Genomic DNA, 52,352 nt, shown 5'->3' with positions numbered 1-52,352 from the left:
TCACCCGCACTCGAGCTTGAAGATGAAATCGCCGCGCGAGTTCAGGCGGCAACGGGTTGAGCAGACACGCCGCGCTCAACTTGAACAACCGGCGCTACATTGCGTATAGGCCGTGTCCTGAGATACGGGGGCAAGATCAAGACTTCCCTAGCCGAACACTTCAGGATTAAATGGCCCTCCTTCATCCAGAGGGGATCGCTCCATGAACATCCGATATTGCAGCGCCGCATTGGCCCTCGGTCTCGCGACCTTGGCAGCCCATGCCCAAGGCTTCCGTGTGACCAGTCCCGACCTGCACGACAGCCGCCCCATCGACAACAAGTTCGTCTTCAAGGGCTTCGGCTGCACCGGCGACAACATCTCCCCAACCCTGCGTTGGAGCAACGCACCGCCCGGCACGAAGAGCTTCGCCCTGATGGTCCACGACCCCGACGCCCCCACCGGCGGCGCCGGCTTCTGGCACTGGATCGTCGTCGACATCCCGGCCACGACGACCTCGCTCGAACAGGGCGCAGGCACGGCCGATGGCGCCAAGCTCCCGGCAGGCGCGCGCCAGATCAACACCGACTTCGGCGCGCCAGGCTGGGGTGGCCCATGCCCGCCCGCCGGTGACAAGCCGCACCGCTACCACGCCACGCTCTACGCCCTCAAGGTCGAGAAGCTGGAGTTGCCGCCGAACGCGACCGCCTCGCTGGTGGGCTTCATGGTCAACGCCAATGCGATCGGCAAGTCCACCACGACCGGGACCTACGGAAGAAAGAAATAGCAGAGCCACCCGCAGGGAGCGACCGGGGACAATGGCGAATCCAATCTGCCGCAAGCCATGTCCAGTCCACTTCCTACGCTTTCCCTCCTTGAAACCCGAGTGCTCGGCGTCCTTGCCGAGAAGCAGCGCACGGTGCCCGACAGCTACCCGCTGACGCTCAACGCCATCGTCTCGGGGTGCAACCAGAAGACGAGCCGCAATCCGATCCTCGAAGTGTCTGATGCCGAGGCGCAGGCCGCCATCGACAGTCTCAAGGGCTACAGCCTAGTGTCGGAGACCAGTGGTGGGCGGGCGTTTCGGTACGCGCACAACATCGACGGCGTGCTGCGGATCCCCTCGCAGTCGATCATCCTGCTCACGGTGCTGATGCTGCGTGGCCCGCAGACGGCGGGCGAGCTTCGCATCGCTTCCGACCGCATGCACAACTTCGCCGACATCTCCTCGGTCGAGGCTTTCCTTGACGAGCTGGCGAATCGGCCGGCGGGCGCGCTGGTGGTCAAGCTGCCCCGGTTGCCTGGCTCGCGCGAAAGCCGTTGGGCCCACTTGCTGAGCGGAACGCCGGCCGAGGATGCGTCCGTCGCGACTCTGCAGGCCAACGGTGACGTGTCGCTGGGCGAACTCGCAGCGCTCAAGGCCAACGTGGCGCGGCTCGAAACGGAGGTCGCGAGCCTGAAGGCGCTGGTCCACCGAATGGCTTCAGAGTTGGGCATCGCGGCCGATCAATAGCGCACGAAAGCCCTGTCGGGTGTTGTGTATTGCCTGCATTTGGACGTGATGCAGGGCGCTGGCACCGGCCATCCATCCGCCGCCCTATATACTCCGCGCCGCTTGCAGCTTGTATCCAATCGCTGCGCCGCCATCGGCAACATGGCGAAACTATCCTAAGGAAATTCACTTGAACCGTATCGAACTGGTCGAAAAGATCGCCACCGCTCACAACGTCAGCAAGGCAGAAGCCGCTCGCATCCTCGAAACCGTGACCGGCTCCATCATCGCTGCCGTCAAGAAGGGCGACCCCGTCCAACTCATCGGCTTCGGAACCTTCAAGCAAGTGGCTCGCGCTGCTCGCACGGGCTTCAACCCCCAAGCCGGCGCCAAGATCAAGATCGCCGCGCAGAAGGTGCCGAAGTTCGTGGCAGGCGCAGCCTTCAAGGCCGCCATCGACCCCAAGGCAGCCAAGCGCAAGGCCGAGAAGGCAGCGGCCAAGCCCGTCGCCAAGAAGGCTGCAGCACCTGCCAAGAAGGCCGCTGCACCCGCAAAGAAGGCAGCCAAGAAGTAAGCTGCTGCAGCTCCAGGGCTGCTTCAATGAACAACGGCCCTTCGGGGCCGTTTTCTTTTGGGGGGCTGAGAACGCTCAACGGTCGCTGCGGCGCAGCAGCCGCAAGCCGTTGCCGACGACCAGCAGGCTGGCCCCCATGTCCGCGAACACGGCCATCCACATCGTCGCGACGCCGAATACGGCCAGCACGAAGAACACGGCCTTGATGGCGAGTGCCAGGCCGATGTTCTGCCAGAGTACCGCGTGCGTGCGACGCGACAGCCGGATCGTCTCCGCGATGCGGCCGAGGTTGTCGTTCATGATCACGACGTCAGCCGCTTCCATGGCCGTGTCGGACCCCGCGGCGCCCATGGCGAAGCCGATGTCGGCCTGCGCCAGCGCAGGAGCATCGTTGATGCCGTCCCCGGTCATCGCGGTGGCGCCATAGCGCTGGCGCATTTCCTTGATCGCGGTGAGCTTGTCTTCCGGCAGCAGCCCGCCGCGTGCGTCGCCGATGCCGGCCTCGCGCGCGACCGCCTGTGCGGTGGCGTCGTTGTCGCCGGTCAGCATCACGGACGCCACGCCGAGGCGCTGGAGTTCGGCAATCGCTTCGATGGAACTGGGCTTGATGGTGTCCGCCACCGCGAAGAGGCCCTGTACGCCGCTGTCGTTCGCGAGAAGGGTCACGGTGCGGCCCTGCGATTCATGCGCGGCGAGTTCGACTTCGAGACGGGGTTCGGCCTGTTCGCGCTCCCGGATGAGGCGATGGTTCCCGAGCACAAAGCGCTGCCCGCCGATCAAGCCCTCGACCCCGCGCCCGGGCAGCGCCTTGAAATCATCGACGTCGATTGCCTCGTTCTCCAGGCCCGATGCGATCGCCTGGGAGACCGGGTGATCGGATCGTGCGGCGAGGCCTCTGGCAAGACGTCGAACCTCTGCCTCGCCGGCTCCGCCCCACGGCTGGAACGCCACCAGCCTGGGCTTGCCTTCGGTGATGGTGCCGGTCTTGTCCAGCGCGACGGCCTTGAGCAGGCGTGCGTCTTCGAGATAGGTGCCACCCTTGATCAGGATGCCGCGCCGCGCAGCCGAGGCGAGGCCGCTCACGACCGTCACCGGTGTCGAGATGACCAACGCGCAAGGGCACGCGATCACCAGAAGCACCAGTGCCTTGTAGATCGCCGCGAGCCATGGCCAGCCCAGGAACAGCGGCGGCAGCACCGCCACGCCTACGGCCACCGCAAACACTGCCGGCGTGTAGACCGCTGCAAATCGATCGACGAAGCGCTGCGTGGGTGCACGCGTGCCTTGCGCTTCCTCTACCGCGTGGATGATGCGCGCCAGTGTCGTGTCATTGGCAACGGCAGTGACGCGAAACTCGATCTCTCCGATGGTGTTGATCGTGCCCGCGAACACGGTGTCGCCCGGACCCTTGTCGACGGGGATGCTCTCCCCGGTCACTGGCGCTTCGTTGAGGGTGCTGTTGCCCTTCGTGATGATCCCGTCCAGCGCCACCCGCTCGCCGGGCTTGATTCGCGTGATTGCGTCCAGAGCGATCCCCGTGGCCTGGACGCGGGCCCAACTGCCATCGGCCTGCATTACTTCCGCATCGGCCGGCGCAAGGTCGATGAGACCCTTGATTGCATTGCGTGCGCGATCGACCGCCCGAGCCTCGATCAGTTCGGCGATCGCATAGAGCGCCATCACCATGGCCGCTTCGGGCCACTGGCCGATCAGGAAGGCGCCGCTGACGGCCACCGACATGAGTGCGTTGATGTTGAGCCGGGCGTGCCGCAGGGCCATCAGACCCTTCGTGTAGGTTTCGAGGCCGGCGAGACCGATGGCGGCAGCTGCGACCCCCATCCCCGCGGCCTTCCACGCCAGGGTGTCCGGCTCGAAGAAGGAAACGCCTTCGGCCACGATGGCCAGTCCCAGTGCCGTCGCCAGACGTCCATAGCCGCTGCCGGACCCATGCTCGTGCCCGTGACCGTCGTCGGCGCTCGCAAGGCTTGTCGCCGAGATCGCCTCAGGCGCGAAGCCTGCCTTTCGAATGGCCTCCAGGGCTCGCGGGATGGCATCGGCAGAGCCGTCGATCCTCAGCGATCGTTGCCCCAACTGGAAGTGCAGTCCGCGGATGCCCGCGATCGGTTCGACCGCGCGCCGGATTTCCGACTCCTCGGCGCTGCAATCCATCGTTGCAATGCGAAAGGTGTTCGCCGCCACCGGGCCGACCGGCATCGGCTGCGCGGCATGGTCGGCCGCGCAGCAGGCTGAATGGACGGCATGCGGGCTCGCGTCGGATCCATGCAGTGCGACGATGGGCGTCTCGGGGGTGCTTCTTGCCATGGACCCATTGGAAACCCTGAAGTGACTACAAGGTCAAGCGCAAGCGGAACCACGCTTGATGCAAGGCACACCGTGTGGCAATCTGCAGCGCCGTCGACCTTCACCGCCCGCCTGGCCGGGACTCGACGCCAGGAGCTCCGAATGCCAACCATCACGATGATCGTCAATGGCGTGTCGAGGAATGTCGACGCCTGGGACCTCGACATGCCCTTGCTCTACGCGCTGCGCAACGACCTGGGCCTGCACGCGGCCAAGTTCGGCTGCGGCCTCGGGCAATGTGGTGCGTGCACTGTGCTGATCGACGGGGCGCCGGTGCGCTCGTGCACCCTTCGCGTCGGCGAGGCGAGCGGGCGGCGCGTCGTCACGGCCGAAGGGCTCGGCACCCCCGACAAGCCGCATCCGGTGCAGGCAGCTTTCATCGCGGAGCAGGCCGCGCAATGCGGCTACTGCACCAACGGCATGGTGATGGGTTCGGTGGCGCTGCTCCAGCGCGTGCCGAAACCCAGCCGTGAAGAGGTGCAAAAGGCACTCGCCGGCAACCTGTGCCGATGTGGCTCGCACGATCGCGTTCTGCGCGCGGTGGAACGCGCCGCCGGCGTCAGGAGGGCCTGACCGTGACGACACATCAACTTGAAGAAGCCTCCGCCGGCAAGCTGACCCGGCGTGCCCTGCTCGAAGCCGGTGCGCTGGTTGTCGGCTTCAGCTTGTTCCCGGACAAGTCTGCGCTGGCACAAGCCGCGGGGCCATCCGCTGCGGCTCAGCGCCCGCTGGCGCTCGATCAGGTCGACTCTTTCCTGGCCGTCCGCGGCGACGGTTCGGTGATCGTCTATTCCGGCAAGGTCGACCTGGGCACCGGCCACCGCATCGCCATGCGCCAGATGGTGGGCGAGGAACTCGGCGTGCCGGTCGAGCGCATCGACCTGATCGAAGGCGACACGGCGCTGACGCCCAACCAGGGCCCGACGGCCGGCAGCAGTGGGGTGATGCGGGGCGGCGTCGAGTTGAGGCAGGCCGCCGCGACGGCACGCGAGGCCCTGGTCGCAATGGCCGCGCAGCGCCTGCAAGTGCCTGCCGACCAGCTCAAGCTGGCCGATGGCGCGGTGCGTGCTCCGGACGGCCGCAGCGTCGCCGTCCCGGTCCTCGTGGGCGGCCGCAGCTTCGACGTCAAGATGAACCCCAAGGCGCCGCTCAAGCGCCCGGCGGACTATGTGCTGGTCGGCCGTCCCTTGCCGCGCCCCGACGTGCCCGACAAGGTGACAGGACGCCACGTCTACGTGCACGACCTTGTGGTGCCCGGCATGCTGCACGGCCGCGTGGTGCGGCCGCCGTCCGTCGGTTCGCGGGTGCTCGCGGTCGACGAGTCGTCCGTCGCGCGCTTGCCGGGCGTGCGCGTGGTGCGCATGGCCGATTTCGTCGGCGTGGTGAGTCCCGACGAATGGGCTGCAGTGCGGGCGGCGCGTGAACTCAAGGTCCAGTGGAGTGACAGCGCGCAGTTGATCGGCCACGAGGCCCTTGCCGATTGGGCGCGCGGCGGGCCCTTCGTCGCCGAGGAAGTCATCACGGCCAAGGGCGACGCGCAGCGCGTCGCCGCACTGCGCGATGCGTCCGACGTGCTTCGGGCGACCTATTCGTGGCCCATCCAGTCGCACGGCTCCATCGGTCCGTCGTGCGCCGTGGCCGACGTGCGGTCCGATGGCGGCACGGTGTGGACGGCGTCGCAGGCGAGCCACCGCTTCCTGAACGTCTTCGCGGCGATGGTCGACCTGCCGCGCGACAAGCTGCGTGTCATCTACCTCGACGGCGCCGGCTGCTACGGCATGAACGGGCACGACGACGCGGCCGCCGATGCGGTGCTGTTGTCCAAGGCGGTCGGCAAGCCGGTGCGCGTGCAGTGGAGCCGCGAGGACGAACTGGGCTGGGACCCGAAGGGCCCGCCTCAGCTGCTCGAGATCAAGGCCACTCAGATGCCGGACGGGCGCATCGATGCCTGGGAAACCGACATGTGGGTGCCGCGCGCCACGGCCAACCTGGAGTGGATTCCGCTGCTGTCGCCGCTCGCGGCGGGCATGCGGCAGCCGGTGGGGCAGGCGACGGGGCTGGTGTCGCAAAACGGCGATCCACCGTACGCCGCGAATGCGGTGAAGGTGTCAGCGCACTGGCTGGGCCCGGCGCCCCTGCGGCCATCGAACATTCGCGCCCCTGGCAAGGTCGCGAACTGCTTTGCGGTGGAAAGCTTCGTCGATGAACTTGCCGCCAAGGCGCAAGTCGACCCGGTGGCCTTCCGGCTGCGCGACATGTCGAATCCGCGAGGCGCCGAAGTGATCCGGCGCATGGCGCAGATGGTCGGATGGCAGTCGAGGCCCTCACCGGCTGCGGCCAAGGGCACGCTCGCGGTGGGGCGCGGCATGGCCTACATCCACTACAAGAACAACGAGACCTTCGTCGCCATGGCGATGGAGGTGGAGGTTGACCGCGCGACCGGCGAGATCGCCGTGCGCCGCGTCTGCTGCGCGCACGACTGCGGGCTGATGATCAACCCCGATGCCGTGCGCGCGCAGGTCGAGGGCAACATCCTGCAGACGCTCTCGCGCACCTTGTACGAGGAGACCACCTTCGACCGCTCGCGCGTCACGAGCGTCGACTGGGCGAGCTATCCGCTGCTGCGCTTCCCCGCGGTCCCGCGCCTGGAGATTGCGCTGATCGATCGCCGCGACGAGCCGCCATTGGGTGCGGGCGAAGCCGCGTCCAGCCCGGTGCCGGCGGCACTGGCCAATGCGGTGTTCGATGCGACGGGGGTGCGGCTGCGCAGCGTGCCGTTCACGAGCAGCAAGCTGAAGGCGTTGATGGCCTGAGCGGGCGCGCTAGAAGTCGTTGCTGTGGAGGCAAATCGCGACGTTCGGGTTCTCGCGATAGCGCTCGGTGGCAATGGCGTCGATCGAATCGGCGTTCCGTGCGTACGCTTGCACCAATTCGGAATCCCCACCTTCGGGCGCATGGAAGCGGGCGTGCAGCGCTTCCTCGTCGATGCGGGCGATGATCCGGGCGCCGTCGTACCCGTCGGGATAGATGGCGAACTGGACGCTGCCAGTCGCGGGAAGGAAGATTGCCTCTGAAGCCATGATCGTTACAAGAGCTGTTCACTTCGTTGTGGGCAGTGTCTCGCTTCCTTGTTAACTAAAGTATCCGCCCGACGATGTATGCCTGCCAGCAAGATGTGGACCATTTCACGCTTCGGGTAACAATTCGATGCGACCCCGATCAAGGAGGCCAGCGAACTTCTTGACCCGAGGGTTCAGGCGGCGGCGAGCATGCCGCGCTCTTCGATGAAGGACACCACCTCCGCGAGGCCAGCGCGCGTCTTGAGATTGGTCATCACGAAAGGCCGTTGCTTGCGCATGCGCTTCGTGTCCGCCTCCATCACGCCCAGGTCGGCGCCGACGTAGGGCGCCAGGTCGGTCTTGTTGATCACGAACAGGTCGCTCTTCGTGATGCCGGGGCCACCCTTGCGGGGGATCTTCTCGCCGGCTGCGACGTCGATCACGTAGATCGTGAGGTCCGACAACTCGGGGCTGAAGGTGGCCGCGAGGTTGTCGCCGCCGGACTCGACGAACACCACGTCGGCATCCGGGAACTGGACCAGCATGCGGTCGATCGCCTCCAGGTTGATCGATGCGTCCTCGCGGATCGCGGTGTGCGGGCAGCCGCCCGTTTCCACGCCCATGATGCGCTCGGCCGGCAAGGCGCCGGCCACCGTCAGCAGGCGCTGGTCTTCCTTGGTGTAGATGTCGTTGGTGATGGCGACGAGGTCGTACTTGTCGCGCATCGTCTTGCAGAGCATCTCCAGCAGCGTAGTCTTGCCGGAGCCGACGGGGCCGCCGATGCCCACGCGAAGCGGCGGCAGTTTCTTGGTGCGGTGAGCGATGTGGTGGAGGGCGGAGGACATAGGTGCTGACGTGCTTTAGCTTCGGAAGAGACGCGAGTACTGGGTTTCGTGCCGGGCGGAGAGCACCGCGAGCATGGGTGAAAAAGCCTGCCGGCGATCATCCGTGAGTGTGATCGCAAGATCGACCGCCGTGGGAATTTCCGCGGCCAGTCGGCCCAGCATGCGCTGGCCCGCGCTCTGGCCCAGCGGCACGGCCTTGACCGCGGCGCCAATCATGTTTTCGGCCCAGCCGAAAGCAAAGGCGAGGCAGGCATCGCGCAATGCTGCCTCGGTGCGGCTCGCCGCGAAGGCGAAGGCGATCGGGTAGCTCGCGGGCAGGTCTTCGAACACCGTTGCCGCATCGTCGTGATGCAGCTTGAGCCATTCGACGAAGGAGCGGCCCATCTGCTCGGTCTGCAACAGGAACTCGGCGGATTCGCGGGTCTGGAAGACCCAGGCATTGAGCGCGCTGACGCGTGGCATGTCGCCGCTGCGCCAGGCAGGGATGGCTTGCGCCAGGACGGCGAGGTCGGTGCGCGCAAGGCTCAGGTGAAGCTGGTCGACGAGCCAGTCGGAAGCGGCCCGCTCGGTGCCGAGCCCGGCCCATTCGATGCCGGCCTCCAACCCTTCGGAATAGGAGAAGCCGCCCACCGGCAGCGCGGGTGACGCGAGCCAGATCAGTTGCAGGAAGCTCGCTGCGGACAGGGCGGCCGGCGCGTCATCCATCAATGCGAATGGCCGTGCGAGTGGTCATGGTCGTGATCGTGATCGTGATCGTGATCGTGATCGTGATCGCCAGGGGTGTGCGAGCCGGCATAGGCGTCCGGATGCAGCACCGGCCCTACCGGCCCCGCGCCGTGCGAATGCCCATGTCCACCACCATGCGCGCCATAGGCCCCGCCTTCGGGCTCGAAGGCTTCATCGGCCTCGCGCACGATCAGGTGCATCGATCGCAGCATGCCGGCCAGCACGTGGTCGGGTTCGATCTTCAGGTGGTCGGGTTTGAGTTCGATCGGCACGTGCCGGTTGCCGAGGTGATAGGCCGCGCGCATCAGGTCGAAGGGCGTGCCGTGTTCGCTGCAGTGCGTGATGACCAGCACCGGTTGGCGCGCGGCGATCACCTTGACCAGCGAGCCGTCCTCGGCGACCAGCACGTCGCCGCCACGCACGGCCGTGCCGCGCGGCAAGAACACGCCGATCCGGCGCCCCTGCGAATCGGTGGTGTCGAAGCGGCTCTTCTGGCGGACGTCCCAGTCGAGTTCGACAGTGGCGGCGCGCTTGAGCAGGACGGGCGCGAGGCCGCCGCCCTGGGGCATGAGTTTGTTGGCGGTGAGCATGGGAGGCAGGTTGTTCGAATGAATGCGGATTGTCGATCCGCGCGCATCTTCGAACCTAGAACAGGAAATACCGCTGCGTCATCGGCAGCGAGATTGCCGGATCGCAGGTCAGCAGTTGCCCGTCGGCGCGCACCGCATAGGTCTGCGCATCGATCTCCATCTTCGGTGTGAACGCGTTGTGCACCATGTGCTGCTTCCTGACGCTCCGGATGTTCTTCACCGCACTCAGGTTTTTGACAAGCCCGTAGCGCCGGCCGATGTCCGCCGCAAGCCCGGCTTGCGAAACGAAAGTCAGCGAACTCCTTGCCAGCGAGCCGCCGAAGGCACCGAACATGGGCCGGTAATGCACCGGCTGCGGCGTCGGGATCGATGCGTTCGGGTCACCCATCGCGGCCATCGCGATGCTGCCGCCCTTGATGATCGTGAATGGCTTGACGCCGAAGAAGGCTGGCTTCCACACCACCAGATCGGCCCACTTGCCGACCTCGATGCTGCCCACTTCGTGCGCGATGCCGTGCGAGATCGCGGGGTTGATCGTGTACTTGGCGACGTAGCGCTTGGCGCGGAAGTTGTCGTTGCGTGACTCGTCTTCCGGAAGCTTGCCTCGCTGCGCCTTCATCTTGTGGGCGGTCTGCCAGCAGCGGATGATCACTTCGCCTACACGGCCCATGGCCTGACTGTCGGAACTGAACATGCTGATGGCGCCCATGTCGTGCAGGATGTCCTCGGCCGCGATCGTTTCCTTGCGAATCCGGCTTTCGGCAAAGGCGAGGTCCTCGGGAATTCCGGCGTCGAGGTGATGGCACACCATCAGCATGTCGACGTGCTCGTCGAGCGTGTTCACCGTGTAGGGCATCGTCGGATTGGTCGACGAAGGCAGGAAGTTCGCCTCGCCCACCACGCACAGGATGTCCGGTGCGTGGCCGCCGCCCGCGCCTTCCGTATGAAACGCGCAAATCCCGCGGCCGCCGACCGCGGCGATGGTGTTCTCGACGAAGCCCGATTCGTTGAGCGTGTCGCTGTGGATGGCGACCTGAGTGTCGGTCGCGTCGGCCACGTCCAGGCAGTTGCTGATGGCAGCCGGCGTGGTGCCCCAGTCCTCGTGGAGCTTGAGGCCGATCACGCCCGCATCGATCTGCTCGTGCAGCGCGGCCGGCAGGCTGGCATTGCCCTTGCCGAGAAAGCCGAGGTTCATCGGGAAGGCGTCGGCCGCCTGCAGCATGCGCTCGATGTGCCACGGCCCCGGCGTCGCGGTCGTGGCGAAGGTGCCGGTGGCGGGTCCGGTCCCGCCGCCGAGCATGGTGGTCACGCCCGAGGCCAGCGCCTCCTCGATCTGCTGCGGGCAGATGAAGTGGATGTGGCTGTCGATGCCGCCCGCGGTGACGATGTTGCCTTCGCAACTGATCACCTCGGTGCCCGGACCGATGACGATGTCCACGCCCGATTGCACGTCGGGGTTGCCGGCCTTGCCGATCGCGACGATGCGTCCGTCCTTGAGGCCGATGTCGGCCTTCACGATGCCCCAGTGGTCGAGGATCAGTGCATTCGTCATCACCGTGTCCACGGTGCCTTCGGCGCGCGTGCGCTGGCCCTGTGCCATGCCGTCGCGGATGGTCTTGCCGCCGCCGAATTTCACTTCTTCGCCGTAGCCGCCGGCATGCAGCGTGTAGTCCTCCTCGACTTCGATCACCAGGTCGGTGTCGGCGAGCCGGATGCGGTCACCCAAGGTGGGGCCGAAGATTTCCGCGTAGGCGCGGCGGCCGATCGTTGCCATTCAGAGTTTTCCTTGTACGAGGCCGCGAAAGCCGTAGACCACGCGGTCGCCGGCGAAGTCCACGAGTTCGACCGTCCGTTGCTGGCCGGGCTCGAAGCGCACGGCGGTGCCCGATGCGATGTTCAGGCGCATGCCGCGCGCGGCCTCGCGGTCGAAGCCCAGCGCGCCGTTGGTCTCCGCGAAGTGATAGTGCGAGCCGACCTGGATCGGCCGGTCGGCTGTGTTCTGCACCACCAGCGTCAGCGTGCGGCGTCCGGGGTTGAGGATGTGCTCGCCCTCGTCGGTGATGAGTTCGCCGGGGATCATCGGCGCTGCCTCAGGCCAGGCCGCCGAGGAGGGCGACGCCGAACATCGCCACGGCGGCGCCGGCAAGGCGCGGCAGCCAGCGATGGCTCTGGCGCAGCGACCAACCGACCGCGATGCCTGCCCCGTGCAGCGCCACGGTGGCGGCGAGCATGCCCGCGAGCGTCATCGCGGCCGCAGATTCACCGGCCAGCTCCTGGCCGTGCGCGATGCCGTGGAACACGGCGAAGACGCCGACCAGCGCTGCGGCGGCCAAGGCCGGCAGACGGCGTTGCGTGACCACCAGCAGCCCCAGCACCAGCAGCGAGGCGGCAATCATCGGCTCGACCGCAGGCAGTTGCACGTCGCCCAGGCCCGCCACCGCGCCGGCCAGCAGCATCACGGAAAAGCCCAGAGGCGCCCACAGGAGATCGGGCCAGGCGCGGCGCGCCGTGAGCGCGCTCCACAGGCCCACGGCCACCATCGCGGCCAGGTGGTCTGCACCGGTCAGGGGGTGAAAGAAACCGGCGACGAAGCCGTGGTGGTGTCCGCCGTCGACGCCGGGGTGCGCGCTGGCAACCAGCGGCAGCGCTGCAAGCAAGGCAAGTGCAGAACGATAAAAACGCATGGCAGATCCTCGGTTGTTATTCAGTTTCAGGAGAGCGACACGAAGTGCGCGAGCCTGGGGGTGAGTCATACGATCGGTTGGTGCACGGTCACCAGCTTGGTGCCGTCCGGGAATGTGGCTTCCACCTGGATGTCCGGGATCATCTCCGGAATGCCGTCCATCACGTCCGCGCGCGTGAGCACGTTGCGGCCTTCGCTCATGAGTGCGGCGACGCTCTTGCCGTCGCGCGCGCCCTCCATCACGGCCGCCGAAATCAGCGCGATGGCTTCCGGGTAGTTGAGTTTCAGGCCGCGGGCGCGGCGCCGTTCGGCCAGCAGCGCCGCCGTGAAGATCAGCAGCTTGTCTTTTTCGCGCGGTGTCAGTTCCATGCCCAAGTCTTTGCAACAGTCATGCCTTCTGTTGCGCACCCCTCCAAGCCGGTTCCGTGGCGGCTCTCGAACGGGCATGACTGTTGCACGCATCCCTATGTGCACTCCACCGCCGTTCCCCCCGCTCCGAGCGACGAAGCGCCGCAGCGCATCGTCAAGGTCCGGCGCGACTACAACAGCTGGGTCGCCAGCGAAACGCTGGAGGACTATGCGCTGCGCTACACGCCGCAGCGCTTCCGGCGCATGTCGGAATGGCGCGTCGCGAACACGGCCTTCGGCGGTGCGGCCTCGTTCCTGATCCTGGAGGCGGTCGGCGCCACCCTTCTGGTGCAGTACGGCTTCGTCAATGCCTTCTGGGCCATCCTGGTCACGGGGCTCATCATCTTTCTGGCCGGCCTGCCGATCAGCGTCTACGCGGCGCGCTATGGCGTCGACATGGACCTGCTCACGCGCGGCGCCGGCTTCGGCTACATCGGCTCGACGCTGACCTCACTGATCTACGCGTCGTTCACCTTCATCTTCTTCGCGCTCGAAGCAGCGGTGATGGCCTATGCGCTGGAACTGGCGCTGGGCATCCCCCCGGTCTGGGGCTACCTGGTGTGCGCGCTGGTCGTGATCCCGCTCGTTACGCACGGGATCTCGGCGATCAGCCGGCTGCAGGTCTGGACGCAGCCGATCTGGTTGCTGATGCTGGTCGTGCCCTTCGGCTACGTCCTCGCGCGCGATCCTGGTGCGTTCTCGGGCATCTCGCACTATGTCGGTGTCAAGTCGTCTTCGATCGGTTTTGATCTGCACCTTTTTGGTGCTGCTCTCACGGTCGGCATCGCGCTGATCACGCAGATGGGCGAGCAGGCCGACTACCTGCGCTTCATGCCGGCGCGCACTGCAGCCAATCGGGGGCGCTGGTGGGCGGCGGTGCTCGCGGGCGGGCCGGGCTGGGTGGTGCTCGGCGTGCTCAAGATGCTGGGCGGCGCACTGCTGGCCTACCTGGCGATCAGTCACATGGTGCCGCCCGAGCGCGCCGTCGATCCGAACCAGATGTACCTCGCCGCGTACGAGTACGTCTTTCCCAACTACGGCTGGGCGGTCGCGGCGACGGCGGTGTTCGTCGTCATCTCGCAGCTCAAGATCAACGTCACCAACGCCTATGCGGGCTCGCTGGCGTGGAGCAACTTCTTCTCGCGCGTGACGCACAGCCACCCGGGGCGCGTCGTGTGGGTGGTATTCAACGCGCTCATCGCCTTCATGCTGATGGAGATGAACGTGTTCGAGGCCCTGGGCGACGTGCTCGGCCTCTACGCCAACATCGCCATCGCCTGGATGATGGCGGTCGTGGCCGACCTGGTCATCAACAAGCCGCTGGGTCTCTCCCCGCCGGGCATCGAGTTCAAGCGAGCGCATTTGTGGGACATCAATCCGGTCGGCGTCGGCGCCATGGCGCTGGCGTCCGTGCTGTCGATCACCGCGCACCTCGGCGTGTTCGGGCCGCTGGCGCAGGCCTTCTCGGCGCTGATCGCGCTGGGCACGGCCTTCGTCACGGCGCCGCTTATCGCCTGGGCCACGCGCGGCAAGTACTACATCGCGCGTGTCTCCGACGAACGCGGTGCCGCTCCGTTCGCGCCGGCCGCGCGGCGCTCTGCAGTGCGCTGGGCGCGCGTCGAATCCGATGCGGGCAGCTACCGCCGGCTCAGCACACAGCGCTGCGCCATCTGCGAACGCGAGTACGAGGGGCCGGACATGGCGCACTGCCCGGCCTATCAGGGGCCGATCTGCTCGCTGTGCTGCACGCTCGATGCGCGCTGCGGCGATCTGTGCAAGCCGCAGGCGAGCCTGTCCGCGCAATGGTCGGGCGCCTTGCGCTGGCTGCTGCCGCGCCGCGTGTGGCCGTACCTCGACACGGGCCTCGGCCACTTCCTGCTGCTGATGCTGATCGTCGTGCCGCTGCTGGCCGCCGTCTTCGGCGTGCTCTATCAGCAGGAACTGCGCGCGCTCGGCGAAACCGCCCTGACCGAGAGCGCGCTGGCCGACCTGCGGCCCGTTTCGCTGCGCTCGGGCTTCCTCAAGGCCTACATGGCGCTGCTGGTGATCGCGGGCATCGTCGCCTGGTGGCTGGTGCTTGCGCATCAGAGCCGCAAGGTCGCGCAGGAGGAATCGAACCGCCAGACCCATCTGCTGGTGCGCGAGATCGAACTGCACCGCGAGACCGACCGCGCACTGCAGGCCGCCAAGCAGACCGCCGACCAGGCGCGCGAACAGGCAGACCAGGCCAACCAGGCCAAGAGCCGCTACATCAGCGCCATCAGCCATGAATTGCGCACGCCACTCAACAGCATCCTGGGCTATGCGCAACTGATGGGCGAGGACGCCGCCGTGCCGCCGCATCGCCGGCAAGCGGTCGCGGTCATCAAGCGAGGCGGCGAGCACCTGTTGTCGCTGATCGAAGGCACGCTCGACATCGCCCACATCGAAGCCGGCAAGCTCAGGCTGAATGCGAAGCCGATGCAGTTCGCCGAACTCATGAGCGAGCTCGCCGACATGTTCGAACTGCAGGCCGAGGACAAGGGCCTGGCCTTCCGCTTCGAGCCCACCGGCGCCTTGCCGGAACTGGTGCGTGCCGACGAGAAGCGTGTGCGGCAGATCCTCATCAACCTGCTGGGCAATGCGATCAAGTTCACCGCCGTGGGACAGGTCACGCTGCGCCTGAGGTATGCACGCGAGTTCGCCGCGATCGAGATCGAGGACACCGGACCGGGCATGTCGGTCGAGGAACTGGGCCGCATCTTCGAGCCCTTCGCGCGTGGAGCGATCGCCGGCCCTGCAGCGCCCGGCGCCGGCCTCGGACTCACGATCGCGAAGATGCTCATCGATCTGATGGGCGGCGAGATGACCGTGCAGAGCACGCCCGGCGCAGGCTCGGTGTTTCGCCTGCGCCTGTTCCTGCCTCACGTGCACGAAGTGCAAGCTGCAAGCGTGCGGAGGGTGGCGGCGCCCGTGGTGCGTGTGCGGCGGGGCTACGAAGGCCCGCGCCGGCGGCTGCTGGTGGTCGACAACGAGGAGGCCGATCGCGAACTGCTCTCGCACGTGCTCTCGCCGCTGGGATTCGAACTGCGCACGGCGGCGAGCGGCCACGATGCGCTCGACCTGATCGCGGCCGGCTGGCGGCCCGATGCGATGTTCGTCGACCTGGCAATGCCGGGCATCGACGGGTGGGAGACGATCCGTCGTTCGCGCGCGCTCGGCCTCGCGAACGCCGCGGTCGCGATCGTGTCGGCCAATGCCTTCGACAAGCGCCTGGACAACGACGTCGGTATCGCGCCAGAGGACTTCTTCGTCAAGCCGGTGCGCCACAGCGAACTGCTCGACTGGCTGGAACGCCGGCTCGAACTGCGCTGGAACGACCAGGCCGCGGAGCCGCCTGCGTCCGCACCAGCCACTGCCGTGGTGCCTTCTGCCGAGCGCCTGCGCGCGCTCGAAGAGGTAGTAGGCCTCGGTTACTTTCGAGGGATCATGAACCAGCTCGATGACATCGATTCGGCACAGCCTGAATGCGCCGCATGGACAGCGGCACAACGCGCTCTGGCGCGTCAATTTCAGTTTGAGGCGATGAGTCGCGTCCTGACTGCGGCGGTGGGCACATCTTGAGCACGGCCACGCCACTCGTCAGCGCGCTGCGCGGCAGCGCGGGCAACAGCGACCTGGTTCTCATCGTCGACGACGTGCCGGACAACCTCGCCGTGCTGCACGACGCGCTCGACGAGTCCGGCTACACCGTGCTCGTCGCCACCAGCGGCGAGCAGGCCTTGCAGCGCGCCGCGCAGGCGCGGCCCGACATCGTGCTGCTCGACGCGATGATGCCCGGCATCGACGGCTTCGAAGTCGCGCGCCGCCTCAAGGCCGACGCCGCGACGGCGCACATCCCGATCGTCTTCATGACCGGGCTCACCGAGACCGAGCACCTGGTCGCCGCGCTCGAAGCGGGCGGCGTCGACTACGTCACCAAGCCGATCAAGCCCAAGGAAGTCCTGGCGCGCATGAACGTGCATCTGCAAGGCGCCCGTCGCGCACGCCAGGAGGCGCAGCAGGCCGGCCAAGCGCGGAATGCACTCGATGCCTTCGGCTACGCGAGCTTCACAGTGCGCATGCCCGAGGGCAAACTCATCTGGCAGACCGTGCTGGCGCGCGACCTGTTGCTGCGCTACTGCGGCACCAGCGCGCCGGTGACACCGCCCGTCGTGCTCGACTGGCTGCGTCGCCATCTGCCCGATGCGCAGCAGCGCCAGATCGAACCGCCCGTGCTGACGATCGAGCAGGGCGCGACGGGCCTCAATGTGCGCCTGCACCAGCAGACCGGCCACGACGACGATGGCGACGACTGGCTGATCATCATGCGCGAGGTCTCCGACACCGCGGTCATCGAAGCCATGAGCCTGAGCCTGAAGCTCACCGCGCGCGAGGCCGAGGTGCTCTACTGGGTCGTCAAGGGCAAAACCAACAAGGACATCGGCGAAATCCTCGGCAGCAGTCCCGCGACCGCGAAGAAGCATCTGGAACGCGTGTACGTGAAGCTTGGCGTCGAGACACGCACGGCAGCGGCCGGCGTGGCGATGAAGCGAATCCGCGAATTGCAGCCGCAGTTCGAGATCTGAAGCCGTAGCCGATGGGGCGCGGCGGGCGCATGATGGCCGCGAAGCCGACATGCACGGCTTCTAGAATCGGCCGCCATGCACCGACACGTCGTCCTCATCCTGCTGTGGCTGTTCGCGGTCACCGCGCGGGCGGGCGGCCACTTCGATGTCGACGACGCCTTCACGCTGGACCCCGGCCAATGCCAGAACGAGACCTGGTACGGGCGCTTCGGGCCCGAGCCCGTCACGGACTTTCACCTGGGGCCCGCATGCCGGGTCGGACCCGTCGAACTGAGCTTCAATTTCGATCGCTATTCCGTGCCGGAGCTGTATGGCGTGGTGCTGGGGCCGCAGGTCAAGTGGACCTGGTTCGGCCAGGGCGCCGATGCGACGCTGGTCGCGGCGGTGTCCGCGGGCGTCGTTGCCGATGTCACGCACGGCGGCCACACGGGCGGACAGGTCCTGCTGCCCGTGAGCTGGCGCGCGCTCGACAGCCTGTGGATCAACGCCAATCTCGGGGCCGACTGGTCGACGGTGACCGGCGAACGCACAGGGCGCGGCGGGCTTCAGGGCGAATGGGCGCTGAATGACCGGGTGAGCCTGATGTTCGAGCGCTTCCGCGCCTTCGGTTTCTGGACGTCACGCGTGGGGGCGCGATTCAGCGTCACGCCGTTGATCAGTGTCGATGTGAGCGCCGCGCGCAGCAGCGTGGCGGGCAGCCCGAGGGTGTACGTGATCGGGCTCAACCACGAGTTCAAGGGATTCTGAAGCGCGGCAGGCCCGGAAGCTTCAGACCTCCGCGCCCTCCACGAGAAACCTGACGCGACGCACCCCTTGCCATTCGTCCGCATCGAGCCGCCAGGCGATGACCACCTTGGGCGGCAGCGGCTCGGTGTGGCCGAACCAGATGCCGTCCACCGGCTTGCCGCGGTGCTTGAGCTTCAGGGCCAGGTGCTTCTCGCCGACGAGGCGCTGCGAAACCACTTCCACTTCCTCGCTGAAGGTCGGCGGCGCAAAGCCCTGGCCCCACACCTCGCGGTGCAGCGTATCTACCAGATCCACGCGCAGGTACTCCGGCGCGAGCGGTCCGTCGGTGTCCAGCCGGCGTGTGAGGGTCGCGGCGTCGAGCCACTCCTGTGCCACTTCGGCGAGCGCCTGTTCGAAGGTCGGGAATTGCTCCCGCGCCACGGTGCAGCCGGCCGCCATCGCATGGCCGCCGAAGCGCAGCAGCACGCCGGGATGCCGCTTGGCGACGAGGTCGAGTGCATCGCGCAGATGAAAGCCAGGAATGGATCGGCCCGAGCCCTTGAGCTCGTGCGACTTGCCATCGGCGCCGCTCGCCGCGAAGACGAAAGTCGGCCGGTGGAAGCGTTCCTTGATGCGCGAGGCGACGATGCCGACCACGCCTTCATGGAAATCCGCGCCGAACACGCTGATCGCAGCAGGCGGTGCTTGTGTGTCGTCGAACAGCGATTCCGCGAGCACGAGCGCTTTGTCGCGCATGCCGCCTTCGATGTCGCGCCGCTCGCGGTTGATGCCGTCGAGCGTGCGCGCCAGTTCATCCGCGCGGCCGGCGTCGTCGGTCAGCAGGCATTCGATGCCGAGCGTCATGTCGGCAAGACGTCCTGCGGCGTTGATGCGCGGGCCGAGCGCAAAGCCGAAGTCGAAGGTGGTTGCAGATGCCGCATTGCGGCCTGCCGCCTTGAAGAGCGCCGCGATGCCGGCAGGCATGGCACCGGCGCGGATGCGACGCAGGCCCTGGGCGACCAGCCGGCGATTGTTGGCGTCGAGCCGAACCACGTCCGCCACGGTGCCGAGCGCGACCAGGGGCAGCAGGGCGTCGAGCTTGGGTTGCGTCGCCACGTCGAACACGCCGCGCGTGCGCAACTCGGAGCGCAGCGCGAGCAGCACGTAGAACATCACGCCCACGCCGGCGATGCTCTTGCTCTCGAAGTCGCAGCCGGGCTGGTTCGGATTCACGAGCACGTCGGCCTCGGGCAGCGACGAGCCCGGGAGGTGGTGATCGGTCACCAGCACCGACAGATGGCGTGCCTTGGCGGCCGCCACGCCTTCGACGCTCGCGATGCCGTTGTCGACCGTGATGAGCATGTCGGCGCCGCTGTCCGCCACGCGCTCGGCGATCGGAGGCGTGAGGCCGTAGCCATCGGTCACGCGGTCGGGCACGAGATAGCTCGCGTGCCTGGCGCCGAGCAGGCGCAGCCCACGCACGGCGACGGCGCAGGCGGTCGCGCCATCGCAGTCGTAGTCGGCGACGACGCACAGGCGCTTGTCGTCGCGTATCGCATCGGCCAGCAGCACGGCCGCCTCGCGTGTGCCGCGCAACGTGTTGGGCGGCAGAAGGCGCGCGAGGCCGTCGTCGAGTTCTTCCTTGCCCAGCACGCCGCGCGCGGCGTAGAGCCGCGCCAGCAGCGGATGCACGCCGGCCTGTTCGAGCGCCCAGGCGCTGCGCGGGGGGATGTCGCGGGCGACGATCTTCATGATCACAGCGCCTCCAGCGCGTTGGCCGCGCCCGGTCGGTTGAACAGGCTTTTGGCCCACCGCACCATGCCGCGTGATTGCACGCCGAAGCGTCGCGTGCCGCGATCGCCGCACAGCGTGAGCGTGACCTCGGCGCCGCGCGTGTAGTCGTCGAGCAGTTCCGCCACTGGGCCGGCATCGATCGCCTGCCACGCTGACGCCCATCCGGCGCCGTCATCGCGCAAAGCGGGCGTGCGCAGCGTGTCGGCGACGATGGGGGCGGGATGGTTCGGGGCTAAGGAATCCGGCAGGTGGCCTGTGCCGCTGAGCCAGAAGGAATTGATCGGTGGCACGCCGCGCGCCGTGCGCGCGTCGTTCACTCTCTCGGTGTAGAGCAGCATCTGCATTTCGTTCTGGAGCCTGCGCAGGGGTCGCGCCGCATCGGACAAAGGCGACCACTGCGAAATGGGGAAGCCGACCGCGCGATCGATCGATGCCGTCGACAAGTTGTCGAAGATCTTGCCGTTTGCCAGCCAACGGCCGGGCGTGGCCGATGCGTGCAGCGCGATGCCATCTTCCTCGAAAAAGGGGTGCGCGGCCGCCAGCAGCGCAGCGGATTCGGCGGCGTCGATCTCGATCGCCGCCGGGTCGCCCAGCACCACGTCGTCGATGCCCACCTGCCAGTGGCACAGCGTCGCCATGCCCCAGCTTGCGCTGTCCTCGGCTGACGCCAGGCCGGACTGCCTTGCTTCCAGCGCTGCCCAGGGGATGCAGCCGTCCGCTGCTGCAATGCCCAGGGCATCGGCGAGCGCACGCTCGTGCGGCGGCGAGAGTGTGCTGTCGTCCTGCACGTCCTCGTGGACGAGCGTCAGCCGGGACAGGAGCGCTTCGAGCTTCGGCAGGCGCAATCCCGCCAGCGCCTCGCGGCAAGCGGGCGAGCCACGGCCGGCGAAGGGAATCAGGAGATGGCGGGAAGAGAGCAAGGCTGACATGGGCCTATTGTCCGGGATGCCACAATCCCGGCGATGAACAGCCACCACGCTCATCACTTCGTGTATTCGCTGCCCCCCGAGGGGGTGCAGGCCTCCCTTGGGGCGGCCCGGCGGGAGGCCTGATGCGACTTCCCTACGAACTGCAACTCGGCTGGCGTTACACGCGCGCGGGCCGGGCCACGCGGCGCAACGGCTTCATTTCCTTCATCTCCGGTGTCTCGATGTTCGGCATTGCGCTGGGCGTGGCGGCACTGATCATCGTGCTGAGCGTGATGAACGGCTTCCAGAAGGAAGTGACCGACCGCATGCTCGGCGTGATCTCGCACATCGAGATCTTCTCGCGTGACGGCCAGGCGCTCGGAGATCTCGACGCGATCATGGCCGGCGCGCGCAAGAACCCCCAGGTGGTCGGCGTCGCGCCCTTCATTGCCGCGCAGGCGCTGATCGCGCGCGGCGAAGACATGAAGGGCGCACTGGTGCGCGGCATCGAGCCGACGCTGGAACCCCAGGTGACCGACATTTCCACGACCGCGCAGCAGGGCGCGCTCGACAAACTGGTGCCGGGCGAGTTCGGCATCGTGCTGGGCGTCGAACTGGCGCGATCGCTCTTCGTGCGCGTGGGCGACCAGGTCACGCTGGTGGCGCCGGGCGGACAGGTCACGCCGGCCGGCGTGCTGCCGCGCTTCAAGCCGTTCACCGTGGTCGGCACTTTCGATTCGGGCCACTACGAATACGACTCGGCGCTCGCCATGATCCACGAGCAGGACGCCGCGCGCGTGTTCCGGCTCGAAGGCCCGACCGGCGTGCGCCTCAAGCTCAAGAACCTGCACCAGGCGCGCGAGGTGGCCGAGGAACTCGGCGCCACGCTGCCGGGCTCTTTCCTGATCCGCGACTGGACGCGCGCCAACAAGACCTGGTTCGCGGCCGTGCAGGTCGAGAAACGCATGATGTTCATCATCCTCACGCTGATCGTCGCCGTCGCGGCCTTCAATCTCGTTTCGACGCTGGTGATGACAGTGACGGACAAGCGCGCCGACATCGCGATCCTGCGCACGCTGGGATCGAGCCCGAAGAGCATCATGGGCATCTTCGTGGTGCAGGGCGCGATGGTCGGCGTCATCGGCACGCTCGGCGGCCTGCTGCTGGGGCTGGGCATTGCCTACAACATCGATGTGATCGTGCCGGCGCTGGAGCGGCTGTTCCATGCGAGCTTCCTGCCGAAGGACATCTACCTCATCAGCAAGATGCCGAGCGACCCCCAGCGCGGCGACATCGTGCCGATCACGGTGATCTCGCTCATCCTCGCTTTCGCGGCAACCCTCTACCCGAGCTGGCGCGCGAGCCGCGTCAATCCCGCGGAGGCGTTGCGCTATGAGTGATGTGGTGCTGAAAGTCCGCGGACTGACCAAGCGCTTCCATGAAGGCCGCATCGATCTCACCGTGCTGCATGGCGTCGATCTCGACGTGCACGCGGGCGAGACGCTCGCGATCGTCGGCGCCTCGGGCTCCGGCAAGAGCACGCTGCTGCATCTGATGGGCGGGCTCGACGCGCCCACGGCCGGCAGCGTGGAACTGCATGGCGAGAACATCGCGCACGTGGACGCGGCCGAGCAGGGCCGCCTGCGCAACATGCACCTCGGCTTCGTCTATCAGTTCCATCACCTTCTGCCGGAGTTCAGCGCGCTCGACAACGTGGCGATGCCGCTCAAGATCCGGCGCATGCCACCCGCCCAGTCGACGGATGCGGCAGTGTCCATGCTCAAAGCCGTGGGCCTCGACGAACGGGTGCAGCACCGGCCCGCCGAGCTGTCGGGCGGCGAACGCCAGCGCGTGGCCATTGCGCGTGCGCTGGTGACGCAGCCGGATTGCGTGCTGGCCGACGAGCCGACCGGCAACCTCGATCGCGCGACCGCCGACGGCGTCTTTGCGCTGATGCTTCAGCTGGCGCACGACCGGGGGACTGCCTTCGTGATGGTCACGCATGACGAGAGCCTCGCCTTGCGCTGCGATCGCGTGCTGCGGCTGACTGCGGGCCGGCTCGCGAACTGACCCCGCTCAGCGGCAGATGGTGGTCGTCCCCACCGGCCGGCAGGTCTTGCCGTCGATGCTCCGGTAGCGGTCCAACTGGCCGGAGCGGTCGTAGTGGTTGCCCTGCTTGTCCTCGCAACCCTGCGCGTCGCAGTTGCGGATTCGGGGCCGCATGTCGCGCGGCCGCTGGGGCTGGCGATAGGCGCCGCCGGGGTAGGGGTAGCCGTAGTCGATCACTACGGGGTCGTCGCCACGGTCGCTCCAGCGTGAATCGGTGGACTGCTCGTTGCTGCCGGATGCGCCACGGGAGTCGATGATGGCGGGGCCTGACGGTTGCGGCATCGGCCGAACGGCGTCCCCCGGATAACCCTGTGGCAGTGCGGCGCGGGGAACATCCTCGCCACCGCGTGCCGGCCTCGCCGGTTCCGGCACCGACACGCGCCCCACCGGCCTGGAGCCGGCCGAACACGAACCATCGGTATAGCTCACGTTGCCGGCGGCGTCCTCGCAGCGGATCACCTCGGCGTCGGCCGCGAGGCCGAGCGTGGTCGCGATCGCGAGGATGAGCAACTGGCGCATGGAGCGTTCATTGTCGCCCGAGGAGGCGTCAGCCTGCAGGGCGGGAGTGTCCAGGTCCGGACGGCGACCAGCGCCTGTCGTTGATGACCGGCACCCGGCCGCGAACGGAGTGCTGCAAGTACCGGGAGTCGACCCACCCGCGGTGACGCCGGGAGTCGATGCGGCACCAGCGCCAGTTGCTGATGCAACCGTTCACGCGAACGGAAGTCCGTGCAGGAAGAACAGCCACCACCTCGTAGGCCCGATCGGGGCCGCCGCGCACATTGAGCGGGCGCGTGGTCGTCGTCGTCATGGCGAGCGCGGAGAGCGGCACGCAGAGCAGCAGGGCGAGAAGGCAGGACTTCGATTTCGCAAGCGACATGGGCAGCTCCGGCAATAGGGATCACGTCCGATCCGCCTTCACTATATGCGCGCCGGGCTCCGCCAGCCCTTCGAAGAAGGATGCTTCAGGCCGGCGCGGCTCCCTGGGTCGCCGTGTAGACCGCGTACAGCGATTGGCTGGCCGCCATGAACAACCGGTTGCGCTTGGGCCCGCCGAAGCAGACATTGCCGCAGACCTCGGGCAGCCGGATGCGGCCGATGAGCTTGCCTTGCGGCGTCCACACCGTCACGCCGCTGTAGCCCACGTTGCGCCCGGCGTTGCTGGAGCACCAGAGGTTGCCGTCCACGTCGGCCCGGACACCGTCGGGCCCGCACTTCACGCCGTCGATCATGAAGTCGCTGAAGCGCTTGCCGCCGCTGAGCTTGTTGTCCGCTCCGACGTCGAACACATGCATCTCGCCCTTGCCACCCGGAATGGTGTCGCCCGGCCCCTGGCCGGTGCTGACGATGTAGAGCTTCTTGAAATCGGGCGAGAAGCACAGGCCGTTGGGGTCCGGCACGATGTCTTCGCCGGCCACCTGCGTCAGCGTGCCGTTCTTGTCCAGCCGGTAGACCGCGGTCGGCAACTCGCGCTTGTAGGAGCCGATCTCCGGCGGTTGCCCCAGCCTGGGGTTCAGGCGCCCGGCCTTGTTGGCGGGCCCGCCGGCGGCGTCGACCGTGCCTTCATAGAGCTGGGCGCCGTAGGGTGGGTCGGTGAACCAGTAGCTGCCGTCAGTATGGGAAACGATGTCGTTGGGCGAGTTGAGCCGCTTGCCATTGAAGGTCGAAGCGAGGATCGTCGCCGAGCCATCGAGTTCGTAGCGCACGACTCTTCGCGTCAGGTGCTCGCAGGAGAGCTGCCGTCCCTGGAAATCGAACGAGTTGCCGTTGCTGTTGTTGGAGGGCGACCGGAACACGCTGACGTGCCCGTCATCCTCGCTCCAGCGAAGCTGGCGGTTGTTCGGGATGTCGCTCCATACGAGGAAACGGCCAACCGAATTCCATGCTGGCCCTTCGGCCCACAAGGCGCCGGTCCAGAGCCGCTGGATCGGGGCGTTGGGCTGACGCAGGCCGTCGAAGGCCGGATCGACCGTCAGCACGTCGGGGTCGGTGAAATAGGTGGTCGGCGCGCCGCGGTGGCTGAAGTCGCGGGGCGGCTGGGTGATGGTGCTGGGCGGGCCGACCGGTGCGGCCTTGGCAGCCTGCGCGTGCACGCCGCGCGGGACGACCATTGCGGCCCCCAAGGTCGCTCCGATCCCGCAGATCAGTCTGCGGCGCTGCATTGCAGCATTCGGATGCGGCTCGGATTCTCTATGCGCCATGACTCACCTCCACAAACATCGTTGGAAGAAGCTGGACAACGCGAGGTCGCGAAGGGTTCGCATCCTATGCCCTTCTCTGCGGTTACACCAGACCGGGTTCAAGGGCTGAAGATCAGGACCACGTAGACGAGGAACACGACCAGGTGCACTGCACCCTCAAGGACCGTCGTGCGCGGCCCGGAGAACGTGAGCGTGCTCAGGATCAAGGTGAGAACGAGCAAAGTCATGCCTGTCGGATCGAGACCGAGGATCATGGTCTTTCCAGTCATGAGCCCGATGACGAGGATCGCCGGTACCGTGAGCCCTATGGTGGAGGTCGCAGCCCCGAGACACAGGTTGATCGACCGCTGCAGTTGATTGGCACGCGCCGCCGCCAGCGCGGTGATCCCTTCGGGCGCAAAGACGATGATCGCGATGAGTACCCCGCCCAAGGCAGCAGGGGCTCCGAGCGCGGCAGTGCCGTGGTCGATCAACATGGCGAGTCGCCCGGACAGAAGCACGATGGGCAGCAACGTGACCAGGAGCAGGAAGGTGTGACGCACCAACGCGGCGCCTGATGGACTGCGCTTCTCGTGCATGCCTGCAGCTGCTCGAGCGGTCCCCTCGGCCGGCGCCTCGACGAAGAATCCCTGGTGGCGCCGGGTCTGGATCAACAGGAAGATGGCATAGAGCAGAAGGGTGAAGAGCGAGAAGAAGACCGCCTGGATGGTCGTCAGGCTCCCGGACGGAACAGCCTGCGTGAAGTTGGGCAGGATGAGCGCGATCGACGCCAACGGGATGATCACCGCGAGATACGCCACGGCGCCCTGCAGGTTGTAGGCCTGTTCGCGATGTCGCAGCCCGCCCAGTAGCAAGGCCAGCCCGACCCCTGCGTTCAGCGCGATCATCACCACGGCAAACATCGTGTCGCGTCCCAGCGTCGGCGTGGCCTCGCTGCCGAGCGCCACCGCCGCGATCAGCACGACCTCGATGATCACGATGGACAGCGTGAGCACCAGCGAGCCCAGCGGCTCGCCGAGGAGGTTCGCGAGATGGTCCGCTTGCTCCACGACGCCGAACGCGCACCAGAGGATCACCACGAACAGCCAGAGAAATAGCACCGCCGCGCGCAAACCCGCACCGGGATCGGCCAGCCATGCATCTCCAAGAAGGAAGAACAGCACCACCGTCGCCCATGCAATGGCAAGACGCCCCATAAAGATCATGTTCCCACTTGGCTCCGGTGAGTTGCCTCGAACAGGTGCGGGCTCGTGGCTTTTACCGGCACGGCGCTCGCTTGTAAACCTGGACGTTCTTGCTGTCGGCAGGCGCGCTGCTTGACGAAGATGCGCCTCGCGCCGACACGCTACTTTGCTATTCTGTCGAGCATCCCAGCGCGAAGAATCCCTTCTCCAAGGAACATCGATTGCCGCATCGATCAGCCAGACGCCCTGCATTGATTGCCGTCCAGTTGCTTGCGCTCGCCTGCGCTGCCTGTGGCAACAACGATCAAGCCTCGCCGATGGCCGCTGCACCGCCGACGAACGTTCTGGTGGTCAAGGTCGAAGCAGCCCCTGTTTCCAGTACCGTCGAACTCCCCGGCCGGATCGAGCCCGTCCGGACGGCGGAAGTGCGGGCCCGTGTCGACGGGATCGTCGAGCGCCGGCTGTACCAGGAAGGCACGGACGTGCCCGCGGGCGCGCCCTTGTTCCTGATCGACCCGCGTGACTACAGCGCCCTGTTGCAGCAGGCCAAGGCTGCGTTGAGCCGGGCGGAGGCGGCGCGCTCCAATGCAGCCTCCATCGTCTCGCGCTTCAGGCCGCTGGTCAGCCGGCAGGCGGTGAGCGCACAGGAATTCGAAGCGGCGGAGACCGCCTTGCGGCAAGCAGAGGCCAACGTGAGCGATGCGCGTGCCGAAGTGACGCGCGCCCAGCTGCGTTTCGAGCGCAGCACCGTGCGGGCACCGATTGCCGGCCGCGTGGGCCGCGCCCAGGTCACTGAAGGCGCGCTGGTCAGCGCGAGTGCCGCGACGCTGATGACGCAGGTGAACCAGCTGCAGCCGATCAGCGCCATCTTCACGCAGTCCAACACCGTGATCCTCGACTTCATGCAGCAGGTGCGGGCGGGCGCGCTCAAGGTGCCCGACATGGCGCATGTCGAAGTGCGGCTGATCCTGGCGAACGGGCAGGAGTACGGCGAGCCGGGCTACCTCGACTTCACCGATCTTGCGGTCGATCCCTCTACCGGCACACAGACGATCCGCGCGCAGTTTCCGAATGCGTCGCGCACCTTGCTGCCGGGCCAGTTCGTGCGGGGGCGCATCGCATCGGGCATCCACAAGACGGGCATTCGCGTGCCCGAACGTGCGGTGCAGATCGATGCCAACTCGGCCAGTGTGGCGCTCGTCGCGCCCGACGGCACCGTCGTGCGTCGCAACGTGGCGGTCGGTGCGCAGGAGGCCGGCGAGTGGGTCGTCCTCGATGGCCTCCAGGCAGGCGAGCAGGTCATCGTCGATGGCTGGCACAAGGTCCGCCCGGGCCAGAAGGTGAGCGCGCAGCCCGCGCCGGCACCTGCTCGAACAGCCCGCTGAGCGAACGCCAATCCATGGATCGCTTCTTCGTCTATCGCCCGGTGTTTGCCTGGGTGATCGCGTTGTTCATGGTGCTCTTCGGGTTCATCGCGGTGCTGCTCCTTCCCGTCGAGCAGTATCCGGACGTCGCGCCGCCCTCGCTCAACGTGCAGGCCGTCTACAGCGGCGCGGATGCCCAGACGCTCGACCGCACGGTCACCTCGATCATCGAAGACGAGATGAACGGGATCGAGAACTTCCTCTACATGTCCGCGATCAGCCGATCCAACGGCACCGCGCAGATCACCGTCACGCTCAAGCCCGGAACCGATCTGGACATCGCGCGCACGCAGGTGCAGGACCGCCTGAGCCGCGTCGAGCCGCGCCTGCCGCTGCAGGTGCGCCAGCTGGGCATCACCGTCACCAAGGCCTCGTCGGGCTTTCTGATGCTGATCGCGTTGCAGTCCACGGGCGGTGCGTCCAATGTGACGGCGATCGGCAACTTCGCGTCGAACAACATCGTCAACGAACTGCGGCGCATCGCGGGCGTGGGCGACGTGCAGCTCTTCGGCTCGTCCTTCGCGATGCGGATCTGGCTCGACCGCGACAAGCTCGGCGGCTTCGGCCTGTCGGCGAGCGAAGTACTCGCCGCCGTGCAGGAGCAGAACAGCCAGACCGCGAGCGGCGGGCTGGGCGACCAGCCGGTCGCGGGCGGGACGGAGTTCAACGCCCAGATCGTGACGCAGAGCCGCTTCTCCACGCCCGAGCAGTTCCGCGAGATCATCGTTCGCGCCAACCCGGACGGCTCCACGGTCCGGCTCGGCGACGTCGCACGAGTCGAGTTGGGCAACGACAGCTACGGCTTCGGATTCACGGTCAACGGCAAGGAAGCCGCCGGCATGACGATCCAGCTCGCGAGCGGCGCCAATGCGCTGGCCGTGGCGTCCGAAGTGCGCCGGCGCATGACCGAGCTGCAGCCGACCTTTCCGCAGGGCATGACGTGGAGCGTGCCCTTCGACACCACGCCCTTCATCAACACCTCGGTCAACAGCGTGGTGCGCACCATGATCGAGGCGCTGCTGCTGGTCACCGTCGTGGTGTTTCTCTTTCTGCAGAGCTGGCGCGCCACGCTGATTCCCACCCTGATCGTTCCGGTCGCGCTGATCGGAACCTGCGTCGGCCTGCACCTGTTCGGCATGTCGATCAACCTGCTGTCGCTGTTCGGCATGGTGGTCGCGATCGGCATCCTGAACGACGACGCCATCGTGGTCGTGGAGAACGTGGAGCGCGTGATGCGCGAGGACGGCCTCAATGCGCGCCAGGCGACGGTCAAGGCCATGGGGCAGATCTCGGGCGCCGTCATCGCAAGCACGCTGGTTCTGGTCGCGGTGTTCATTCCGATGGCCTTCTTCCCGGGGTCGACGGGTGGCATCTACCGGCAGTTCTCGGTGACGTTGACGGTGTCGATCTTTCTGTCGACGGTGCTCGCGCTGACGCTCGGCGCGGCCTTGTGCGCGGCGCTGCTCAAGGATGACGCGACGCTGGCACGCGAGGCAGAAGGCCGCAAGCCGGGGGCCGCCGCGCGCATGCTGAACCGCGTCTTTGGCGGGTTCAATGCGGGCCTGGACGCCGGCACCTCGAAGTACATCCGCGGTGTCGACGGGATGATCGCCAGGCCCTTTCGCTGGCTTCTGGTTTTTGTTGTCGCCTGCGTGGTGACGGCCTGGCTCTTCGCGCGCCTGCCCGGTGGCTTTCTGCCCACCGAGGACCAGGGCCACATCTTCGTGACCTACACCGGCGCGCCGGGGTCGACGACGGCCCGCACCCAGCATGCGGTCGACCAGGTCGAGGCCTTTCTGCAGCAGCAGCCGCAGGTGCGCAACGTCGCGACGGTGACGGGCTTCAGCTTCTTCGGACAGGGGCAATCGGCGGCGCTTTCCTTCGTCGACCTGAAGCCCTGGGGGGAGCGGACCGGCAGCGAGAACAGCGCAAGCGCATTGGTCCAGCGCAGCAACGCGGCGTTCAGGAACATCCCCGAGGCGTTGATCTTTGCGCTCGACCCGCCCGCGATTCCATCGCTGGGCAATGCCACCGGCTTCACGATGAAGATCCAGGACCGCAGCGGCATCGGCGGCGCGGCGCTGCAGCAGGCGACCCAGCAGATGATGGCCGAGGCGGCCGCCAGTCCCATCCTGGCCGGCGTGCGTGCGGAAGGGCTGCCGCCCGCGCCGCAGCTCTATGTCGACATCGATCGCATCAAGGCCCGCGCGCTGGGCCTGCAGATCGGGCAGGTCAACCAGGCCCTGTCGCTGAGCTTCGGCTCCAACTACGTGAACGACTTCGTCTTCGAAGGCAACGTGCTGCGCGTGTTCATCCAGGCGGATGCGGCACAGCGCATGCGCCCCGAGGACGTGCTCGCACTGAGGCTGCGCAACAACCAGAACGAATCAGTGCCCTTCTCGGCCTTCACGCGGGTGCGCTGGATCTCCGGGCCGCAGCAGCTCGAACGCTACAACGGCTTTCCGTCGGCCACGCTCTCGGGACAAGCTGCGGCCGGACAGTCGAGCGGCGCGGCCCTTGTCGAAATGGAGCGCATCGCCAAGCGGGTGCTGACAGGAAGCCTCGCCTACGAATGGACCGGCACGGCCTTCGAAGAGCGGCAGGCCGGTGGACAGATCCCGCTGCTGCTCGGGCTTTCGCTGGTGGTGGTCTTCCTGCTGCTGTCGGCGCTCTATGAGAGCTGGGCCATCCCGGTCGCGGTGCTGCTCATCATCCCCTTCGGCGTTGCCGGCGCGGTGCTGCTGACGATGGCGCGCGGTCTTTCGGCCGACGTGTACTTCAACATCGGCCTGATCACCATCATCGGCCTCGCCGCCAAGAACGCGATCCTGATCGTCGAATTCGCGATCAAGGAAGAGAGCGAGGGCAAGGACCCAGCGACCGCTGCCAAGAACGGCGCGCAGCAGCGGCTGCGCCCCATCCTGATGACCAGCGTCACCTTCGTGCTGGGCATGATGCCGCTGGTGCTCGCCACGGGCGCGGGCGCGGCGAGCCGGCAGGCGGTGGGCACCGGCGTCATGGGCAGCATGCTCACCGCGACCTTCTTCGGCATCTTCTTCACGCCGCTGTTCTATGTGGCCGCGCGCAAGTGGCTGAGCCGTGAGAAGAAGCACAGCGAAGAGGCGGATGAGTTGGCGCTGCGCGCGCCGGGCGGTGAATCGCGTGGAGGCTCGGGTGAGGCGTGAGTCGGTCGTCCTGTGCCTGGCCGCATGCTGCGCGCTGGCCGCGTGCAACCACGCGCCGCCTTATCGCCAGCCGGACTTGCCTGTGGCGGAGGTCTTCGACGCGGCCGATCCGGGCGGCAGCCGGCTCGCCACGGAGATCGGCTGGCAGAGCTTCTTCGGCGACCCGCAGCTTCGCTTTCTGATCGCATCGGCCCTGGCCAACAACCGCGACCTCGTCGCCTCGGTGGCCCGCATCGAACAGGCTCGCGCGCAATACCGCATCCAGGACGCGGCGCGGCTGCCGCAGGTCAACGCCAATGCCGGCGCATCGCGCACGCAGGCCCCGCTGAGCACGATCGATCCCGAACTGGCGAACACCAGCGCCTCGGTCATCTTCAACCAGTACAACGTGCAGGCCGCGATGGCGTCCTACGAGCTCGACTTCTGGGGCCGCGTGAGCAACCTCAGCGAGGCGGCGAGACGGCGCTATCTCGCGACGGTGGAGGGTGAACGCGCCTTCCGGCTCTCGCTGATCGGCAACGTCGCCGCGAGCTACTACAGCATCCGCGCCGGGGAGGAGGGCATCGACCTGGCCCAGCACACCGTCGAGGCACGCCGCTACGCGCTGGAAATTGCCAAGCTGCGCCTCGATGCAGGCGTGACCTCCACCGTCGACTACGACCAGGCGGCCATCCTCGTGACGCAGGCGCAGACGCAACTGGCCGAGCTTCAGCGAACGACCGAGCAGCGGCGAAGCCAACTGCTGGTGCTGGTCGGCAAGCCGGTGGAGGGACCCTTGCCACCCACGCGCGCCATCGAGGACCCGGGCCAGTTCGGCGAACTGGATGCCGGCCTGCCTTCGGCCTTGCTGGTCAACCGGCCGGACGTGCTGCAGGCCGAACAGCAACTGCGCGCCGCCAACGCCGACATCGGCGCCGCGCGCGCAGCGTTCTTTCCGCGCATCGCGCTGACCGGCAACCTGGGCTTTGCCTCGGCGGAACTGGGCGACCTGTTCAAGAGCAGCAACCAGGCATGGTCGGTCGGGGGCCTCGTCAGCCTGCCGATCTTCGATGGCGGCCAGCGGCAGGCTCAACTCGACGTGGCGCAGGCGCGGCGCGATGAACTCGTGGCCCTCTACCAGCGCACCGTGCAGACCGCCTTCAGCGAAGTGTCCGAAGCCCTGATCGGGCGGCGGCGCTACCAGGAGCAGATTGCGGCGCAGGAGGCGGCGGTGCTCGCGCAACGACGCCTCGCCGAGGTGGCGGAGCTCCGATATGAGAACGGCATCTCGATCTACCTCGAGGTGGTCGATGCACGTCGAAATCTCTTTTCTGCGGAGCAGCAGTTGATACAGCTGCGGGCGACTGCGTTGCAGAACGGGGTGTCGCTCTATGTGGCGCTGGGGGGCGGATTTGCCGGGCCCTGATCCGATGTATCGTTGCGCAACCGAGTGCGAAAACTTGTAAGCGATTGCCGCACGCGATCGCTTGGCCAAGGCCTACGGGCGTCGACGCAAGCGCGATCTCCAATGCAGCTTCCCTCCGGCAGGAGGTCGGCACGAAGGTCGTGACCGGCTCGTCGGGCTCAAGGAGCGAACCATGCGCGACGCCACCGGTCCGAATGCCCCGGCCCCAGAGCCGGCCCCCGACGCCACCTCGGCCGAACCCTCGCGCCGAAGTTTCATTCGCAACGCGATCCTCTACGCCATGTTCGCGGGCACCGGCGTCAGCATGTATGGCTGCGGTGGTGGTGGCGGTGGCGGATTCGGTGCGGGCCTTGGCGGCACGGGCGGTGCGCCGCCGCCCGAGACGACGCCGACCTTTGCCCAGGGAGTCGGCAGCGGCGACCCACTGTCCGATCGCGTCATTCTCTGGACCCGCGTCACGGTCGCCAGCCCGGGGGCGCTCAACCTGACCTGGGAGGTTGCGAGCGATTCCAACTTCGGCGCCATCGTCGCGCGAGGCACGATCGGCAGCGGGCCCGAGCAGGATTACACCGTCAAGGTAGACGCGACCGGATTGCAGCCCGCGAGCGTGTACTTCTATCGCTTCTTTCTTGGTTCCGAGGCCTCGCCCGTGGGACGAACCAAGACTTTGCCGGTCGGCAGCGTGTCGCAGGTTCGGCTTGCTGTCGTCTCGTGCTCGAACTTCCCGGCAGGCTACTTCAATGTCTGCGCCGATCTCGCGAAGCGCACTGACATCGATGCCGTGCTTCACCTGGGCGACTACATCTACGAGTACGGCGTGCTGGGCTACGCATCACAACTTGCGATCGCGATCGACCGCGAATCGACGCCGTCGCGAGAGATCCTGTCACTCGACGACTATCGCCAGCGCCATCGTCAGAACCGCTCGGACCCGGACCTGGTCGCGCTGCATGCGAAGCTGCCCGTGATCGCGGTGTGGGACGATCACGATGTCGCGAACAACGCATGGTCCGGTGGCGCCCAGAACCATGATCCGGCCAACGAGGGAAGCTTCGCCGCGCGTCGCGCAGCAGCGACGCAGGCATTTCGCGAATGGCTTCCCATCCGCATGCCGGATGCGGCCGATCCGCAGAAGATCTATCGCTCGTTCGACTTCGGCACTCTCGCGTCGCTGCACATGCTCGATACGCGCCTGATCGGCCGCGACGAGCAGGTGGACCTCGATAGTTACCTCGCCGGCGGTGCATCCGCGGCATCGCGCCAGCTCCTCGGTTCCGAGCAGTCTGCCTGGCTGTCGACGCGCATGACCGCCTCCAGTGCGACCTGGCAGCTGCTCGGCTCACAGGTCCTGATGGCCCGCATGGAGATCCCGCTGAGCGTTGCCAGCGCGTTCACCGCGGAGACCCTGGGCGACTTCCTTCTTGCGCAAACGACACCCGAACCGCTGCGCAACGATGAGCAGCGAGCGCTGCTCGCGCAGCGGCGTGTCCCCTATAACCTGGATGCATGGGACGGGTACCCGGCCGCGCGAGACAGCGTACTGGCTGCCGCGCATTCGATGGGCAAGAACCTCGTCTCGCTCGCCGGCGACACGCACAACGCCTGGGCGAGTAACCTGACCGACGGCAACGGCCAGCGTGTGGGCGTGGAGTTCGCGACCGCATCGATCTCGTCACCGGGCTTCGAGCGCGTGCTGCCGCTCATCGGCAGCACGGTGCTGTCCGATGCCTTTCCGAAGATGGTGAAGGACCTGCGCTATGCCGAGACGAGCAAGCGCGGCTACGTCGTGATCACGCTGACGCCCGCCGAGGCACGCGCGGATTTCATGGAGATCAGCACTGTGCTGAGCCGCGACTACAGCGCACGGCTCGCGATGAGCCTTCATGCCCTGCCCGGCGAAGGCGGCCTCGATGTGCTGCCGGTCTAGCCGCCCAAACCGCGACATCGAAAGACGTGCTTCCGCTTACAACCAGGCACTTCGATCTGCACATGTCGATCGATGATGGACGCATGGCATGGCTAGGCGTATGGCTCGTCTGTGGAATGTTGGCCGCGAACGAGATCAGCGGGCTTGCAACAAAGCCCGGGAGCGCGCCTGCGTTGGCAGTGTTCTATGCGGCGGCGGCGTTGTTCGGACTCGGGATGATGGTCCGACGCTCGGTGCGAAGGAGGCACCCCGCGCGCCTCTATCCACCTCTGGCGCTGAGCTTGGTGGGCCTTGGGATTTTTGCCTTGCTCATCTATGAGAGGAAAGCTCCTCCGGACTGGATCAACGCCATCGTCGCCGCTGCCAGCTTTCTCGCCTTCTCCGCCTGCACAGCCTTGATTGGCGCATTCATCGCATGGCGGCGACGTGGAGCGGATCGCGATCGACGCATCAGGGAGACGCAGGACTGGGAGCGACAAAGGGTGCTCGAACGAACAACATCGGGTCCAACGCAGCAGTTCATTGCCGAGCTTGAAAACCCTCCCATCGAGGATGACGCCGACCTGCTGCCTGCGCGACCGCCAAAGCGCTGAAAAGGCGGCCTGCCGAGCCATCACCTGACGACGAACGCAGCGTCCCATTCCTGCACGTCCACCAGTTCCCACTCCTGGTTGACGGCGTTGGGTGCGCTGGATCCGGCGATGCATGCCCAGGCTTGCAAGCTCGCGCCTTGCTCGGGCATGCCTGGAAGGTGGCCGTGGGCCGCATCCAGGCAGCGACGCCCGCGGCCGTAATAGTTCTCCAGGACCGTGCGCCGTCCCATGAGGCACTGACTTCGAACAGTGCATTCCGCCGCTGTCATGGCGATGATCCGCAGCCGCCACATCTGGGACGCGTCGCCACTGCAAGTCTCCTGGACGATCACTGCTCCGGATTGGAGGCCGCTGGTCTTCAGGCATTTGCCGGAATGTCTTGCCTGCAGCATGAACCACTGGTCCTGAGAGGAGTCCGGATTGACGGGCCGGGGTAGCCGGTTGAGGCTGAACTGTTGGCTCGGCCCGCCGTAGTTCGGCCAAAGGACTACCGGTGCGCCATCGTCGGTACGGCGTCCAAGAACCTCGGCCATCATGCGGGTGCCCGAATTGACGACGTAGAAGTAGGGGACGTCGGCAACCGCAGCCTGAGGTGCTCCGGCAAGGGCGGTCGCAGCGACAAGGGCCAGTGCGACAAGGGGCCGCGTCCTGGAACTGCGGCGCGCATTGCGATCAGCATGCATGACGACCTCCGTCCGTGACGCCCCGACGCGATGCCTCAACCACTGCGACATCGCCGACGGGCCTCGGGACGGCAAGACTGAACCTTTGGCCTGCTTGCGTCAATATGGTCCTGCGTGCTTTCGCCCAGCCGCATCTGCCCCAAAGGGCTATTGCGGCGCGGCTGATGAAGCACGAGACTTCGATGGAAAGGGTACGCCTGAGATGCACCGGAAGCGGCGGAGGCGCGTTGAGGCCAAGACGAATACAGTTGCGACAACAAGATCACCAAAGGAAGCGCTGTGGGATTTCTCGAAATCCTGGATGACTTTGCGGCGTGTGTCGCTGTGGCAGTCAGCATCGCACCGGACGAATATCCCCGCTGGAGCGGCGGGTTGAAGGCCCACGTAGCGGAAATGAGCGTCTTGTGGGCCGAGATCCAACCGCAAATCCGACGTGACGTCGAGCAGGCGTGCCGCGTCGAGTCCGCGCTGCAGGAGATGACCTCAGCTGCAGAGGTCGGCGACGTCCACGGTGTCCAGAAGGCTGTCCGTGCGCTTCAGGGACTGGACGTTTCGAAGCTTCGCTGACGGCTGCCAGCGACGCTCATGGAAGGATCCGGCGTATCGCGGCGCGGAGCTGCCGCACGCTGACAGGCCGCTCAAGAAAATCCGTTGCGTCCAACTGCGCGATCTCCACTGCGGTGCGAAACGCAGTGTGCGGACCCAGGACGATCACGGGAAGGGCGCTTCCCAGGCGCCTGAGTTCGCGCACCAGCCGCAGCGTCGAGGCTTCGTCCTCATCGGCCGAGAGGATCAGGCAATCCGCTGGCCCATCGGGCAAGTTGGCAATCTGCGCGGCATCGTGATTCGGGAACACCACGGCGTCCACCACGCCGGGCGCGAGCGCCGAAGCGATCCATGCGCGATCGGGCGAACTGGCGACGACGACGTACGCAGTGGTTGGCATCAACTTCGACAAGGGGACTCGTCCGACTCGACGCGCCGCGGGCTCGCCAAAGACATGCCACCTTGTCGGCCCTTTCCAGGGGGAATGGTGAGCGCGCGTCGACGCGGCGTCGATCCCGGCGGCCACGCAGCATTCACGTACGTGCTGCCCGGGCTGGGTCGTCGCTAAGGCTTCTCCGATGCATCGAAGTCCAACTCCACCTTCGCTCCATTCGGATCCAGGCAGAACAACTGCCAAATCCCGGCCCCTGCTTGCTGTCGCAAGTCGTACTTCAGGCCGCTTTCGTCGAAGCGCTTTTTCACTGCCCGCAAGTCCTGCGCCGTGAAAGCCATATGGTCGATGACCCCTGTGCGCTGCTCGGGCACCGGCCGCCCGAAGTACAGATGGAGCACGGCCTGCGGACCGCTCCCGTAGAGCCACGCCCCGGGAAACCCGAGGTCCGGCCTATGCCCCACCTTTAGCCCCAGCAGTCCGGTATAGAAGTCCAGCGTCTTCTTCTCGTCCTCCGCAGTCACGGTGAAATGGTTCATGCCGACGATCATGGGGAATCTCCTGTTCGGGTCTGGGTCTTGAGCGGGGTCATGGCAACAGCACCAGCGCACCAGTGCTGCCGCGCGATTCGAGCCGCGCGTGCGCCTGCGCAGCGGATTCGAGTGAAAAGCGTTCGATGGGCGGCAGCCTGATCGCGCCATCGGCTAGCGCGTTCCACACGCGCTGCGCGCGCTCGGCGAGCGATGCTTGCGTCGCCACGTAGTCGAACACCACGGGCCGCGAGAAGCTCAACGACTTCGCCACCAGCGCATCGGGTGCGAGCGGCGTCAAAGGGCCACTGGCCTGGCCGAGGCTGATCCAGTGGCCGCGGCGGGCGAGGGCGGCGAGGTTCTCCTCGCGGGCCGCATCGCCCAGGCCGTCGATCACCACGTCGGCGCCGCCGCAGGTGCGCTGCACGGCGTCGGCAAAGCGGTAGTCGCGGGTCACGATCACGTGTTCGCAGCCGTACTCGCGTGCGACGCGGGCTTTCTCCTCGCTCGACACGGTGCCGATCACCGCCGCGCCGAGCCGGTGCGCCCAGGCGCACACGAGCAGGCCCACGCCACCGGCCGCCGCGTGCACCAGCAGCCGGGTGCCACGCTGCACGCGCCCCAGGTCGTTCAGCAGATAGTCGGCCGTGATGCCCTTGAGCAGCAGCGCAGCGGCCGCGTCGTCCTCAACGGCGGCGGGCAGACGGATGACCCATTCGGCCGGCACGTTGCGCACGGTGCAGTACGCGCCCGGCGCCGGGCCGAGGTAGGCCACGCGGTCGCCTGGGAGAAAGCCCGACACCTGTGCCCCGACGTCGACCACGGCCCCAGCCGCTTCCATGCCGGGAACGCCGGGCAATGCAGCCGAGACCGGCAGCATCTGCGGCACCCAGCCGCGGCGCAGGTACACGTCGAGAAAGTTGACGCCGATGGCGCGCTGCAGGATACGAACTTCGCCTTCGCGCGGCGCGGCGGCCTCACCGTCTTGCGGCCGAAGTTCCTCCGGGCCGCCGTAGCGTTCGATGCCGACGCGGCGCGTGGGCATGGGCATGGCAGTGGGCATCGGAGCCGAACCCGCCGCCCGCTGGTCACTTCCTTGCCGCAGGTGCCGCCGCAGATTCTCGAAACCAGCCTCATACACGCCCTGCGCCACCGTGTCGCGCAGCTCGCGTTCCATCCCGGGCGGCGTCGCGAAGGTCGATTCCCAATGCCAGAAGGTCCGGTTGCCATCGGTCACCGGCTTCAGCGTCACCGTCGCCACGTAGCGTTGAAGCGGCAAGGTCGCTTCGACGATGCAGTAGGTGCTCTTGTGCTCGGTGTCCGACAGCGTCAGCAGTTGTTCACGGATACGGTTGCCGTCCCGCAGCGTGAAGCTGCGCACGCAGCCCACCTGGTCGCTGCGCTCGTTGCCTTCGATACGGCTGCGTTCCACGACGTCGTGCCATTGATCGTGGCTGTTGAAGTCGCGCAGCACAGCCCACACGCGCTCGATCGGCGCGTCGATGACGGTCGAGCGGACGACGCGCTGCAAGCCTGCCATCAGCGCCCGCCGAACTGCAGCTTCAGTGCGTTGAAACCGCCCTGGAACACGTCCTGGCCGATCGACTGCGTCAGCTCCCCCTCGCGGCCCGGCTCGCAGTCGAACTCCGCACTCCATTCGGCGAAGCAGCGTGTGCCGTCGGTCACCGGCGTGAGCTTGAGTGTGGCGACGTAGTGAGTCACGCCCATCGGGCTTTCGAGGATCTCGTAGGTGCAGCTGTACTCATAGTCCGACAGGGCCAGCAGCTTCTCGCGGATCATCCCGCCGTCGCGTGTGTGGAAGTGCCGGATGCACCCAACGCGATCGGCCGCCTGTCCGTTCTCGATGCGACTGTCGGCAATCAGCGGATGCCACTGTGGCATGCCGTTGAAGTCACGCACGCGCGACCACACGTTGTCGGCGCTCGCGTCGATGACGCTCGAAACATAGACGTTGACCATGCGCTATTCCTGCCGTTCCTTCTTCGCGCCGGCAGGCAGGGCGGCATGGGCGCCACTGGTGTCGCCCACCAGCCGCTGGATGTCGCCGCCTTCGATGCCGATCTCGCGCAAGAGCTGGTCCACCAGCGGCGCCTGCGCGCGAAAGCGCAGTGCGGAGTTGACCAGCCCGTCGGCGAAGTTGCCGCCGTCGCCGTTGCGGGCACCGTCGCCCGACGATCCGCCGAGGCCCTCGACATGCAGGATCTTGATGCCCTCGATGTTCTCCAGTGGCCGCACCGATTCGCGGATGATCGCCTCGGCCTTCTCGACCAACTTCATGCGCAGCGCGGACATGCGCGCCTCAGGGGAGAGCATGTTGTGCGATTCGTTCATCATGCGCGCCGCGTCGGCCTCGATCTCGGCGCGCACCTTCATCGCCAACGAGCGGATCTTGTCGGCGTCCGCATCGGCCTCGGCCTGTGCACGAATCGCTGCGCCGCGCGCCGCGCTTGCATCGCTCTCGGCCTGGGCCGACGACGTGAGACGCAAGGCATCGCGCTCGGCCACCTGCGCCGCGGCGATCAGGTCGATGGCCTTCTTGCGTTCGGCCATCTCGACCTCGCGCGCGGTGAAGACCTTTTCTTCCGCGGCCACCGCCGTGGCGCGTGCCACCTCGGCCTCGGCCTGTGCTTCGCTCTGCGCCTTGCTCTCGCGGGCGATCGAGATCGCGCGTTGCTGCTCCGCGAGTTCGAGCGACAGACGGCGTTCGATCTCCGCACTCTGGATCGCACGCTCCTTGCCGATGCGCTCCTCCTCGATGGTCTGCTCGGAGCGGATGCGTGCGGTATCGATGGTCTGCTTCGCGGAGATCTGCGCGCCCTCGGCTTCCTGCTCCCGTTGCGCGCGTTCGGTCGACACCTCGGCGCGCTGGCGGGCGCGCGCCATCTCCAGCTCCCGCTGCTGCGCCAGGCGCGCGTGTTCGCTCTCGCGGTCGATGTCGAGGGAGAGCTTCTCGGCTTCGAGGTTCTTGTTGCGGATGGCGATGAGCGTGTCCTGCTCGACGTCGTTGCGCTGCTTCTTGCGGTGCTCGATCTGTTCGGTCAGACGCGTCAGGCCCTCGGCGTCGAAGGCGTTGCTGGGGTTGAAGAACTCCATGCCCGTCTGGTCGAGCTGCGTCAGCGAAGCAGCTTCGAGTTCGAGGCCGTTCTTGGTCAGGTCTTCGGCCACGGCGTCGCGCACGCGCCGCACGTAGGCACCGCGCTTCTCATGCAGTTCCTCCATGGTCATTTCGGCGGCGGCGGTGCGCAAGGCGTCGACGAACTTGCCTTCGACCAGTTCCTTGAGCTGCTCCGGCTCCATGGTGCGCAGGCCGAGCGTCTGGGCGGCGGCCGCCACGGCATCCTCGTTGGTGGCGACGCGCACGTAGAACTCGGCGATCACGTCGACCCGCATGCGGTCCTTGGTGATGAGCGCCTTGTCGCGCCCGCGGCTGACTTCGAGGCGCAGCGTGTTCATGTTGACGGGGATCACGTCGTGCACGATGGGCAGCACGAAGGCGCCGCCCCCCAGCACCACCTTCTGCCCGCCGAGGCCGGTGCGCACGAAGGCGCGTTCCTTCGAGCTGCGCAGGTAGAGCCAGTGCAGCAGCCACACTGCGATCGCCACGACGATCGCAACGACGATCAGCCCGAGGATGAAACTTCCGAATTGAGCGCCTGACATGGGTGTCGTCTCCTGTTGATCTATCGCGTGATCTGGACAAAGCGTCGCGTGGTCTCGGTGAGGGCCGTCTCGGTCGGAAGGCGCTCCATCGAGCTTGCGCCGTAGAAGCCGGCGCAAGACGGGCAGTGCGCGAGCACGTACTGGGCGTCCTCCGGCGTGGCGATCGGGCCGCCGTGGCACAGCACGATGGCATCGGGCTTCACTGCATGCGCTGCGGCGGCCCACTGGTTGATGCGCGGCACGCAGTCGGCCAGCGTGAGCGCGGTTTCCGCGCCGATGGCACCGCCCGTCGTCAGGCCGAGATGGCACACCACGATGTCGGCGCCGGCCTCGGCCATGGCGCGCGCATCGGCTTCGCTGAAGACGTAGGGTGTGGTCAGCAGGTCGAGCGCGCGGGCGCGGGCGATCAGCTCGACCTCCTGCGCGTAGCTCATGCCTGTCTCTTCGAGGTTGGCGCGAAAGACGCCGTCGATCAGCCCGACCGTCGGGAAGTTCTGCACCCCGGAGAAGCCGAGCGAGACCAGCCGATTCAGGAACTCTTCGGGGATCATGAACGGGTCGGTGCCGTTTACGCCTGCGAGCACGGGCGTGTGGCGGACCACCGGCAGCACCTCGCGCGCCATTTCGCAGACGATCTCGTTGGCATTGCCGTAGGCCATCAGCCCTGCGAGGGAGCCGCGTCCGGCCATGCGGTAGCGGCCCGAGTTGTAGATGACGATGAGGTCGATGCCGCCGGCTTCCTCGCACTTGGCGGACAGGCCGGTCCCGGCGCCGCCGCCGATGATCGGCCGGCCGGCGTCGATCTTCTCGCGGAAGCGCTGCAGCAGTGTCGATCGGGCGATGCGGGGCATGGTCGTCGGTCTCCTCGCGTGTTGCTGTTCAAGCGCGCCGCGCGCCCGGCGCCGTGCGCGCCACTTCGTGCCATGCGCCGACCAGCGCGTCGGCGAAGGCTTCGTCGTTGATGTGCAGCGGCAGCCGCAGCAGCTTGCGGTCGGGGCCTGTGCGGAAGCCACTTTCAATTGAAGTGAAAAGCGCCCGATCAGCCTCAGGGTCGTGAAAGGGCTGGCCGGGCCGGTCGATGGCAGACACGCCGCCTTCGGGAATGAGGAAGCGAACCGGGCCCCGCATCGCATTGAGCTTGGTGGCGATGAATTCGCCGATGGCGCGGCATTCGTCGGCCGTGGTGCGCATCAGCGTCACGGTCGGGTTGTGGCGGTATAGCCGGCGCCCCTTGAAGCGCTCGGGCACCGTGTCCCAGGCGCCGAAGTTGACCATGTCGAGCGCGCCGCAAGAGCCGACGTAGGGCAGGGCATGCTGCGCGAACACGTCCAGCCGCGTCGGGCCGGCCGAGAGGGTGCCACCGACGATCTCGTCCGCGATCTCCGTCGTCGAGACGTCGATCACGCCCGCGACCAGGCCCGAGTCGGCGAGCTTCTCCATCGATTGGCCGCCGACCCCGGTGGCGTGAAACACCAGGCAGTCGTAGCTGTCTTCGAGCCGTCGGGTCACCGCTTGTACGCAAGGCGTGGTCACGCCGAACATCGTGAGGCCGATGGCCGGCCTGGTGATCGTCGAGGTGACGGGCGGGTGCGCGATCATGCCGGCCAGCGCGTTCGCCGCATTCGTCAGCACGAGTTCGCTGATGCGGTGAATGCCCTGCACGTCGGTGACCGAGTACATCATGCAGATGTCGCTCGGCCCCACGTAGGGGCGCGTGTCGCCGCTGGCCATGGTCGAGACCATCATCTTGGGCACGCCGATGGGCAGCGCGCGCATGGCCTGCGTCGCCATCGAGGTGCCGCCGGAGCCGCCGGCCGAGATGATCCCGCCGAGGTCGCGCCGCGAGGTGAGGAAGGCTTCAAAGGCGAGCGCCATCGAGGCCATCGCACTGCCGCGGTCGTTGCTGAAGACGGCCGATTCGCCTTGCGGGTGATGGCGCGCCACTTCGCGTGGATGGATGCTGGCGGGAGATGGTTTGCCGGAGGTCGCGAGATCGACGGTCACCACGCGCATGCCCAGCTTTTCGAGACATTGGCGCAGGAAGGCGAGTTCGCGGCCCTTGGTGTCGAAGGTGCCCGCGACGTAGGCGGAGCGCACGCTGCCGACGGCTACGGGGAACTCGAAGACCCGGGGCGATGGTGACGTGGATGCGGCAGGTGATGCGACAGGCGTCGGTGTGGGTGCCGGCGCCGCGCGGGCAATGTCCGCAACCGGGGCAGCGGTGCCGCCCGCGTTCCACCGCGTGAACCCCCGCACCGTGGCGGGGGGCAAGTCGTCGAGCGACGGCGCGCCGTCGCCATGCGCGCGCCGGACCGTGAAGACCTGTGTGGACGCCGGCGCTTCGGCCTCGGCGGATGCGCCGGTGCCCTCGACCTCGTCGTCGGCACCGCCCGAGCGCACGCCGAGCAAGCGCTCCTGCAACTCGCGATCGGCCGCGAGCTGCGACGCCGGCATCTCTTGCGCGATGCGGCCGTTGACCATCAATCCGATGCGATCGGCCACCGACATCGCGACACCGAGGTTTTGCTCGATCAGCAGCACCGCGATGCTTCCTTCCGCCACAAGGTTGCGCAGCGCTTGTGCGACCTGATCGACGATTACGGGGGCCAGCCCTTCGGTAGGCTCGTCCATCACGAGGAGCCTCGGGTCGAGCAGCAGCGCGCGGCCGATGGCGAGCATCTGCTGTTCGCCGCCCGACAACTGCGCACCGCCATGGCCGCGCCGCTCCGCAAGCCGAGGGAACATCGCATAGACCCGGTCGACCTCGCGTCGCCGGCTGGCGACGAGCCGCAGTGTCTCGTCGACCGACAGCGAAGCCCACACCCGGCGGCCCTGTGGCACGTAGGCGATGCCGCGCTTCGTGATCTCGTTCGGCGCCAGGCCCAGGATCTCCTCGCCCGCAAGGCGGACGCTGCCACGCGCCGGCACCAGCCCCGTGATGGCGTTGCACAGCGTGGTCTTGCCCATGCCGTTGCGCCCGACGATGCCGAGCACGCCGCGTTCCAGCACGAGGCTGACCCCCTGCAGCGCATGGGCGCGGCCGTAGAACACATCGAGCGACTCGATGACGAGCACCGGCGCGCCGCTGGCGGCCGCCTTGCGATCGGTGCCGAACCATGCCATCAGTGCTTGCTCCCCATGTAGATTGCCTGCACCTGCGCGTCGTTCTCGATCTCGTCCGGCGTGCCGGTGCGCAGGGTGCGTCCGTTGTGCATGACCGTGACCCGGTCGACCACGCGCAGCGCGATGTCGAGGTCGTGCTCGATCAGCACGAAGCTCATGTGCGCCGGCAGTGAGCCCAGCAGCGCGACCAGTTCGCGCCGCTCGACGGGCGACAGGCCCGCGGCCGGCTCATCGAACAGGATCAGGCGCGGCGCACCGGCGAGCGCCATGCCGATCTCCAACTGGCGCTGCTGCCCGTGCGCGAGATTGGCGACTCTTTCATCGGCGATGTGGCTCAGGCGCGAGCGATCGAGCAGGTCGTTGGTGGCCCGCGTGGAGGCGTTTCCCGCGCGCGCCCTCAGGAAGCTGAACCGGCCGCTGGCCACGCCGCGCACCGCGAGAAAGAGGTTGTCGCGCACCGTCAGGTCGCGAAACAGCAGCGAGGACTGGTAGGTGCGCCGCAGACCCTTGCGGATGCGATCGTGGGGCGGCAGGTCGGTGATGTCCTCGCCGAAGAAATGAATGCGCCCGGCCGTGGGCGGGAAGTCGCCGGTGATGGCGTTGAACAGCGTGGTCTTGCCTGCACCGTTGGAGCCGAGGATGGCGTACTTCTGCCCGGCCGTGACCGTGAGCGACACGTCATCGACCGCACGCAGCGCACCGAAGGCACGCGTCACCCCGTCCAGCCGCAGCGCGTCGCCCGAGAGCAACTGCGTGCCGGCGCCGCTGATCGCGTGGCCGCGCGAAGCGGCCGGCCGGAGCGGGGTGATCGTGGCCACTATGCGCGCCCCCTTCGTGAAACACCGCGGAACCGGCTTCGCCGGGCCGCAGGTGTTGCCCCCTCGAGGGGGGAGGCGGCTACACGCAGTGACCAAGCAACGGGGGTGCTCTTCATTTCCTGCAATCGGGCACGTCGCGCGTACCGAGGCCCATCTTCTTGAACTCCTCTTCCGGCAGGCCCAGCGTCTGCGTGATGTTCGGCACTGACTTCACCACCTTGTTGTAGAACGAGCCATCGGGTGCCTTTGTCACTTCCGTGATGTAGGTGGTACCGACGCCGTTGCGGTTGCCGTCGATCTGCACGACGCCCGCTGGCCCGTTGAATTTGGTCTTCTGCAGCGCATCGCGATACGCCTTCTGTCCGCCCGACAGATCGCCCTTGACCGCATCGAGTCCGTCGAGCGCCGCCTTGGTGTTGATGTAGTACAGGTAGGCGAAGAGCGACGGGCTGGGGAAGCCGTCCTTGAAGTTGGCCTTGTAGTCGGCCACGAACTTCTTCCACTCCGGCGTGTCGATCGAATCGGCCATCGGTCCGGCGGAAGCCGTGCCAAGCAACGATTCGCGGCGCTTGCCCTTGAAGTTCAGCACCGTCTGGTCGACCGTGATCGAGCCGCCCACCATCGGTTTGTCGCCGCCCGCCTGCTCGTACTGCGTGAGGAAGTTCACCGCGTCCGAGCCGCCGAGCACGACGACCAGCGCATCGACGTCCTTCGGGATCTTCGCGATCACCGAGGCGTAGTCCTTGGTGCCCAGCGGCACCCACGCCTTGTCGACCACCTTGCCACCCTTGGCGCAATAGCTGGCCATGAAGCCCTGCACCTGCGAATACGGGAATCCGTAGTCCTCCGCGATCAGGAAGGTCTTCTTGTAGCCCTTGGCGAGCGCATGCTCGCCCAGGCCCACCATCCACTGCGCACCCTCGGTGTTGAAGCGGTAGAAGTTGGGCGCCGGGTCGCCCCAGGTCGCGGCCTGCGCGCCCGACGAGCCGTTGATGAAGGTGATGTTCGGCTGCGTCTTCGCGTAGTTCTTGACGGCGATGCCCTCGTCGCCGGACAGCGGGCCGATCATGATCTGCACCTTGTCCTGCTCGACGGCCTTGCGCGTGGAGTTCACGGCCTTGTCGGGTGTCGCGTCGGAGGAGACCTTGACGAACTCGATCTTCTTGCCGCCGGCCATGCCGTTCTTTTCCTTCAGCGCGAGGTCCGCGCCGCGCATGCCGTCCTGCCCGGGCGCCGCGAACGGCCCTTCCAGTGATGCCAGCAGCCCGATCTTCAAGGTCTCCTGGGCATACGCGACGCCGCCCAGGGCGACCAATGCTGCCGCAGCCACGATGCTGCGCCCGAACGATTTCTTGCCTTTGCTCATGTCTCGCTCCTTCTTGTCATCGATGAATGCGGCCATGGCCGCGGTGGGTGAAAGCGGAGCCCAGGCGGTTGCGAAGGCTTTGCCACAAGCCGAGCAACCCGTCGGGTGAAAACAGCACGATCGCGAGGAAGACCCCGCCGATCACGAGATTGAAGCGTTCGCGGTCGACCAGGTCGATCGCGAAGTTCTGCAGCAGCACGAAGACGATCGCGCCGATGAAGGCACCGATGGGGTGCTTCATGCCGCCGAGCACGGCGATGATGAGGATGTTGATCATCGCGCCGACGCCGACGGTGCCGGGCGAGATGCGGCCGTTGTACCAGACCATCAGGATGCCGCCCACCGCCGCGAGAAAGCCCGCCACCGCGTAGGCGCCGACGCGATGCGCCGTCACGTTGTAGCCCAGCGCCTGCATGCGGCGCGGGTTGTCGCGGATGCCCTGCAGCGCGATGCCGAAGGGCGCGCGGATCAGGTGCTTGACAAAGAAGTAGCCGGCCAGCGAGCAGGCGAGCACCAGAAAGTAGAAGGGCATCGGCCGGCCCAGGTCCAGGTCGAAGACCGTCGGCGCCGCGATGCGGCTGAAGCCCTGGAAGCCGTTGAAGACCGTGTAGTTCTGTTGCGCCAGGTAGAAGAAGGCGACACCCACCGCGAGCGTGATCATGATGGTGTAGATGCCCTCGGTGCGCACCGACAGCCAGCCGATGGCGGCGGCCACCAGCGTTGCCAGCGAGATCGCGACGATGAGCGCCAGCCCCCACGGCCATCCCAGACTGATCGCCACGTTGCTGCTGGTACCGAAGATCGCCAGCATGTAGGCCGCGAAGCCCGCGACCGTCATCTGCGCGAGCGAGACCATGCCGCCGTAGCCGCCGAGGAAGATCAGCGACAGCGCGATGAGGCCGAGCGCCAGCGATTGCGCGCCGATCTGGAAAGTGAAGAAGGGCGTGGCGAAGAACGGGTAGGCAAAGACGAAGACGATGACCGCGATGTGACGCCACTTCACGGCGCGCACGACGGACCGCCACCAACTCGAGAAGCGTGCCTCTGTTGCGACGCCGCGCGAGGGCAGCGCCTGTGCGGTGGAATGCACGACCGTCGGCCGGCTCGTATCGCGCACGCCGCGCGCAGCCTCCGCCGCCGCGGCGGACGACGAGTTCATGGCGCGCCGCCACTTTGCCGCGCTCACGAATTCTTCCCCATCAGCCCACGCGGCTTGAAGGCCAGCGCGACCACCATGATCACGAAGGTGAAGACTACGCTGTAGGTCGGCGCGTAGGCGAGGCCGAATTGCTCGGCCAGACCGATCAGCAGCGCACCGATGGCCGCGCCCACCACGCTGCCCATTCCGCCGACGATCACCACGACCAGCGATGCGAGCAGGTAGCGCGTGTCCTCTCCCGGCGAGATCGACAGTGCGGTGCCACCCACGACGCCGGCCAGTCCAGCCAACCCCGCACCGATGGCGAAGGTCAGCGCGAAGACGCGCTGCACGTTGACGCCCGATGCCGCCAGCATCCCCCGGTCATCCACGCCGGCGCGGATCATCATGCCGATGCGGGTGCGCGCGAGCAGCAGCCACAGGCCGACGCCGATCACGATGGAGGCGATCAGCACGACGATGCGATAGGTCGGGAACTTGTTGACCAGCGGCAGCGTGGTCGAACCGTAGATCCATGACGGCGGATCGAAGGTGTAGATCTCGGCACCCCAGGCCCAGAGCATCAGGTCCGCGAGCACGATCGACAGACCTATCGTGACGAGCGTCTGCCGCAGGTCCTGCCCCTGCATGTGGCGGAACACCAGCACCTGCATGAGCAGGCCCATCACGGCGGCTGCGAGAAAGCCCGCGATCACCGCCAGTACCCATGACCCGGTGTGTTCGCCCACGTACCAGCCGACATAGGCCCCGAAAAGATAGAGCGAACCATGCGCGAGGTTGACGTTGCGCATCAGCCCGAACACCAGCGTGAAGCCGCTCGCGACGAGGAAGTACAGCGAAGCGAGCGTGAGTCCGTTCAGGAGGGTCTTGAAGAACAGCGAGGCGTTGTCGACGATCGCCCAGACGGCGAACACCGCGACCGGCACGCCGAACAGCAGCAGGAGCGCCCAGTTCTTTCGGCTCACGCGGCGCGCTCCCAGCCCCGCTGCGAGGCAATCTCCGGCGCCTTGGCGAACTCGCCGTCCTTCATCACCGCGAGGATGCGCTTCGGGTCGCGCAGGATCGACAGATTGGCCAGCGGGTCGCCGTCGACCAGCAGCATGTCGGCCAGGTAGCCGTCCTTGATGACACCGAGTTCGTCCGGCTTCATCATGATCTGGCCGCCGTAGAGCGTGGTCGAGCGGATCGCTTCCATCGGTGTGAAGCCGAGGTACTTGACGAAGAACTCCAGATCCCGGGCGTTCTGGCAATGCGGCGTGAAGGCGAAGCCGTAGTCGCCGCCCGGCAGCACGCGAATGCCGCGCTTGTGCATCTTCGACAGCGACACGCAGGCCGCCTCCCACTCGGTCTCGTAGCCCATGTCGACCGCCATGGCGCGCGTGATGCCGTAGGGCTCGGCCTCGTGCAGCATCGCGTAGAGGATCGCGATGCCCGGTGCGACGAACACGCGGTCCTTCGCAGCCTCGAGCATGTCGATCGCCTCGTCGTCGACGAAGCTCGCGTGGTAGATCAGGTCGATGCCGTGGCGCAGCGCCTGCTTCACGCTGTCCGACGAGCGCGCGTGGGCGATGCCGCGCTTGCCGCGAATGCGCACCTCGCGCATGGCGGCTTCGACTTCCTCGTCCATCATCCAGGTCGTCTCGGAGGGAGAATCGGGCGTGAAGTTGTCGCCCGAGAGGTTGAGCTTGACAGAGTCCACCCCGTACTTGAGGAACATGCGCACGGCCTTGCGCATCTCCTCGGGTCCGGAGATGTTCACGCCGAAGCTGAACTCGGGGAAGGGCAGGTGCGGCAAGGTCTCGTCGCCGAGGCCGCCGAGCACCGTGATCTCCTGGCTGGCGGCGAGGTAGCGCGGGCCGGGAATCTGCCCCGCGTTGATGGCGTTGCGGATCACCACGTCGAGGCGCGGCTTGGCGCAGGCGGCGCCGACGCAGGAGGTGAAGCCCGCCTGGAGATAGCGCCGCGCCACCTTGGCGCACCACAGCACGTGCTCTTCGAGCGGCATGGTCTGGATGGCCGAGAGCGTGGCCGCGTCGTTCCAAGAGAAGTGCGTGTGGGCCTCGCACATGCCGGGCATGAGTGTGGCGCCTGCGCCGTCGATCACGGTCGCGCCGCCGGGGGCGATGGGTGCCGAACTGCGCCCGACCTGGCGGATGCGGTTGCCGCGCACGAGTACGCTGCCGGTGTAGGGGTTCTGCCCCGTGCCGTCGAGGATGCGGACGTTGGTGAAGACGACATCGGCCATGACGTATCTCCTGTGCGACCTATGCGGCCCAGCGGGTGGTGCGCGCGGAGCGCACGGGCGGGGCGCGGTGGAATTCACCGTCCTTCATGACGGCCATGATTCGCGACTTGTCCTGCAGCACGGTGATGTCGGCGAGCGGGTCCCCGTCGACCAGCAGGATGTCGGCGAGGTAGCCCTCGCGGATGTAGCCCAGCACTTTGCCCATGCGCATCATCGGGCCGCCCCATGCGGTGGCGGAGAGCAGCGCTTCCATCGTGCTCATGCCGACGTACTTGACGAAGTACTCCAGGTCTTTCGCGTTGGTGCCGTGCGGTGTCCACGCGAAGCCGTAGTCCCCGCCCGGCAGGATGCGGATGCCGCGCTTGCGCATGGCGCGCATGCTTTCGACGGCGGCTTCGAGCTCGCGGTGGTAGCCCATCTTGCGCGTCACCTCGGGCGTCAGGCCCCACTGGCTCGCGTGATGGCAGGTGTTGATGAGCCAGGCCAGGCCGGGCGCGATGAAGTGCTCGGTCTTCTTCGCCTCCAGCATGTCGAGCGCTTCCTCGTCGGTGAAGCTGGCGTGGTAGATCACCTCGATGCCCTGCTTCACGCATTGCTTGATCGACCAGGTGGAGCGCGCGTGCGCGGCCACGCGCTTGCCCCACGCCTTGGCTTCCTGGACGCAGACTGTGATCTCTTCTTCGGTGAACTGGCTCATCTCGCTCGGCATGCCGGTGATCGATTCGCCGGAGAGATTGATCTTGAGGGAGTCGACGCCGTACTTGGCGAACATACGGACGCAGCGGCGCATCTCCTCCGCACCGCTGACGACCGCGCCGAAGGCGAACTCCGGCTGTGGCAGGTGCGGCTTCGTGGTGTCCCCCAGCCCACCCGGCACGGTGATCTCCTGGCTCGCGGCCAGGTAGCGCGGGCCGATGATGGTGCCGTCGTTGATCGCGTTGCGGATGACCACGTCGAGTCGGGGCTTGGCGGTGGCGGCGCCGACGCAACTGGTCCAGCCCATGTCGAGATAGCGCTTCGCGACTTCGGCGCACCACAGGATGTGTTCTTCCGGTGGCATGCGCTGGATCGCGTCGAGACTGGGTTGGTCGTTCCAGGAGAAGTGCGTGTGCGCCTCGACCATGCCCGGCATGAGGAAGGCGCCGGCGCCGTCGATCACCTGCGCGCCGCTGATGGGTGCGGATCGCGCGCCATAGGCGGTCTTGACGACGCGCGCGATGCGGTTGCCCTGCACCAGCACGTCACCGGTGAAGGGCGCTTCGCCACCACCGTCGAAGATTCGCACGTTCGTGAAGAGGACGTCGGCCATCATCAGTCCCTTGCATGGGTTGCAAGAAAGTCGCGCAGCTCGCGCTGGCACTCCTCGGGGCGCTCGACCGGCGTCCAGTGCCCGCAGCGCGGGAGCACAACCACGCGTTTGCTGGCGGCGCGGTGCAGCCGGTCGGCCATGGCGCGCACGGCCTGCGGCGGTGCCACGCCGTCCTCGTCGCCCGTCACCAGCAGGACGGGCGCCTCGATGTTCTCGACCGCCGCGGGCTGCGCACCGGCCAGCGCTTCGCAGCTGCGCGCATAGCCGTCGCCGTCCTGTCGCATCAGGCTCTCGCGCACGAAGGCCGCGGCCACCGGCAGGCGCTCGCGCGTGTCGCGCGAAATCGCCGCCTGGAGCAGCCCTTGGGTGATCTCGTGCATGCCCGCAGCGCCTTCGCGCGCCTTCGCGGCCCGGGCCTTCATGGCCGTGCGCGCCGCGTCGGGCGGCGCGATGAGCGGGCCGAACAGCGCGACGCTCGCCACCCGCTTCGGATGCGCCGCCGCGATGTGCTGGCAGACGATGGTGCCCATCGAGTGACCGAGCCAGTGCGCGCGCGGGACGCTCAGCCGCTCGCAGATGTTCAGCAGCGTTTCGACATAGCGCTCGATCGACAGCTCGCCCTCGGCCCGCTGCGAGCGTCCGCTGCCCGGCAGGTCGATGCGGATCACGCGATGCCGCACCAGCGCGGGCATCAGCGGCGTCCAGCTGTTGGAGCTGCCGCCCAGCCCGTGCACGCAGACGACGGCGGGGCCTTCGCCTTCCTCTTCCACCGCGATGCGGTCGATCAACTGAAAGCTCATGATGGTTCGAACCTGTTCTCGATGACGCCGACACCGTCGACCTCGATGCGCACCACGTCGCCCGACCTCAGCCATTGCGGCGGGTTCAGGCCCATGCCCACGCCGGAGGGCGTGCCGGTGGCGATGACGTCGCCCGGATGGAGCGTGATGCCGCGCGAGCAGGTTTCGATCAGCGTGGGGATGTCGAAGATCATGTCGCGCGTCTGGCCGTCCTGCCGCAGCGCGCCGTTGACCCAGCCGCGAACGCGGGTGGCGCGGCCGTCGAGTTCGTCGCCCGTCACGATCCAGGGGCCCATCGGGCAGAAGGTGTCGAAGCTCTTGCCCAGGTCCCATTGCTGGTGGCGCATCTGCACGTCGCGCGCGGTCACGTCGTTGACGATGGTGTAGCCGAACACGTGGTCCATCGCGCGCGAGGCTGGAATGTCACGGCCGCCACGGCCGATGACGACGGCGAGTTCGGATTCGTAGTCGATCTGCACCGAGGCGGCGGGCGAGGGAAGGCGCACCGTGTCGTGCGGGCCGACCACGCATTCGCCGAGCTTGCCGAAGACGATGGGCCAGGGGTCGCTCTCGGGCATGGCCGAGCGGAACACCGAGCCAGCCAGCTCGGCCGCATGCGCGCGGTAGTTGCGCCCGACGCAGAACAGGCTTCGCAGCGGGCGCGGCAAGGGCGCGCGGAGGGTGACGAGTTCGACCGGAAGGCGAACGCCCGAAGGTTGCGGCAGCGGCTCGCCGCGGGCCAGCGCCTGGATCAGCGGCAGGGCGCCGAGCGATGCGTCGCGCACGCCCAGCGGCGTGGCTTCACGCCCGTCCGGCGAGATCGTGCCCACGCAGTCGCGACCACCCCAATTCCAGCTGGCCAAACGCATCGACTTTGTCTCCATGGCGTCCCGTGGTCTTGCTGGTGTGCGCCAGTTGCCT

At 67.1% G+C, this 52,352-nt stretch carries 47 protein-coding genes and 1 pseudogene; 16 read left to right on the top strand and 32 right to left on the bottom strand.

Annotated features, from left to right (window positions below; all coding sequences use genetic code 11):
* The first annotated feature begins 202 nt into the window (after positions 1-202).
* From QTI04_RS23640 to QTI04_RS23630, 3 genes are all read left to right on the top strand, one after another.
* The gene (locus QTI04_RS23640) at positions 203-766 is read left to right on the top strand and encodes a YbhB/YbcL family Raf kinase inhibitor-like protein (RefSeq protein ID WP_286601375.1); all 564 of its coding nucleotides are present in this window, start codon (positions 203-205) and stop codon (positions 764-766) included.
* Between the two features lie 57 nt (positions 767-823).
* Positions 824-1,492 (top strand): YceH family protein, encoded by a 669-nt coding sequence (locus QTI04_RS23635; protein ID WP_286601376.1) that lies wholly within the window; start codon positions 824-826, stop codon positions 1,490-1,492.
* Positions 1,493-1,661: 169 nt separating this feature from the next.
* Entirely contained in the window at positions 1,662-2,045 is a 384-nt protein-coding gene (locus tag QTI04_RS23630) for an HU family DNA-binding protein (RefSeq protein WP_286601377.1), read from the top strand.
* Between the two features lie 75 nt (positions 2,046-2,120).
* Here QTI04_RS23630 and QTI04_RS23625 read toward each other — a convergent pair whose 3' ends face one another.
* A complete protein-coding gene (locus tag QTI04_RS23625; RefSeq protein WP_286617756.1) occupies positions 2,121-4,367 on the bottom strand; it encodes a cation-translocating P-type ATPase in 2,247 nt (748 codons plus the stop codon).
* Between the two features lie 141 nt (positions 4,368-4,508).
* Here QTI04_RS23625 and QTI04_RS23620 point away from each other — a divergent pair, with 141 nt between their 5' ends.
* Positions 4,509-4,979: a (2Fe-2S)-binding protein gene (locus QTI04_RS23620; protein WP_286601381.1), complete on the top strand. Its 471-nt coding sequence runs from the start codon at positions 4,509-4,511 to the stop codon at positions 4,977-4,979.
* Between the two features lie 2 nt (positions 4,980-4,981).
* Positions 4,982-7,219 (top strand): molybdopterin cofactor-binding domain-containing protein, encoded by a 2,238-nt coding sequence (locus QTI04_RS23615; protein ID WP_286617755.1) that lies wholly within the window; start codon positions 4,982-4,984, stop codon positions 7,217-7,219.
* Positions 7,220-7,228: 9 nt separating this feature from the next.
* Here the strand turns inward: QTI04_RS23615 and QTI04_RS23610 are convergent, their stop codons facing one another.
* The 8 genes from QTI04_RS23610 to QTI04_RS23575 form a co-directional block, all read right to left on the bottom strand.
* A complete protein-coding gene (locus QTI04_RS23610) occupies positions 7,229-7,486 on the bottom strand; it encodes a hypothetical protein (protein ID WP_286601385.1) in 258 nt (85 codons plus the stop codon).
* A gap of 173 nt (positions 7,487-7,659) precedes the next feature.
* On the bottom strand, positions 7,660-8,310 hold the full coding sequence (gene ureG / locus QTI04_RS23605; RefSeq protein ID WP_286617754.1) for an urease accessory protein UreG: 651 nt from the start codon (positions 8,308-8,310) through the stop codon (positions 7,660-7,662).
* A 15-nt stretch (positions 8,311-8,325) separates the two neighbouring features.
* On the bottom strand, positions 8,326-9,015 hold the full coding sequence (locus tag QTI04_RS23600) for an urease accessory protein UreF (RefSeq protein ID WP_286617753.1): 690 nt from the start codon (positions 9,013-9,015) through the stop codon (positions 8,326-8,328).
* Positions 9,015-9,626: an urease accessory protein UreE gene (gene ureE / locus QTI04_RS23595; RefSeq protein WP_286617752.1), complete on the bottom strand. Its 612-nt coding sequence runs from the start codon at positions 9,624-9,626 to the stop codon at positions 9,015-9,017. The genes QTI04_RS23600 and ureE overlap by 1 nt, the downstream gene beginning before the upstream one ends.
* A gap of 55 nt (positions 9,627-9,681) precedes the next feature.
* On the bottom strand, positions 9,682-11,400 hold the full coding sequence (gene ureC / locus QTI04_RS23590) for an urease subunit alpha (protein WP_286617751.1): 1,719 nt from the start codon (positions 11,398-11,400) through the stop codon (positions 9,682-9,684).
* Positions 11,401-11,706, bottom strand: coding sequence for an urease subunit beta (locus QTI04_RS23585; protein WP_286602319.1), 306 nt, complete (start codon positions 11,704-11,706; stop codon positions 11,401-11,403).
* 10 nt (positions 11,707-11,716) lie between these two features.
* Complete coding sequence (locus QTI04_RS23580; RefSeq protein ID WP_286617750.1) at positions 11,717-12,310, bottom strand: HupE/UreJ family protein; 594 nt, start codon at positions 12,308-12,310, stop codon at positions 11,717-11,719.
* Between the two features lie 65 nt (positions 12,311-12,375).
* Positions 12,376-12,678, bottom strand: coding sequence for an urease subunit gamma (locus tag QTI04_RS23575; protein WP_286602315.1), 303 nt, complete (start codon positions 12,676-12,678; stop codon positions 12,376-12,378).
* A gap of 99 nt (positions 12,679-12,777) precedes the next feature.
* Between QTI04_RS23575 and QTI04_RS23570 the strand changes: the two genes are divergently transcribed.
* From QTI04_RS23570 to QTI04_RS23560, 3 genes are all read left to right on the top strand, one after another.
* Positions 12,778-16,320, top strand: coding sequence for an ATP-binding protein (locus tag QTI04_RS23570; RefSeq protein ID WP_286617749.1), 3,543 nt, complete (start codon positions 12,778-12,780; stop codon positions 16,318-16,320).
* On the top strand, positions 16,317-17,324 hold the full coding sequence (locus QTI04_RS23565; RefSeq protein ID WP_286617748.1) for a response regulator transcription factor: 1,008 nt from the start codon (positions 16,317-16,319) through the stop codon (positions 17,322-17,324). Before QTI04_RS23570 ends, QTI04_RS23565 begins: the two co-directional genes overlap by 4 nt.
* 75 nt (positions 17,325-17,399) lie before the next feature.
* Complete coding sequence (locus QTI04_RS23560) at positions 17,400-18,071, top strand: hypothetical protein (RefSeq protein ID WP_286617747.1); 672 nt, start codon at positions 17,400-17,402, stop codon at positions 18,069-18,071.
* A 21-nt stretch (positions 18,072-18,092) separates the two neighbouring features.
* Here the strand turns inward: QTI04_RS23560 and recJ are convergent, their stop codons facing one another.
* Both recJ and QTI04_RS23550 read right to left on the bottom strand, forming a co-directional pair.
* On the bottom strand, positions 18,093-19,802 hold the full coding sequence (gene recJ, locus QTI04_RS23555; RefSeq protein ID WP_286617746.1) for a single-stranded-DNA-specific exonuclease RecJ: 1,710 nt from the start codon (positions 19,800-19,802) through the stop codon (positions 18,093-18,095).
* A 2-nt stretch (positions 19,803-19,804) separates the two neighbouring features.
* A complete protein-coding gene (locus QTI04_RS23550; protein ID WP_286617745.1) occupies positions 19,805-20,773 on the bottom strand; it encodes a hypothetical protein in 969 nt (322 codons plus the stop codon).
* Between the two features lie 122 nt (positions 20,774-20,895).
* Between QTI04_RS23550 and QTI04_RS23545 the strand changes: the two genes are divergently transcribed.
* Together QTI04_RS23545 and lolD are read left to right on the top strand one after the other, a co-directional pair.
* Complete coding sequence (locus tag QTI04_RS23545; RefSeq protein WP_286617744.1) at positions 20,896-22,152, top strand: lipoprotein-releasing ABC transporter permease subunit; 1,257 nt, start codon at positions 20,896-20,898, stop codon at positions 22,150-22,152.
* Positions 22,145-22,822 carry a lipoprotein-releasing ABC transporter ATP-binding protein LolD gene (gene lolD, locus QTI04_RS23540; protein ID WP_286617743.1) on the top strand — a complete coding sequence of 226 codons (678 nt, stop codon included), beginning with the start codon at positions 22,145-22,147 and terminating at the stop codon, positions 22,820-22,822. The genes QTI04_RS23545 and lolD overlap by 8 nt, the downstream gene beginning before the upstream one ends.
* A 6-nt stretch (positions 22,823-22,828) precedes the next feature.
* Here lolD and QTI04_RS23535 read toward each other — a convergent pair whose 3' ends face one another.
* The 4 genes from QTI04_RS23535 to QTI04_RS23520 all read right to left on the bottom strand — a co-directional run bounded on the left by QTI04_RS23535 (position 22,829) and on the right by QTI04_RS23520 (position 26,267).
* Positions 22,829-23,380, bottom strand: coding sequence for a DUF4124 domain-containing protein (locus QTI04_RS23535; RefSeq protein ID WP_286602307.1), 552 nt, complete (start codon positions 23,378-23,380; stop codon positions 22,829-22,831).
* Positions 23,381-23,408: 28 nt separating this feature from the next.
* Positions 23,409-23,741 carry an SH3 domain-containing protein gene (locus tag QTI04_RS23530; protein WP_286617742.1) on the bottom strand — a complete coding sequence of 111 codons (333 nt, stop codon included), beginning with the start codon at positions 23,739-23,741 and terminating at the stop codon, positions 23,409-23,411.
* A gap of 85 nt (positions 23,742-23,826) precedes the next feature.
* Positions 23,827-25,023, bottom strand: a complete 1,197-nt coding sequence (locus QTI04_RS23525) for an SMP-30/gluconolactonase/LRE family protein (protein ID WP_286602304.1) — start codon at positions 25,021-25,023, stop codon at positions 23,827-23,829.
* A gap of 137 nt (positions 25,024-25,160) precedes the next feature.
* Positions 25,161-26,267, bottom strand: coding sequence for a calcium:proton antiporter (locus QTI04_RS23520; RefSeq protein WP_286617741.1), 1,107 nt, complete (start codon positions 26,265-26,267; stop codon positions 25,161-25,163).
* 296 nt (positions 26,268-26,563) lie between these two features.
* Here QTI04_RS23520 and QTI04_RS23515 point away from each other — a divergent pair, with 296 nt between their 5' ends.
* From QTI04_RS23515 to QTI04_RS23495, 5 genes are all read left to right on the top strand, one after another.
* Complete coding sequence (locus QTI04_RS23515) at positions 26,564-27,631, top strand: efflux RND transporter periplasmic adaptor subunit (protein WP_286617740.1); 1,068 nt, start codon at positions 26,564-26,566, stop codon at positions 27,629-27,631.
* 14 nt (positions 27,632-27,645) lie between these two features.
* Complete coding sequence (locus QTI04_RS23510; RefSeq protein WP_286617739.1) at positions 27,646-30,855, top strand: multidrug efflux RND transporter permease subunit; 3,210 nt, start codon at positions 27,646-27,648, stop codon at positions 30,853-30,855.
* The gene (locus QTI04_RS23505; protein ID WP_286617738.1) at positions 30,845-32,260 is read left to right on the top strand and encodes an efflux transporter outer membrane subunit; all 1,416 of its coding nucleotides are present in this window, start codon (positions 30,845-30,847) and stop codon (positions 32,258-32,260) included. The genes QTI04_RS23510 and QTI04_RS23505 overlap by 11 nt, the downstream gene beginning before the upstream one ends.
* 172 nt (positions 32,261-32,432) lie before the next feature.
* Entirely contained in the window at positions 32,433-34,187 is a 1,755-nt protein-coding gene (locus QTI04_RS23500; RefSeq protein ID WP_286617737.1) for an alkaline phosphatase, read from the top strand.
* 62 nt (positions 34,188-34,249) lie between these two features.
* Positions 34,250-34,780: a hypothetical protein gene (locus QTI04_RS23495; protein WP_286602294.1), complete on the top strand. Its 531-nt coding sequence runs from the start codon at positions 34,250-34,252 to the stop codon at positions 34,778-34,780.
* 20 nt (positions 34,781-34,800) lie between these two features.
* Here the strand turns inward: QTI04_RS23495 and QTI04_RS23490 are convergent, their stop codons facing one another.
* Complete coding sequence (locus QTI04_RS23490; protein ID WP_286602292.1) at positions 34,801-35,463, bottom strand: RICIN domain-containing protein; 663 nt, start codon at positions 35,461-35,463, stop codon at positions 34,801-34,803.
* 279 nt (positions 35,464-35,742) lie between these two features.
* Between QTI04_RS23490 and QTI04_RS23485 the strand changes: the two genes are divergently transcribed.
* Positions 35,743-36,030, top strand: a complete 288-nt coding sequence (locus QTI04_RS23485) for a hypothetical protein (protein WP_286602290.1) — start codon at positions 35,743-35,745, stop codon at positions 36,028-36,030.
* A gap of 16 nt (positions 36,031-36,046) precedes the next feature.
* On the opposite strand, the gene QTI04_RS23480 is transcribed toward QTI04_RS23485, so the two are convergent.
* The 16 genes and pseudogenes from QTI04_RS23480 to QTI04_RS23405 form a co-directional block, all read right to left on the bottom strand.
* Entirely contained in the window at positions 36,047-36,409 is a 363-nt protein-coding gene (locus QTI04_RS23480) for a response regulator (RefSeq protein ID WP_286617736.1), read from the bottom strand.
* Between the two features lie 164 nt (positions 36,410-36,573).
* A complete protein-coding gene (locus QTI04_RS23475) occupies positions 36,574-36,951 on the bottom strand; it encodes a VOC family protein (RefSeq protein ID WP_286602288.1) in 378 nt (125 codons plus the stop codon).
* 37 nt (positions 36,952-36,988) lie between these two features.
* On the bottom strand, positions 36,989-38,470 hold the full coding sequence (locus tag QTI04_RS23470) for an SRPBCC family protein (RefSeq protein WP_286617735.1): 1,482 nt from the start codon (positions 38,468-38,470) through the stop codon (positions 36,989-36,991).
* Positions 38,470-38,910 carry an SRPBCC family protein gene (locus QTI04_RS23465; RefSeq protein ID WP_286617734.1) on the bottom strand — a complete coding sequence of 147 codons (441 nt, stop codon included), beginning with the start codon at positions 38,908-38,910 and terminating at the stop codon, positions 38,470-38,472. Before QTI04_RS23465 ends, QTI04_RS23470 begins: the two co-directional genes overlap by 1 nt.
* Before the next feature lie 3 nt (positions 38,911-38,913).
* On the bottom strand, positions 38,914-40,611 hold the full coding sequence (locus QTI04_RS23460) for a flotillin family protein (protein ID WP_286602283.1): 1,698 nt from the start codon (positions 40,609-40,611) through the stop codon (positions 38,914-38,916).
* 20 nt (positions 40,612-40,631) lie between these two features.
* Positions 40,632-41,462, bottom strand: a complete 831-nt coding sequence (locus QTI04_RS23455; protein WP_286602281.1) for a phosphoenolpyruvate hydrolase family protein — start codon at positions 41,460-41,462, stop codon at positions 40,632-40,634.
* 28 nt (positions 41,463-41,490) lie between these two features.
* Positions 41,491-42,708, bottom strand: coding sequence for a Tm-1-like ATP-binding domain-containing protein (locus QTI04_RS23450; RefSeq protein ID WP_286602340.1), 1,218 nt, complete (start codon positions 42,706-42,708; stop codon positions 41,491-41,493).
* Positions 42,709-43,239: 531 nt separating this feature from the next.
* Positions 43,240-43,734 (bottom strand): annotated as a pseudogene (locus tag QTI04_RS23445) (ABC transporter ATP-binding protein); the annotation flags it as partial.
* Positions 43,734-44,552, bottom strand: coding sequence for an ABC transporter ATP-binding protein (locus QTI04_RS23440; RefSeq protein ID WP_286617733.1), 819 nt, complete (start codon positions 44,550-44,552; stop codon positions 43,734-43,736). The gene QTI04_RS23440 and the pseudogene QTI04_RS23445, both read right to left, overlap by 1 nt.
* Before the next feature lie 112 nt (positions 44,553-44,664).
* Entirely contained in the window at positions 44,665-45,918 is a 1,254-nt protein-coding gene (locus QTI04_RS23435; RefSeq protein WP_286617732.1) for an ABC transporter substrate-binding protein, read from the bottom strand.
* Positions 45,919-45,934: 16 nt separating this feature from the next.
* Positions 45,935-47,077, bottom strand: coding sequence for a branched-chain amino acid ABC transporter permease (locus QTI04_RS23430; RefSeq protein ID WP_286617731.1), 1,143 nt, complete (start codon positions 47,075-47,077; stop codon positions 45,935-45,937).
* A 23-nt stretch (positions 47,078-47,100) separates the two neighbouring features.
* Positions 47,101-48,042: a branched-chain amino acid ABC transporter permease gene (locus tag QTI04_RS23425; RefSeq protein WP_286602274.1), complete on the bottom strand. Its 942-nt coding sequence runs from the start codon at positions 48,040-48,042 to the stop codon at positions 47,101-47,103.
* Complete coding sequence (locus QTI04_RS23420; protein ID WP_286602273.1) at positions 48,039-49,322, bottom strand: amidohydrolase family protein; 1,284 nt, start codon at positions 49,320-49,322, stop codon at positions 48,039-48,041. Before QTI04_RS23420 ends, QTI04_RS23425 begins: the two co-directional genes overlap by 4 nt.
* 19 nt (positions 49,323-49,341) lie before the next feature.
* A complete protein-coding gene (locus QTI04_RS23415; protein ID WP_286602339.1) occupies positions 49,342-50,631 on the bottom strand; it encodes an amidohydrolase family protein in 1,290 nt (429 codons plus the stop codon).
* Between the two features lie 2 nt (positions 50,632-50,633).
* Entirely contained in the window at positions 50,634-51,431 is a 798-nt protein-coding gene (locus QTI04_RS23410) for an alpha/beta fold hydrolase (protein WP_286602272.1), read from the bottom strand.
* On the bottom strand, positions 51,428-52,300 hold the full coding sequence (locus QTI04_RS23405) for a fumarylacetoacetate hydrolase family protein (RefSeq protein ID WP_286602271.1): 873 nt from the start codon (positions 52,298-52,300) through the stop codon (positions 51,428-51,430). The genes QTI04_RS23410 and QTI04_RS23405 overlap by 4 nt, the downstream gene beginning before the upstream one ends.
* Positions 52,301-52,352: the final 52 nt, after the last annotated feature.

This window comes from Variovorax sp. J22R115 (assembly GCF_030317005.1).
GTDB lineage: Bacteria > Pseudomonadota > Gammaproteobacteria > Burkholderiales > Burkholderiaceae_C > Variovorax.
This window is presented reverse-complemented; position numbering and strand designations above follow the sequence as displayed.

What these genes read in the sequence shown, in the direction of transcription:
- QTI04_RS23420 (WP_286602273.1), bottom strand. Translation starts at nt 49,322, where the DNA reads ATGGCCGATGTCGTCTTCACCAACGTCCGCATCCTCGACGGCACGGGG.
- ureG (WP_286617754.1), bottom strand. Translation starts at nt 8,310, where the DNA reads ATGTCCTCCGCCCTCCACCACATCGCTCACCGCACCAAGAAACTGCCG.
- QTI04_RS23575 (WP_286602315.1), bottom strand. Translation starts at nt 12,678, where the DNA reads ATGGAACTGACACCGCGCGAAAAAGACAAGCTGCTGATCTTCACGGCG.
- QTI04_RS23535 (WP_286602307.1), bottom strand. Translation starts at nt 23,380, where the DNA reads ATGCGCCAGTTGCTCATCCTCGCGATCGCGACCACGCTCGGCCTCGCG.
- QTI04_RS23545 (WP_286617744.1), top strand. Translation starts at nt 20,896, where the DNA reads ATGCGACTTCCCTACGAACTGCAACTCGGCTGGCGTTACACGCGCGCG.
- QTI04_RS23410 (WP_286602272.1), bottom strand. Translation starts at nt 51,431, where the DNA reads ATGAGCTTTCAGTTGATCGACCGCATCGCGGTGGAAGAGGAAGGCGAA.
- ureC (WP_286617751.1), bottom strand. Translation starts at nt 11,400, where the DNA reads ATGGCAACGATCGGCCGCCGCGCCTACGCGGAAATCTTCGGCCCCACC.
- QTI04_RS23550 (WP_286617745.1), bottom strand. Translation starts at nt 20,773, where the DNA reads ATGTCAGCCTTGCTCTCTTCCCGCCATCTCCTGATTCCCTTCGCCGGC.
- QTI04_RS23490 (WP_286602292.1), bottom strand. Translation starts at nt 35,463, where the DNA reads ATGCATGCTGATCGCAATGCGCGCCGCAGTTCCAGGACGCGGCCCCTT.
- recJ (WP_286617746.1), bottom strand. Translation starts at nt 19,802, where the DNA reads ATGAAGATCGTCGCCCGCGACATCCCCCCGCGCAGCGCCTGGGCGCTC.
- QTI04_RS23465 (WP_286617734.1), bottom strand. Translation starts at nt 38,910, where the DNA reads ATGGTCAACGTCTATGTTTCGAGCGTCATCGACGCGAGCGCCGACAAC.
- QTI04_RS23460 (WP_286602283.1), bottom strand. Translation starts at nt 40,611, where the DNA reads ATGTCAGGCGCTCAATTCGGAAGTTTCATCCTCGGGCTGATCGTCGTT.
- QTI04_RS23435 (WP_286617732.1), bottom strand. Translation starts at nt 45,918, where the DNA reads ATGAGCAAAGGCAAGAAATCGTTCGGGCGCAGCATCGTGGCTGCGGCA.
- QTI04_RS23405 (WP_286602271.1), bottom strand. Translation starts at nt 52,300, where the DNA reads ATGCGTTTGGCCAGCTGGAATTGGGGTGGTCGCGACTGCGTGGGCACG.
- QTI04_RS23625 (WP_286617756.1), bottom strand. Translation starts at nt 4,367, where the DNA reads ATGGCAAGAAGCACCCCCGAGACGCCCATCGTCGCACTGCATGGATCC.
- QTI04_RS23580 (WP_286617750.1), bottom strand. Translation starts at nt 12,310, where the DNA reads ATGCGTTTTTATCGTTCTGCACTTGCCTTGCTTGCAGCGCTGCCGCTG.
- ureE (WP_286617752.1), bottom strand. Translation starts at nt 9,626, where the DNA reads ATGCTCACCGCCAACAAACTCATGCCCCAGGGCGGCGGCCTCGCGCCC.
- QTI04_RS23480 (WP_286617736.1), bottom strand. Translation starts at nt 36,409, where the DNA reads ATGCCAACCACTGCGTACGTCGTCGTCGCCAGTTCGCCCGATCGCGCA.
- QTI04_RS23415 (WP_286602339.1), bottom strand. Translation starts at nt 50,631, where the DNA reads ATGGCCGACGTCCTCTTCACGAACGTGCGAATCTTCGACGGTGGTGGC.
- QTI04_RS23560 (WP_286617747.1), top strand. Translation starts at nt 17,400, where the DNA reads ATGCACCGACACGTCGTCCTCATCCTGCTGTGGCTGTTCGCGGTCACC.
- QTI04_RS23495 (WP_286602294.1), top strand. Translation starts at nt 34,250, where the DNA reads ATGTCGATCGATGATGGACGCATGGCATGGCTAGGCGTATGGCTCGTC.
- QTI04_RS23530 (WP_286617742.1), bottom strand. Translation starts at nt 23,741, where the DNA reads ATGTCGCTTGCGAAATCGAAGTCCTGCCTTCTCGCCCTGCTGCTCTGC.
- QTI04_RS23455 (WP_286602281.1), bottom strand. Translation starts at nt 41,462, where the DNA reads ATGCCCCGCATCGCCCGATCGACACTGCTGCAGCGCTTCCGCGAGAAG.
- QTI04_RS23500 (WP_286617737.1), top strand. Translation starts at nt 32,433, where the DNA reads ATGCGCGACGCCACCGGTCCGAATGCCCCGGCCCCAGAGCCGGCCCCC.
- QTI04_RS23585 (WP_286602319.1), bottom strand. Translation starts at nt 11,706, where the DNA reads ATGATCCCCGGCGAACTCATCACCGACGAGGGCGAGCACATCCTCAAC.
- QTI04_RS23430 (WP_286617731.1), bottom strand. Translation starts at nt 47,077, where the DNA reads ATGAACTCGTCGTCCGCCGCGGCGGCGGAGGCTGCGCGCGGCGTGCGC.
- QTI04_RS23620 (WP_286601381.1), top strand. Translation starts at nt 4,509, where the DNA reads ATGCCAACCATCACGATGATCGTCAATGGCGTGTCGAGGAATGTCGAC.
- QTI04_RS23520 (WP_286617741.1), bottom strand. Translation starts at nt 26,267, where the DNA reads ATGATCTTTATGGGGCGTCTTGCCATTGCATGGGCGACGGTGGTGCTG.
- QTI04_RS23610 (WP_286601385.1), bottom strand. Translation starts at nt 7,486, where the DNA reads ATGGCTTCAGAGGCAATCTTCCTTCCCGCGACTGGCAGCGTCCAGTTC.
- QTI04_RS23635 (WP_286601376.1), top strand. Translation starts at nt 824, where the DNA reads ATGTCCAGTCCACTTCCTACGCTTTCCCTCCTTGAAACCCGAGTGCTC.
- QTI04_RS23470 (WP_286617735.1), bottom strand. Translation starts at nt 38,470, where the DNA reads ATGGCAGGCTTGCAGCGCGTCGTCCGCTCGACCGTCATCGACGCGCCG.
- lolD (WP_286617743.1), top strand. Translation starts at nt 22,145, where the DNA reads ATGAGTGATGTGGTGCTGAAAGTCCGCGGACTGACCAAGCGCTTCCAT.
- QTI04_RS23640 (WP_286601375.1), top strand. Translation starts at nt 203, where the DNA reads ATGAACATCCGATATTGCAGCGCCGCATTGGCCCTCGGTCTCGCGACC.
- QTI04_RS23515 (WP_286617740.1), top strand. Translation starts at nt 26,564, where the DNA reads ATGGCCGCTGCACCGCCGACGAACGTTCTGGTGGTCAAGGTCGAAGCA.
- QTI04_RS23475 (WP_286602288.1), bottom strand. Translation starts at nt 36,951, where the DNA reads ATGATCGTCGGCATGAACCATTTCACCGTGACTGCGGAGGACGAGAAG.
- QTI04_RS23525 (WP_286602304.1), bottom strand. Translation starts at nt 25,023, where the DNA reads ATGCAGCGCCGCAGACTGATCTGCGGGATCGGAGCGACCTTGGGGGCC.
- QTI04_RS23510 (WP_286617739.1), top strand. Translation starts at nt 27,646, where the DNA reads ATGGATCGCTTCTTCGTCTATCGCCCGGTGTTTGCCTGGGTGATCGCG.
- QTI04_RS23600 (WP_286617753.1), bottom strand. Translation starts at nt 9,015, where the DNA reads ATGGATGACGCGCCGGCCGCCCTGTCCGCAGCGAGCTTCCTGCAACTG.